A 55,724-nucleotide genomic window follows, 5' to 3' on the forward strand; every position below is an offset into this window, starting at 1 on the left:
AGCGCATGGACGAGGTTTCGTCTTGCTGGACCATGACCGGCGAACATGATTTTCTCCTGCACGTCATGGTGCCCACCGTGGACGATCTCAATGCTTTCGTCATGCACAGGCTGATGCGATTGAAGGGCGTGCGAGATGTGCATACCCAACTGGTGCTGCAGAATATCAAAGGGCCCGGGAAAATCCCGCTTGATCATCTCAAAAAATGATCAGGGAACGAGTAGCGTTCCTGCACCGCGTTCTGTGAAAAGTTCGAGCAGAACCGAATGAGGAGTCTTGCCATTAAGGATGACCACACCCTCGACACCGCGATTGATCGCATCGATACAGGTTTCAACCTTCGGGATCATCCCACCGGATATCGTGCCATCCTTGATCAGAGAGCGTGCCTGCGCGACGGAAAGTTCCTTGATAAGTTGCTTGTCCTTGTCGAGAACACCTGGTACGTCCGTAAGAAATAAAAGGCGAGAGGCGGCAAGCGCGCCGGCGATCGCGCCAGCGAACGTATCTGCATTGATATTGTACGTGTGGCCATCACGCCCGGGCGCAACAGGCGCAATGACGGGTATCATCTCGGAACGAGCGAGAAGATCGAGCAGAGTGCGGTCGACTTCTACCGGCTCGCCGACAAATCCGAGGTCGACGATCTTCTCGATGTTGGAATCGGGATCGATGATGGTCTTCTTCGCCTTTTCGGCAAAGACCATATTGCCATCCTTCCCGCACAGGCCGATTGCCCATTCGCCCTCGGCATTGATCAAAGCGACGATTTCCTTGTTGATCGAGCCTGCGAGCACCATCTCGACAATTTCGAGCGTCTTCGCGTCGGTTACGCGCAGTCCGCCTTCAAACTTGGACTCGATGCCCATGCGTGCCAGCATGGACGCGATCTGCGGTCCGCCGCCGTGGACAACGATGGGATTTATGCCGGACTGCTTGAGCAGCGCTATATCGCGAGCGAATGCCTTACCGAGAGCCGCGTCACCCATGGCATGGCCACCATATTTTACGACGACAGTCTTGTTTTCATACCGCTGCATATAGGGCAGAGCAGCAGAAAGCAGACTTGCCTGAATTTCAGCAGTGTGGTCGGCGTCGGATGTGGAGGACATGCGCAAGCTCCAGCTTGGGAAGGACGGGGGTTCTTAACGCTAAAGACGGTTTCGGGCAAACATGATTTAGGCTATTGGCAGACGTTTTTTTCATCTGCCATTGACAGCGCAACCCCTCGGCAGATTTAAATTGAGCGATAAGAGTTGGAAACGCCATTTGTATGACGCCTGAAGGCATATCGGAGCTGATCTCGCGAGTTTCGCTACGGGACCGCGCGGCTTTTGATGTGCTGTATGCCGCCACAAGCGCGAAACTTTTTGGTGTATGCCTGCGTGTCTTGGGTAATCGAACGGAAGCAGAAGACGCGCTACAGGACATCTACGTCAAGATTTGGAACAAAGCGGGGCGATTCGCGGTCGCTGACACGAGTCCTATTTCATGGCTGGTGGCGATCGCCCGCAATCACTCCATTGACGTATTACGGTCCCGCAAGCCTGCAGCAGTCGAATTGGATCAGGCTGCAGACGTTTTTGAGTCGTCACCCAATCCCGAACAGGCCGCTGTCGCCAGTGGGGAAGCGCAACGGATCTATGATTGCCTCGGCCAGCTGGAGGCAGACAGAGCAGCGGCCGTCCGTGGCGCCTACCTGAATGGCGACAGTTACGAGGTACTGGCCAGCCGCTATAATGTGCCGTTGAATACAATGAGAACCTGGCTGCGCCGCAGCCTGATAAAACTGAAGGAATGCCTGGAGGGATGAGCCCGACTGAACCCGATGACAAGATGATACCGGAGGGCGATGATTTCATCGCCGCCGAATATGTGTTGGGTGTGCTCCCCGAGCAGGAACGTCGGGAAGTTGCGCGGCGTATCGAAACGGACAAGCCGTTTGCGGAACTGGTTGCACGCTGGCAAAAGCAATTAGATCCTCTCAACGATGAGTATGACGCGGCGCAAGCTCCGCAACAGCTGAAGAGTCGGATCGACCAACGCTTGTTCGCAATCGAAGTGGCCGCTAGTTCGTCATTCTGGAACAATATTGCCTTTTGGCGCGGACTGGCCTTCGCCGCACTTGCTTTTGCTGTCATCGGGATTGGTCGTGATTTGATCGAGCGACCTGCCCGGACAAGCGAGCAACTGGTCGCATCGATGGAAACACAAGGCAGCCCCGTCCACACGCTGGCGGTTTTCGACGACCGGACCAAGAAACTGAAAGTAACTGTCGTCAGCGGCGACATGCCAAAAGACCGCTCGCTTGAACTTTGGCTGATTGCCGGCAATGAAGCGCCGGTATCGCTCGGCCTGATGGTTTCGCCGCAAGTGACAGAGTTCAACCTGCCGTCGTCATTACTCGCCAAATTGCGCGACGGCACGACACTGGCGCTGACTGTAGAGCCCGTTGGAGGTGCACCAGGCGGCGCGCCTACCGGCCCCATTGTCGCTGCGGGCATCGTGCGGAAAATCTAGAACGTTAAATTTTGACGACGCCTGAAACTTAAGCCTCCAACGTCCCGTATCTCCATCTGTCCTCACCCGAGGGGAACCAAACAATGGAGATCAAGTATGTTGAAGAAATCACTGGGCCTGATCGCACTCTCGACCATGCTGGTTGCCGGAATTGCCTACGCCAAGAACCCGACAGTCGGCGGTGCGGCCATGTACGAGAACAAGAACATCATTGAAAATGCCGTGAACTCCAAGGATCACACGACGCTCGTGGCTGCAGTCAAAGCGGCCGGCCTTGTCGAAACGCTTCAGGGTAAGGGGCCTTTTACGGTATTCGCCCCTACAAATGAGGCATTTGCCGCGCTTCCGAAAGGCACTGTCGATACGCTGCTCAAGCCCGAAAACAAGGAAAAGTTGGCGAAGATCCTGACCTGTCACGTCGTTGCTGCCAACGCTTCATCCAAGACCCTCATGAAGATGATCGATGATGACGAAGGCGCTCATCCGGTAAAGACGGTCGGTGGGTGCGTATGGACCGCCAAATACAAGGGCAAGACGCTTACTCTGACCGATGAAAACGGCACGGTGGCTACAGTCACCATCGCCAATGTCAAGCAATCGAACGGCGTCATCCATGTGATTGACAAGGTTCTTCTGCCAAAAATGTAGTCAGAGACCCTGGTTCATTTGCGCAGAGTGCGCCAGGACTTTGCCCCGCTCGATCCGCCGGGTCGCGTGGGGCTTTTTTATTTACGTTGTTCTTCGAGAAGCTGGGCAATTGCCGCCCGGAGTTCATCCAGCCCGGCGCCTTTTTCAGACGATGTCGCCAGGATTTCCGGATAGGCTGCGGCGCGCTTTCTGATAGCCTGCGCTGTCTCTTCGATCAAACGCGGTACTCCGGCGGGTTTGATCTTGTCGATCTTGGTCAAGACGATCTGGTAGGATACAGCAGCCCGATCAAGCAGGTCCAACACCTCGGCGTCATTCTTCTTCACACCGTGGCGGGCATCAATCAGCAGGTAGACACGTTTGAGCGTCGTACGTCCGCGCAAGTAATCGAAGACCAGCCGTGTCCAGGCATCGACTTGTTCTTTGGGCGCTTCAGCGAAGCCATAGCCTGGCATATCGACGACGGCGAGTGGCGGAAGGTCGCCGCCTTCGCCTGAATGGCCATCCGGAACGAAATAGTTGAGTTCCTGCGTCCGTCCAGGCGTATTCGACGTTCGCGCCAAACCCTTCTGGCCGATGATCGCATTGATCAGTGATGATTTGCCGACGTTGGAGCGTCCGGCGAACGCAATTTCGAGCGGGCCCTCCGGCGGCAGAAACTTCATCGCAGGAACACCGCGAATGAAAACCCAGCCCTGTGCAAAGAGCATTCTGCCCTTTTCGGCAAGTCTGTTGATGTTTTGCTGCGTTTCGCTCAATTTCTTCCATCCATTTGCCGCCGGCCATGATTGCAATCAATGTTTATGGGAGGCTTGTCAACCGCGCAAAAGAAAAGCCCCCGATCAAGCCGGGGGCAATCTGCTTAGCTTAGTGATTCACTATTATTCGGCGGGTTTCGGTTTCTTGCGGAAAAGCGCGGTGAGATTGTCCCACAATTCAACCTTGACCCCCTGACGCTTCATTATGATGCCCTGCTGGATAATCGACAGAGTATTGTTCCACGCCCAGTAAATTACCAATCCTGCTGGGAAAGTCGCCAACATGAATGTGAATATGAGCGGCATCCAATTAAAGATCATTTGCTGGGTCGGATCCGGCGGTGTCGGGTTCATGCGCATCTGCAGGAACATGGTGACACCCATGATCAAAGGCCAGACGCCGATCATCAGGAACGCAGGGACCGCCCACGGGATAAGGCCGAAGAGATTGAACAACGATGTCGGGTCGGGAGCAGCCAGATCCTGGATCCAGCCAAAGAACGGCGCGTGGCGCATTTCTATGGTCACGTAGAGGACCTTGTAGAGCGCAAAGAAAACCGGAATCTGAATCAGGACAGGCCAACAGCCGGCAATCGGATTGATCTTCTCCGTTTTGTATAATTCCATCATGGCTTGCTGCTGCTTGACCTTGTCATCCGCATATTTCTCACGGATTTCCGTCATCTTCGGCTGCACCAGCTTCATCCTCGCCATCGAGGCATAAGACTTGTTGGCAAGCGGGAAGAAGAAGGCTTTCAGGATAACAGTCACCGCCAGAATGGCGACGCCGAAGTTTCCGATAGCCTTGTAGAGCCAGTCGATAAGATAGAACATCGGCTCGGTGATGAAATAGAACCAGCCCCAGTCGATCAAGTTCTTGAAGAGCGGAATATGCAGGTCATTCATATAGGCATTGATCCTGCCGACCTCTTTCGCCCCTGCGAAGATGAGGTTGTCGGTCGATGCGGTCTGGCCCGGCTGGACTGTCGCCGGATCAGAGAGATAGTCGCTTTGATAGCGCGGACGTCCGTCATCGAAGTATGAAAAGCGTATCTTGAACGGCGTTGCCTGTGCTGGAACGAGCGCAGCAGCCCAATATTTATCGGTAATTCCAACCCATCCGCCGGTGGTCGACCGGTCTGGCGCAACTTCCCGCTCTTCTTCAATCGCTGCAAACTTGTATTCGATCAGTTTGTCGTTGACCACGGCTATCGGGCCCTCGTGCAGCACGTAGGTGCTTGGATGCAGAGGCTTCGAGAAGCGCGTCACACGTCCGTAAGAGGCCAGCGAAACAGGTGCTGAGGTCGTGTTGGTCACAGCGTCCTTGACTGTGAACATGTAGTTCTCGTCGACACTGATCGTCCGTTTGAAGACCAGACCCTTCTCATTGGTATAGGACAGCGTAACAGGTGTGGACGCCGTCAAATCGTTGTTGCCCTCGCGGGTCCAGACGGTCGTCGGACCGGGCACAGTCCCGGTTAGATCATTTCCCGTGAACCCGACCTCCACAAACTGGCCATCGGCCATCTGCGCAGGGCTTAGCAATTCGATATTTGGCGAATTATCGTCGACGGTCTCATGATAATGCTTCAGCTGCAGATCATCTAGCCTCGCACCGGTCAGACTGATCGAGCCTCCCAGGCTGGGTGTATCGATCCTGATACGCTGTGTCTGACCAAGGGCAGCGGCACGCGTGAGACTACCTGCCTGGGTAGCATCCTGCGACTGGCCTGGAACATTGGCATCAGGAGCAGCTGGGGTCGACGACGGAAGATTGTTTGTTGCATTGCCGTTGGTGGCAGTACCTGCCGGCGTGCTTGCCTGTCCGTCAACACGGGTTTGTCCTTGCCGCGTGGCCTCGATCTGGGCCTGTTCGCGCTGCGCTTCGATCTTGGGGTTCATGTAGAACACCTGCCAAAGCGTCAGGATCACAATGGACAAGGCAATGGTGATGAAGAAATTACGGTTGGTTTCCATTGTCAGTCCTTGGGTCGGGTTCGCCGTATCTGCTAGGCTTTCGTCGAACGCCGGGTCAATATTTTCCTGGAAACCCGTTTGGAGAGTTCCCGCGTCAAGTCAGCGAACGGCGCGTTCAGCGCATCGCGGCGAGCAACGATCACATAGTCGGTTCCAGCTTGCATGTCATCAGCAACATTGACGCGCACCGCCTCTCTGAGGCGCCGCTTGATGCGATTGCGAATAACGGCATTTCCGTTCTTTTTGGTGACCGTAAAACCGACGCGCGGGGGTCCAACCTGGTCCTCTCGCTCTTTGACTTCGACAAGAAAGTAGACGCCGCGGCGCTTTTCTCCGTTCCGGACAGTCAAAAACTCCGCTCTCTTGCGAAGGCGGAGTGGTTTTTGCTCATTCATTCTGTAGTGCCAACTCTGGCCAACCGCACAAGTCTGCGCGGAATGCCTTATGCCGACAACCGCTTGCGACCGCGAGCGCGACGCGCTGCAATAACCTTGCGGCCGCCTGCCGTTGCCATACGGGCACGGAACCCATGACGACGTGCGCGGACAAGCTTGGATGGCTGATAAGTACGCTTCATTTGTTAAATACCGCGGTGTGCGGCCCTTCTTGTGGTCTGTTCTTTGACAGGAGCATATCAGGACCGCCATTTAGCATACGCAAATATGCCGATGATATCCGTCGTGGGGGCGGTCAGCCCAGACGTGCGCGGCTTATAGAGGCAGGATGCCGATAAGTCAATTGATTGACAAGATTCAAAAATAGGCAAATCCACCCAACTGATTTATTGTGCTAGGCAAGCATTTGACCTACATCGAATGCCGATGGAGCGTACATGACGGCAACGCAGCAAAAGCCAGAAAACACGAGTGTGCCTCTGCATGCCGGTCGGCGTTTGCCCGTTCTGAAACGTCTTTCCGGCAAGTTGCTGCGCCTCACCCTTTTGTTCGGCCTTCTCGCGGAAGTGATGATTTTCATCCCCATCATCGCAGATATGCGGGTTCGCTGGCTTTCCGACCGGCTAAACACCGTTGCTGCGGCCAGCGTGGTGCTAGCTGCGAGCGATAGCGAGAATGTACCGCAATCAGTGCAGAATGACGTCCTTCTAGCGACAGGAACGAAGGCGATTGTTCTGCGCGAAAAAGGAGCCTCCAGGCTTCTTGCGGTATCGGAGATGCCCTCCAAAGTGGACAAGCACATCGATATCACTGTCACGGACCCGGTTACAATGATCCGCGATGCATTCGACACGCTCATCAACGGCGGACACCGGATTATCCGCGTCTATGGTCCGGTTGGAGATACCGGCAAGGTTATCGAACTCCTTACCTCCGACGCTCCGTTGCGCAATGCGATGTTGCGCTATGCCAGGAATGTCGCACTGATCTCGTTGTTTATTTCGCTCATTACGGCGGGCCTGGTTTTCCTGACGATCAGCCGCCTGCTCATCCGACCGATCCAGCGCATGAGTGACAACATGCTGGCCTTTGCCCAGGCACCGGACGATCCGCAACGTATTATCAAGCCGGAACCTCGCGAAGACGAACTCGGCATAGCCCAGCGCGAGCTCGCAGATATGCAGCACCAGTTGCAACGGACGTTGTCGGAGCAGAAGCACCTTGCCGATCTGGGCCTTGCGGTTTCCAAGATCAACCATGACATGCGCAATATTCTGGCCTCGGCGCAGCTCATATCCGATCACCTCGCAAACACCAGCGATCCGGCGATCCAGCGTTTCGTGCCTAAATTGGTGCGTACCATTGATCGCGCGATCAATTATTCCCAGACCGTGCTGGCCTATGGCGGCACACAGGAAGCACCGCCGCAAAGACGGCGGGTCAAGCTGCGCACGATCATCAGCGACGTTGAGGAGATGCTAAATCTCGACGCAAAATCGGAGATCGAATTCAAGAACCTGGTGCCGCCCGACTTTGAAATCGATGTCGATCCAGACCAATTCTTCCGCGTCATTTCCAATCTGTGCCGCAACTCGATTCAAGCCATGGCTAGCGACACCCGAAGTGATCCGTCCGTGATCAAGCGATTGACAATCACCGCCGGTCAGATCGGCACAACCTCTATCATCGGCATTGACGATACCGGACCCGGTCTGCCTCCCAAAGCGCGCGAAAATCTGTTTACCGCCTTCAAAGGGTCGGCGCGATCAGGTGGCACCGGTCTTGGTCTTGCTATTGTTCATGAACTGGTACGAGCTCACGGGGGAATGATTGAGTTACGCGGCGGCGATGGGGCGGGAACAAGTTTTGAAATTCGCATTCCGGACCAGCCGGTGTCCTTGGCCGAATGGCGTTCCCGCCGGGACTCAGCGTCCTGACATGAAACGCCGCAATGGCTGATTACCTCTATACCCACCTACCGCATATCTTCTTTGTGCTGTCGATCGTTCTCGGCGTTCCCGCGGCCGTTCACGCGACCATGACCAAGGAGGAGGTTCGCGCCGCTATCGGCTGGGTCGGCGTCATCATCCTTTCTCCGGTCATCGGTGCACTCATCTATGCCGTCGCGGGGATCAATCGCATCCGACGGTCATCCATCTCCTCGCAACGCAAATTCCTGCATGAGATTGGTCAGGACGCTTTCATGCGTTTCGATGCCAAGGACAAACATGTTCTGGCGCATTTCGAAAAGCGTTTTGCCGCAATGAAGACACTTGGAGATCGCGTAAGCCGATGCCGGCTTACGACCGGTAACAACATCGACATATTGCAAGGAGGCGATGAAGCTTATCACGCGATGCTATCCGAGATTAACCAAGCCAAGCGCAGTATTCTGGTTGAGACCTACATCTTCGATCGCGACAAGCTTGGCCTGCACATCGCCGACGCGCTGATCGCAGCTGTCAAGCGTGGGGTCGAAGTGAGAATACTGATCGACGCTGTGGGTGCTCGATATTCCATTCCAAGCATCGTTGGCTATCTCGCCAAACACGGCGTGAAGGTCGACGTCTTCAATGGCAACATCATCATGGGCTTACGCTTGCCCTATGCCAATCTTCGTACCCATCGCAAGATAATGATCATCGACGGGCGTGTAGCATTTACTGGCGGCATGAATATCAGGGCAGGTTTTTCCGCGGAAGTCATGGGCGAAGACAATGCGCGGGACACGCATTTCCGATTAACCGGGCCCATTGTGGCGGATCTGTTTCATATTGCCTCCGAGGACTGGCGATTTGCGACGCATGAGACGCTTACAGGGGAGCCTTGGCATATTGCCACGCCGGAAAAGCAGCCGGGAGACCCCGTATTCATTCGCGCCGTACCGTCGGGGCCGGATCGCAGTGTCGAAGCCAATCACCGGATGCTTATGGGGGCCTTTTCCATCGCGCAGTCACGCGTTCGCATCATGTCGCCTTATTTTCTGCCGGACCGCGAATTGATCAGCGCTCTGGTAACGGCGGCACGCCGCGGGGTCGAGGTCGACATTGTCGTGCCTTCAATCAACAACCTCAAACTGGTAGACCGTGCCATGACGGCACAGTTCGATCAGATACTCAAAGGTCACTGTCGCATCTGGCGTGCGACCGGCAATTTCAACCACTCCAAGTTACTCGTAGTCGATGGACAGTGGTCCTATGTCGGATCGTCAAATCTTGATCCGCGATCGTTACGGCTGAATTTCGAGGTCGATCTGGAGGTGATGGACGCAGCATTTGCGTCCGAAGTGGAAGCGCTTGTCGGCAACGCAATGGCCTCAGCGAAACCGGTTCTGCTTCAAAACCTGCGCGCCAGGTCATTCTGGGTACGCCTGGTTGAGCGAATCATCTGGCTAGGCTCGCCCTATCTTTGATTTCTTCGGTCTCGGCCAACGCCGATTTCAGATCGACATAGGCCTTGATCGGCAGATGATCGGATGCAACACGGGCCAAGGGTGTGTCGTGAACCTCGATCGTTGTAACAAGGCTGTGCGGGTGGCCAAGAACGCGGTCCAGAGCCAAGACCGGAAACCGCGACGGAAAGCTTGGAACCGCATTTTTCGCCGGGTCGAAGACCGGGCGAAGAAAGTGCAACGACGAACCTTTGCCCACGCGCCATTCGTTCAAATCGCCCAATAGCAAAGTCGGACGCGATGGATCCGCCTTCACGGCATTCAAAATTGCTTCCGATTGTTGTTGCCGCGAGTGTCTGAGGAGGCCGAGATGTGCGGCAATGATGCGAAGTGGTCCCGCTTCCAGATCGATATCGACCATCAATGCACCGCGCGGCTCAAGGCCAGGTAGTACAAGTTGCTGAACACGGCGAACGACGCCCTCGCGGAACAACAGCAGATTGCCGTGCCAGCCATGGCCTTTTGGGTAAAGCGAAGTTACCGGCACCGGAACAAGGCTGTTCTCGCGATGGAGACGGGCAAGATCAAGCAAGCCTGTCCTTTCGCCAAAACGCTTGTCTGCCTCCTGGATGGCGATCACGTCCGCTCCAATTTCGCCAATCACGTGGGCAACGCGATCTGGATCGAATTTCTTATCGATCCCGACACATTTGTGGACATTATAGGAAGCGATCAGCAGATCGTTGCGCACGACGCGGGTGATGCCAGCCGGGCGTTTGTTACGGTTCCTGACCGCGGCGAAAATGCTGGCGGAGACGCTGGGTCTGGTATGCCGCATCGGCTTCTTACTGTCCATCACCTAGAGATATGTCGGGATGCCAAGAATGGCAAGCGAATGAGCAGACGGGGTTAACGCCATTACACGGTTCACGCATTAGTCTATTGTCTGGCTGGTGCATGATCCTTGGGAAGCATAATCTATTCGGGACAAGAATGTTTTATTTATGAGCAATACGGCATGAAGATAATACACAACGAGCGCACCAAATTGCTTGCGAACTCAATCGACCGAGCATCAACCTCTTGTGTTACAGTTGGCGTTTTCGCGCCGGGTGCTGCAGCAATCTACGCTGTTTCTGGCACCGTCGTGTCGCCGCTAATCCTCCTTGTTGGAACTGGCGTTTGGCTTTTTGCCGCTGTAGCATTACATCTAGCAGCACGAAGGACCTTGAGAGGATTACGTTGATGAACGGCATTCAGCTTTTTGCCTTTGTTGTTCTGCCACTTGCGCTCGCTGCCGGAGGATGGTTGATCGTGCTGTTGAACGAACGGCACAACCGGCGATAACCATGTTCATTTAAAACCTGTTCCCGACCAGATGCGCCAGTTGCGCACCGACTTCATAATATCCTTCACGAATAGCCCGCAAGCCCTGATCCTTCGGCGGGGTTACCGGTAGTGGCAAGTCAGCCTCGGTGATCTTGCCGACTATGTGGTCAGCAAGAAGACGGCCAAATACTGTGCCCGGCGCGATGCCGCGGCCATTATAACCGCTGAAACTTATGATGTTCGGCGCGAGCGTATGGAAGCGCGGCAGACTGTCACTCGTCATGCCGATCTTGCCATACCAGCCAGCTTCAAATTCCACATCCTTGATCTGCGGAAAAAGCTTGCGGATGGATCTCGCGGCCCATGCCTTGTGCACGGCCATGCCAGTGCCGCGCAACGCACCCACGCTGCCGAAAATCAGTCGCCCTGCCCGGTCCATGCGGAAGGAGCTCAATATTTCTCTCGTATCCCACCCGCCTTGCTTTTCGGGAAGGACTGTCTTCCGCACTTCTTCCGGCAGCGGCGCCGTGGCGAAATTGAAATAGGGGAGATGCAGAAGTTCCGCCCGCAATTCCGGCCAAGGCGATGTCGTGTAGGCGTTAGTCGCGACCACCACCCAATCGGCCGATATCGTGCCCGATGACGTTCGCACTATCCAACGCTTACCGGATTGTTCGGTGGCCACTACCGGCGTCCCGGTATAAACAGCAGCGCCAACGCCGAGAGCCGCCTTGGCAAGCCCGCGAACGTAGCCCAGCGGCTGTATCGTGCCCGCCCGGTTATCCAATAATGAAGCCATGTACGCATCGGAGCCTACCTTGGCGGCAGTTTCCCTCGCATCGAGCAATCGAACCGCTGCACCTCGGGCGAGCCATTGTTCGGCGCGCTGCTCCAGCTGTTTCAGCCCGTCCTGACCAACCGCGCAGTGCAGCGTGCCATTGCGTTCGAGTTCGCAGTCAATCTTGTATTTATCGACGAGATTGAAAACAGACTGCGGCGCGTTTCCGAGCAGTTCCAGGAGGCGCTCGCCATGAACTGCTCCCAATACCCCGGGCAGATCATTTGGCATCACCCACATGCCCGCGTTGACGAGGCCGACATTTCTGCCTGAGCCGCCGAACCCTATCTCGACGGCATCGACGACCGCCACTTTCGTTCCTGCTTCGGCCAGATGCAACGCGGCGGAAAGCCCGGTGAAGCCTGCACCGATCACTGCAACGTCGACGGAGATATCTCCATGCAACCGTTCCGTCTTTGGCGCGGGCGGCGCGGTCTTTTCCCACAGGCCGTGGGAACGCTCATCATTCAGCATGGGATCACCGTCAGGTCGGCCAGAGATAACCGGCGCATTATCATGTCGTTATAGGGTGTGATCTTGCCAACGGAAATGAAATTTCTTGAAGACATGATGCGATTGTCGAATGATTAGGGTCGCGTCGGTCGTTCGGTGACCTGATCGGCTATCCAGGTGAAGAAGCTTTGTGCCAAAACGTTCTCCTTCTTGTGGTCGGGCACCACAAGGTAGTAGCTGTTCTCGGTCTGGAGCGGCTGCTCGAACAGCACGAGCAAACGCCCTGATGCGACCTCTTGCTCAATCAAATAACGGGGCAGCAAAGCGAAGCCCAGACCGGCAAGCGCCGCTTCTATAACCATGGAGAAATATTCAAAACGGTGCCCCTTGTAGGGAGTGGCGATCTCTGCTTGCACTGTTTCGAACCAGGACGCCCACGCCTTGGGTCGTGTCGAGAGATGCAGCAATGGCGCGGAGCCTGCCAGTTCGGTTGGCGTCTTTATGGGATTGGCTGCGCAAAGCTCCGGGCTCCCCACAGGTACGATCAGTTCACTGCAGAGATAGGTGCATGTGGCATGCGCCCAGACTGGCTGTCCATAATGGATCGCCAGGTCGAAAGGCTCCTCCTCGAAATCGAAGGGTTCCGACCGCGACGCGACACTGAGCGCCATTTCGGGATGGCGGCGCAAGAAATCGGGAAGCCTGGGCATCAACCAGCGGCTGCCGAAGGTGGGGAGCGTAGCGATACTCAAGGAGGCAGCCGACTGTGACGCCGCCATGGCACGGAGCATTGTCTCCTCGGTCAGACCCAGCAGGCGCCGTACTTCCGGCAGAAACTTCTGCCCGGCGTCGGAGAGGACGACGCGTTGACGAATGCGCTCGAACAACAGCACACCGATCTGGCCTTCGAGTTCACTCATCTGCCGGCTGACAGCACTCTGCGTAAGATGGAGCTCTCTCGCCGCTTGAGTAAAACTGCCATGCCGCGCCGCACATTCGAATGTCTGCAGAATATCGATGTCCGGGATCAACCTGCGGCTTAGAGCGGAGGACATTTAAATGGAACCAGTTCTGTTTCGCGGATGGCGAGGCAATCCACGCGGAAGGTGGCGAGGTCGATGCCCTTCCATCGTCCGAAGCCGCCTGACAAAGTGGGTGTCCGCCAGCCGGAAACCCGAAGGGCCAGGTGAATTTGGCCCAAATCCTTCGGGTTTCGGCGTCGTCCGATGGGAAGACATCGGCCTCGCCAAACCCCTTGCCCTTGAACCAAACTCCCTCGGGCAGAACGATTCCATTTAGATGTCCTCCGCTCTAACTTCATTCTTATCTCGCATCAACCCAGTTTGAATCATCGCAATCCGCGGGCCATTATCTTATCTATAATCCAGTTTAAGCATGACGGCGATGAAATTTGCTGTCGCACCACTGCAACGGAACCATCATTGTGAAATCAACGACTTTTGTCTCGACGGATGCTATTCGCGCATCTTTCTCTTCAGCCATGTCATCCATGTACCGGACGGAAGTTCCCGCCTATGGAACACTTCTGTCGCTTGTCGCGAAAGTGAACGCACAAACGCTTGGCGCATCGCCGGAACTGAGACATCGCCTGGAAAAAACCGACACGCTTGACCGTATTTCGGAAGAGCGGCACGGCGCCATCCGTGTCGGCACAGCCGCAGAACTCGCCATGCTGCGCCGGGTGTTCGCCATCATGGGCATGTATCCGGTCGGTTATTACGATCTAAGTGAGGCCGGCGTTCCCGTCCATTCCACCGCCTTCCGGCCGTCAAGCGATGCGGCGTTGAAGATCAATCCCTTTCGGGTTTTTACCTCATTGCTGCGGCTCGATCTCGTTGCGGATCCAGAGCTCCGCGATGAAGCCCGGAAGATCCTCGAAGCACGGCAGATTTTCACCGACGAGGCGATTTCTCTCATCGAGAAGGCCGAGGCTGATGGCGGCCTCAACGCGGACGATGCGGCGCTTTTCGTACGGGAAATCCTCGAGACTTTCCGTTGGCACGACCATGCGTGTGTCAGTACTGAGTTTTATGATCGCCTGCACGATGCCCACCGGCTGGTCGCCGATGTCGTGTCTTTCAAAGGGCCGCACATCAATCATCTGACGCCGCGCACACTGGATATCGATGCCGTTCAGGATCTGATGCCGGCGCATGGTATTTCGCCAAAGGCAGTGATCGAAGGCCCTCCTACCCGGGCCTGCCCGATTCTCCTGCGCCAGACGTCTTTCAAGGCGCTTGAGGAAAATGTGTCGTTCCGCAACGCTCTAGGCGAATGGGAGGCGGGCTCGCATACGGCCCGCTTCGGCGAAATCGAGCAGCGCGGCATTGCGCTGACACCTAAAGGACGTGCGCTCTACGACCAACATCTGGCCAGATCGCGTGAAGTGGTTCGCCCTGCCGCGGATGGCTCGAACGCCGAGGCCTACGTTGCTGCGTTGGCTGATGCGTTCAATGCCTTCCCGGATGATTGGAATGATATCCGCGTCGATGGGCTCGGTTATTTCCGTTATTCTGTCGTCGAGTGCTTTCCGCTGAACACGCTGTCGCCTCGCGAAGCCGCCAATATCGAAACCCTCGTCGCGATGGGCGCCGTCCAGTTCGACCCGATCGTCTATGAGGATTTTCTGCCGGTGAGCGCCGCCGGAATTTTCCAATCCAATCTCGGCGACGACGCAAGCGAGAAATTCGCAGCGAGTCCCAGCCAGCGGGAATTCGAGGACCAACTTGGCGTACCGGTTCTCGATGAATTCGCGCATTATGAAAGTCTTGAAAAAGCATCCATCGATGCATGCCTGAGACACTTCAAACCGATTGCGCTCGCGAGCTGAGCAGCGGCTGTATCATAAAATTAGAACCGCCTGATAAAAGCTGCCCCAAATCGGCAGGCAAACAGACAAAGGAAAAGCAAGATGACCATTGCTCAAGAAGTGAAAACACTCCTTTCCAAGCTCGGCGCAGCTGAATCCGCCTATACCGGAGGCAATATGCCTTCTTTTAGTCCCGTAAGCGGAGAGAAAATCGCCGATATCGTGATTCATTCGGCGGACGATACGGCAAGGACGATCGAACAGGCTGATGCAGCGTTCCGCGAATGGCGTCTTGTTCCTGCCCCAAGGCGCGGCGAGCTTGTGCGTCTGTTCGGTGAAGAGTTGCGCGCGCTGAAGAGTGAGCTCGGCCGCCTCGTTTCGATCGAAGCTGGCAAGATCCCGTCAGAGGGCCTCGGCGAAGTCCAGGAAATGATCGACATTTGCGATTTTGCTGTCGGTTTGTCGCGCCAGCTCTACGGCCTGACCATCGCAACCGAACGTCCCGGACATCGCATGATGGAAACCTGGCACCCGCTTGGCGTCGTTGGTGTTATTTCCGCTTTCAATTTCCCGGTTGCCGTCTGGTCGTGGAACACGGCGCTCGCACTCGTCTGCGGTAATGCCGTTGTCTGGAAACCATCGGAAAAAACACCTCTAACCGCGCTTGCATGCCAGGCGATCTTTGAGCGCGCCGCCAAGCGTTTTGGTGATGTTCCCGCCGGTCTTAGCCAGGTACTGATGGGCGATCGCACTGTTGGCGAGGCACTCGTCGATCATCCGAAGGTAGCGCTTGTATCGGCAACAGGATCGACCCGCATGGGCCGTGAGGTCGGGCCGCGTCTCGCCAAGCGTTTCGCCCGCTCGATCCTCGAGCTTGGCGGCAACAATGCCGGTATCGTCTGCCCCTCGGCCGATCTCGACATGGCGCTGCGTGCTATTGCCTTCGGCGCAATGGGAACCGCCGGTCAGCGTTGCACGAGCCTTCGCCGTCTATTCGTGCATGAAAGCGTCTATGAAACGCTCGTGCCCCGCCTGAAAAAAGCCTATGAGAGCGTTTCTGTCGGCAGTCCGCTCGATACATCGGCGTTGGTCGGCCCACTTATCGACAAGGCAGCCTATGACAATATGCAGAAGGCGCTGAGGCAAGCAATCGATCATGGTGGTAAGGTAACGGGCGGCGCGCGCATCGATACCGAATACGACAATGCCTATTATGTCCGTCCGGCTCTTGTCGAAATGCCGCAGCAGGATGGACCGGTAACCGACGAGACCTTCGCTCCTATCCTCTACGTCATGAAATACAGCGATTTCGATAAAGCGATTGCCGATCACAACGCAGTCGGAGCAGGGCTTTCGTCTTCGATCTTCACGCTCAATCTGCAGGAAGCTGAACGTTTCCTCAGCGCTGACGGGTCAGACTGCGGTATCGCCAACGTCAATATCGGCACGTCCGGCGCTGAAATCGGCGGAGCCTTTGGCGGCGAGAAGGAAACCGGTGGCGGGCGCGAGTCCGGATCGGACGCATGGAAGGCCTATATGCGCCGTGCCACGAATACGGTGAACTATTCGTCAGCCCTTCCCTTGGCACAGGGCGTATCCTTCGACATCGACTAATCAGATTTCAAGCGCTGTTCCCCGGAAACGGGGGACGGCGCTTTGCGCAGACTATCATGCCTGAAATTGTTCGCCGACAAATTCCCAGTTAACAAGCTTGCCGAGAACTGCCGCAACGTGTTCCGGGCGGCGGTTCTCGTAGTCGAGATAATATGCATGCTCCCAGACATCGATGCCAAGCAACGCTTTCTTGCCCTCTGCGAGCGGGTCGCCGGCGTCCTGCATCCCGACGATTGACAGCTTCTCGCCATCCTTCGTGAGCCATACCCATCCCGTCCCGAACACATTGTCGCCCTCGGCGGTCATCTTCTTCTTCAGGTCGTCAAACCCGCCAAAACTGCTCTCGATGGCTTTGAGAAATTCACCTTTTGGTGCCGTATATCCGCCCTTGAACTGTTGCCAATAGAGATTGTGATTCCACGCCTGTGCGGCGTTGTTGAAGATCGCGGTATCTCCACCCTTTTTGGCACGCACGACTACCTCTTCAAGCGGGAGATCCGCATAGGGCGTCTTTTCAACCAAGGTATTGAGCTTCTTGAAGTAACCGGCGTGGTGTTTTCCATAGTGGAGGCCAACCGTTCTCGCTGAAATCGCAGGCGCAAGCGCCTCTTCCGCGTAAGGCAGTTCGGGCTGTTTGAAAGGTGCCGCCGCGCTAGCCCGGATGGCTGGTGCGAAAAGCGTCGTCGCGGCTGCGGCTCCGGAAAGCGCCAACACATGGCGTCGGTTCATCTGCATGTCGATCTCCTTGGCTAGTCTACGGTGCAGTGCCATCAGATATCTCACAAATGGCGTCTGGAACCCTTAAAAATATTCGTGATGGCGCAGCGTTAAACGACTTGGCCAGTGCATGGTTCCTTGGCAAAGCCGACATTCGTTCTCAATCGATGAATTGCTGGATTGTTACTCCGCACAAATATCCCGCACGACCCCACGCAGCCAAGATGCGCTGGGTCGGCGTGTTAGCGGGCAATCTTCCTCGTCAATGTGCCGCCGGGGATTCTGGCTTTTCTTCTCGCCTATCGCTGTTGGACGCCATGCTCACGCAAGACGCGTTTCCTGGAGACGTGTCATGATGCATTCGCACCGCAAAGCCTCGCATGAGAAATCCACTACTTCACGAAGGCTTTCGTCAGGCCCATTGTCCGGTCCACGATCATGACCACTGCCAGTGTCATCAGAATCAGAAGAACCGAAACGCTTGCAACCAACGGGTCAGCCTGGCTCTCGACATGATGGAATAGCTCGACCGGCAATGTCGTCATCCTCGGGCCAGTCAGGAACAGCGTGATGACCACTTCGTCAAATGAAACGAGGAAACAGAGCGCGGTCGCGGCGACTATGCCCGGCGCCATCATGGGCAGGGTGACCTTCGCGAACACGGCCAGCGGCTTGGCTCCAAGCGACGAAGCCGCCTCTTCGCAGGCAAGGTTGAGATTACCGAGCGACACGGAGAGCACTCGCAACGCATAGGGAAGCGTGATCACCAGGTGGCCGATCACGAGGCCTGTAAATGTTGCCAGGAGACCCATCGACGCAAAAATGATCAGGATGGCCAGCCCCAGAACGATTGTCGGCAACAGCAACGGGGCGGTGAAAAGATTGAACAGAAATTCCGACCCGGTGACCTTCAACCGGACGATCGCATAGGACGCGGGAATTGCGATAATCAACGACAGGACAGTAACAACGCTTGCAAGCCCGAGACTTGTCAGAAACGCCGACATCATGACGTTGTTTCCGAGCAGGGCCTCATACCACCGCAGCGACCACGAGCTCGGCGGAAAGGCGAGGACCTGATCGCCACTGAAGGAGATCGGAAACACGAGCAGGACCGGTGCCAGAAGAAACAGGAACAGGATGGTTACGGTAATCCGCATAAACCAGGAGGTGGGATTATCTTCCATTGCCGTTGGTTACCCTTCAATCATACGCAGCACGCGCGAATAAACAGCCAATGCAGCTCCGAAAATGATGAGCACCAGCATCGACAGTGTCGCGGCCAGCGGCCAGTTCAATGTCACGATTGCCTGATCGTAGATTTCCGTAGCCAGCAAGAACACCCGTCCGCCGCCCATCAGCTTCGGCGTAATGAAGGAGGAGATGGCCAGGACAAAGCAGAGAAGGCAGCCAAGGGCGATACCCGGCAACGTAAGAGGCAGGATCACACGCCAGAATGTCCTGAAAGGTGTCGCGCCGAGCGTTCGGGCCGCCTCCTCTACCTTGGGATCGAGCCGGCCGAATCCGGCCATCAACGACAGGATCATATAAGGCATCAAGATCTCGGTCAGTCCAATGACGACGCCGGTGGTGTTGAACATCATCCGCGGCGGGTGAAACCCCATCGACGCAATCACATTGGCCACCGGCCCCTGTTCGGCAAGGAGGGCGATCCAGCCATAGGTTCGCACCACCGCTGAGGTCAGGAGCGGTGAAATGACGAGCACCGTCAAGAACGTCCTCCACGCACCCGACGCGCGATGAAGATAAAGCGCGATGGGATAGCTTACCAACAGGGTTGCGAGTGTGATTCCGAAGCTGACCAGGACCGAGTTCGTGATCAGTTCGATATAAAAACTATCCTGAAGCAGCCCGGTCCAGTTGGCGGCCGTGAACGCCTCTGCAATACCGCCGCCAGGCAGGGCTTCGTTAAAGGACATTCGTGCCAGATTGAATACCGGAAGGATAAATCCGATTGCGTTGACCAGGGCGATTGGCAACAGCAGGGCAACAGCCATACCGGTAGCGCTGGACGATCTCTGTGCGCTGACAGGCATATCGAAGGTTGCAGTCGTCATAGATCTGCTCCAAAGACGAGCGTGTCCCCGACGCTCCAGGAGAGGACGGCTCTGTCGCCCTGTTGATGGCTGGTTTGAGATTTTTTGGTCGACTCTTCAACGATGAATTCGGAACCGTCGACATCAAAATGATACTGGATGACGTCGCCGACAAAGGTAATACGCGAAAGTACAGCGGCCATTCGGTTCGCCGTTTCACCTTGTTGTTCCGTTGACGCGGCATTCCAATCGATATGAACGCGATGCGGGCGCACCATCACCATGACGTCCTCCTGCACTGGCGGTTTGGTCGACCGAATGACCGATGAACCAACCCGTATAGATCCGTCCGCCGTGCGCTTGCCTTTGACGCGATTAGTTCGACCTACAAATGAAGCTACGAACGGTGTCGCCGGCTGCTCATAGATATCATGCGGCGTGCCGACCTGTTCAATCAGTCCGCCTTTCATGACCACGATGCGATCACACATACTCAAGGCTTCTACCTGATCATGCGTCACAAAAACTGTCGTAATGCCCAGCTGCTGCTGTATGTCCCGTATTTGCGTCCGCATTTCATCGCGCAGCTTTGCGTCGAGATTCGAGAGCGGTTCATCGAGCAGAAGTATCGACGGTTCAATGACCAGCGCACGAGCCAATGCAACACGTTGTTGCTGGCCACCGGACAGCTCCCGTGGCTTTCGCTGGGCAAGATGGCCGAGCTGAACCATGGCAAGCGCCTTGGCCACCTTGCTGGCAATATCGGCACGCGACAGGCCGCGCATTTCGAGACCAAATGCGACATTCTTCGCCACGGTCATATGCGGAAACAGGGCATAGCTTTGAAAGACCAGCCCCATATCCCTGCCATGAGGTGCAATTTGCGTAACGTCGCGCCCCTCGACAGTGATCTTTCCGGCAGACGGGGAAATCAATCCCGCAATCATACGCAGAGTCGTGGTTTTGCCGCATCCAGAAGGGCCAAGCAGAGCGATCAACTCGCCCTTGCGGACCTCGAGATTGAGATTTGAGATAACTTCGACAAGACCATATTTCTTGTTGATACCTTCCAGGCTGAGATACGGATCGCCAATCGTTTCAACGCCATCTCGTTTGATGGTCTGATGCATCATGGTAGCCTCCAAATTTTCACGGCTTGAACTTTAGCGGCTGAGCGGAATGATGCGACGCCGCCATTGCTCGGTGATGCCATCACGAACCTTGGCCACTGCCAGCCAATCGATATCGATCATCTTGTCCATATCGTCCGCGGCCGTACGCTTCAAAGCATCGGGTGCGATGACAGTCTTGGAATTTGTAGGAGCGTAGAACATTTCGCTCGTGAAAGCTGCCTGCGCTTCAGGGCTGAGCGCGTAATCAATGAACTTCTTCGCCGCATCGCCTGCGGGAGCGTTCTTCACGAGATTGATCGTATTGATCTGGAAGCCGCTCCCCTCTTCCGGCAAGGCTACGCCCAGTTTTCCACCGGAGGTTCCGGAATAGATCTGAGCACGCGCATTCCAGCCGATGCCCAAAGCGGCCTGTCCGTTGGCAATTGGAGCGTAAACGTCCGGCTTCGGATCCCAGGTCTGCACGCCCGGCGCAAGTTCGCCAATCTTGGCGATGCCTGCCGAAACGTCGGTTTTGTAGTCTCCGCCGCCGGCAAGCTTGTTCGAAATGATCGTAAATGTTGTTCCTTGAATATCGGGGGCAGCCTGTATGATCACCTTTCCTTCATACTGCTTGTCCCAAAGGGCGTTCCAGGACGTCGGCGCGGCCTTCACCTGGTCAGTGTTATAGATGATCACCAGATTGTCGAAGGTAACACCGACGCCTGCAACACCTTCGGCGTGGGCATTAGGGTAAAGATCCTTGACGTTTGCAGAAACACTTTCATCTACCTTGTCGAACAGGCCCTCGTCCGTGCCCGCCTTCGCTACACTCACATCAAGGATCGCCACATCTATTTGCGGGCTGCTCTTCTGCGCACGGAGGGTCCCAAGCATCTGCGCCGAGTTCGGCATGCCATAGAACTGCACAGTGATATCGGGATATTTTTTCATGAACGGCTCGATGACGGCCTTCGTGTAGTGTTCTTGAAAGATACCGCTATAGGCCGTCAGCGTTACAGTCTCGGCCGAAGCGCTGCTGACAGCGGCGATTGTGAGCGCTGAAACAGCAATTGAAAGTCTTGCAAACATCATCTCGTTCCCTGTTTTTATGAGTTGACGGTTATCGATCAGGCGACTTGGCGCTTCTGGCCCTCCACGATTTTCGTAGCTCCCGAAATGTCGGGAAGAAATTCGCCTCTACGCAAGCGTTCGAGCAAAAGGATTTCGTTTTCCTGCATGCCGAGCGCTTTTTCAGCGGCAGCCCGTGCCTGGGATGGTGCCAGGACCACGACACCACTTTCATCGGCGATGATTGCATCGCCTGGCGTGATAACTTGACCACCGACCGTAACCGGGACGTTAATCGCCCCTTCCAGGCCCAGAATTTTGGTCGTTATCGGCGACGGTCCACGACACCACATGGGCATTTCCACTTTGCGTATCTCGGAAAAATCCGTGGCCGGACCATCGATTACCGCACCGACAGCGCCGGCGAGCTTCATCGCATGTGTCACGACCCCGCCCCAGCAGGCATGGCGATTATCACCACACCGTTCGATTGCGACGAAATCGCCAGGACGGACTATTTTGGTCAGGTAATGCAGGATAGTCGAATCCGCATGCGGTATCCGGATGGTGACAGCCGTTCCGGCTACACGTTTTTCCGGCAAAACGGCGCGAATCTCCCGATCGACGAATCCCGAATGCAGGAAGTGTCCAATCGTGGCTGTCTCGACCTGTTCCATGAGGTTGATCAAATCAGCATCGATCTGACGTGGCATTTCATTGACTTCAAACATGGTCTGACCTCTCAAAGCACGTGGTGGCGGGCAACGGGAACATCGCCGCGCACTTTTGTGACGTAGCCAAGGTCCAGTTTGGAGCTGGTGGTTCCGACACCGTCTGAGCATTGCGCCACGATATGGCCCCATGGGTCGATGACCATGGAATGACCCCAACACCATTTGCGCCCCTCGGCATGGGAGAGCGCCTGCCCAACTGCAAGGAAATAGGTCTGCGTTTCGATCGCGCGGGCACGGGCAAGCACTTCCCAATGATCCTTGCCGGTCATCAGCGTGAAGGCAGCGGGAAGAACGATGACTTCGGCACCCTCATCGCGCAATTTGCGGAACAATTCGGGAAAGCGAACGTCATAGCAGATGGCGCAACCGACTTTCGTATCGCCGACTTGGTAGGTCACAATGTCCTCGCCGCGGCTGATCGTATCTGACTCGCGGTAGACCGTGCCGCCTGGCGTATCCACATCGAACAGATGAATCTTGCGGTATTTCGCCAGTTCCTTACCGTCAGGGCCAAAGACGATCGTCGTGTTGTAATATTTGTTGCCATCCTGTTCGACAACGCTGCCAGCATGAATTGTTACGCTGTGTTTTGCCGCCAGTCCCGACATCAGCCGGTAGCCATCGCCATCCGGAAATGTCTCGCCATTGGCGTAGATATTGTCCCGGCCCTCGCCCAGGAAGGCATAGTATTCGGGCAACACAATGAGATCAGGGGCATCATTCTCAACGGCTTCGTTGATCAAACGTGCCGCCGTGTCCAGATTTGCGGCCTTGCTGTCCTGCGAGTTCATTTGCACCAGACTGACTTTCACGCTCATACCTCCATTTTCGATGAAGGGATCGTGCGCAAAATATCATGGTGAGACAAACTCGAAATAATTGAGCAATCCTATAGAATTTTCTTATGCATTCGTGGTGGGCTGTTTGTGTCCCGCCAGCATGCGCTCAGGCGTCCGCCATACAGAGCGATACTTCAGCCGCCATCTGGGCAATGATCGACGGTAGAAGACTGTCCGGGTGATCGGCATAGACCGCATGGAATGTGAGCGGATGAAATGCTGGTGTAACGTCAAGAATCTCCAGTGCACCTGCATCGACATATTCGCCAAGAATGACGCGCGGCAGAGGCGCAACGCCAAGGCCATCTTTGGCAAGGCGCATAATGGTGGCAAGCGAGTTGGAGTTCGAGATCGCGGGTGGCTCAAGCCCGGCTTCACGAAACTGCTGTAACAGCCCGTGATGAGGAACGCTTCCCTTTGAAAAGGCCAGCAACGGGTAGCTCGCAAGGTCCGCAAGTGTCAGTTTTTTGCCTGCCAAGCCGTATTTTGGACTCGCCACCCAGACGCAACCATAGGTTCCAAGATCGATATTGACCAATCCATGATCAAGCGCCGGTCCCATGATCAACGCCAGATCGATTTTCCGTTCGATGATTTCGCGTGCCATATTGAGGCTGGTGTCGACATTGAGATCAATAGCGATCCCCGGATAGCGCTCTTGGACACGCTCTACGAGGCGTGGTAGAAACGAGTGGACGATGGAGTCGATCGTGCCGATGCTGACTGAACCTTTCAGACTGGTCGGATCGGCAATCGCCTCGCGAAATTCTCCAACGGCCTTCACGATCTCTTCTGCTTTGGACACCGCCTGCTGGCCAACAGGTGTCAGTTTTACAGTGCGCATGTCGCGATCAAACAGCTGAACGCCAAGTTCGCGTTCGAGTGTGGCAATGCGGTTGGAGATCGAAGCCTGAGTTGTATTCAGTTTCTCCGCGGCGGCACTAAAACTGCCGAGGCGGACGATCCAGAGGAATGTTTCGACAAAACGCAGGTTCATGGTGTTCGACTCTTTCTGCGGCATCTTCACGCAAACGAAGCGTGATGCCAATGGCCGAACTATGTCGAACTGGCACGGATGCGGAGAGCGAGCGCCGTTCCTGGTAGATTATGTGCAGCCCGCTGTAAGACGTAGCTCCAAAACAGGGCGTATCAGCCACGACCCAGAGTTTGTTCGACCTGCGCTTTCAGCCCCGGATCGATCTTAAGAGCACGCGCGAGCCCGTCGAGATAATTTTTCTCCGCGGGTGTATCGACCGCTATCGCCATCACTGAAGCCATGTATATCTGTAGCGCCACCTCCGGCGAAGTTGCGGCGTTCAGTATCTCTCGAAGATCCACAGGCGTCGTCAGCTGTTCGGCCAAGCCGCCGCGATCAGCGGAACTGATACCAAGCTGATCAAGGCGCCCGGCCAACTTACGCTGTTCATCTTCGTCGATGACGCCGTCGGCCTGTGTCGCGGCCACCATTGCCTTGACGAACACACCTGAGAGGGCATCGGCACCACCGGGCGCTTGCGCGGGATGAAAACCGTTGTCGGCAGGCGGCACGACTGCAGCCGTATCTATTCCGGGCGACTTCGCTCCCGATTGTCCAGCTTGCTGATATCGCTTGAACACCTGGTAGGCGAGTACGCCGATCACCGCCATGCCGCCATAGCGGGCGAGATCGTTCGTTCCTGCTTTTTGTGGCATTTGGGCCTGCGGCTGGGGCGATCTCGTTGGAACGCTGCCACCGCTCGCGCCGTTGCCGGCCGCTGCGCCCCCCAGGAGACTGCCCAGAATATCGCCCAGCCCACCGTTGCCGGCAGGAACCGATCGACCCACGGTTGCTCCGCCCCCACCCGCTGCTGGGCTCCCGCCCAACAGGCTTCCTAAAATATCGCTGAGATTGCCCGACCCGCTCGGCGCCGGCTGGTTAGGCGCATTCGTTCCTTGGCCCGCGCGGAGTCCACCTCCCTGCAGGGCAGCTTGAAGCATCTGCTCTAACACTGACTGGTTGCTGGCCACTGAACCGTTCCTCCCGTTTATGTTGATCTCGCCGTTCAAGCGGTGAGCTTAAGCGCCTTCGAAATCTCGTCCAGAGTGGCTTTTTCCGCGTCGCTCACCCGAACGCCGCCAAAACCCATGAAACCACCTTCGCTGGCCGCATTCGCCACGCGTTCACTGATGCCATAAAGCCAAGCCTTGAATCCGGCAACGTCATCGGGAGCTTTCGCGCCAACGAGTGCAACGGCTTGGCTGAGCGTTTGCAGGATAGCGCCCTTCATCTCGGCCGGCTGCTTGCCCGCAAGTTTGCTTTTGATCAGGCCGCGCGCCGCTGTGCGTCCCTCGGAAGTCTCGAAGTCGGATACCACCGACTTGATCAAGTCATTCGAATTCGGATCGGTCTTTGCCGCGACGAGTGCGCTGCCACTGGCCAGCCCTTCTTGGGTCATGCCGATGAGGCCGCTTGGATCGGCCAGCGTAACAGCCATCCCTGCCATCATCACGCTGCCAAGCACTTCAGTCCATTCCTCTGCAGTGAAATCTGTCTTGGTCGCCATGAGGGGTCTCCATTTTCTCTCAACAAAGCTAAATCTGCGCAAACCAGTCTAGCACCCGCCAGACATGATCGCGCCATGCAACGTGGGAAATCAACGCAAAATTCGGCGTTGAAGCCAAAGGCTGTATCGGTTCGAGACATTATACTTATCACACATCAGGCGCATGACAGGATTGGAAGCTGTGACCTGCGCCCTTCGGAAACCGCACAGTTTCCTTTCATACAACCGAAATTCGCCATTGAAGCTGCGGGCCGCATCGGTTAGAAACGCTTCGCGCATGTAAGGCCACGCCTTGTATCAGCACCCGTAGCTCAGCTGGATAGAGTGCTGCCCTCCGAAGGCAGAGGTCACAGGTTCGAATCCTGTCGGGTGCGCCAAAATACCCATCAATTCAGCCGTATATACTGATTTCCAATCGAGAAGGCGTGCCGCTTCCAGGTAAGCATGGTGTGGAAATCGGGCCGATTTGGTCCGCTTCATAAATTGCGCATAATCCTGCCGCGCGGCCACCGACCTAGAGCAAAATACGTTTCATGGATGGCTGGTTTTAAATATGCTTCTGACGAAGAATACCGTTCGGTCCCTCAAGAAAGTAGCGTGCCCATGTCCCGGCTAAAACTTTTACAGGTCGCTTTGATTGCCTTCGGTGTTGCATTCTGTCTGGTCTATCCGCTCGCGATTATCTGGCCATCGGGTTGGGCTTGGCATGACGGCCCGCCCACCGCTTCGCACTATTTCATGATGATCGTGGGCATATACGCAACGCTTGGAATATTTCTGATCCGTGCATCGCGCGATCCCTTAGCACATCGGTCGCTAATAGAGTTCACGATTTGGTCGAGTGTCGTGCACGCGCTGATCATGGCGGTCCAGTCCTTCAGACCCGATACGCATCTGGGTCATATGCTGGGCGATGTGCCGGCCTTGCTGTTCGTAGCGGTGGTGCTTGGCTGGTTGACCTATTCTTCCAGCGCAACGAAGGACGGCTAGGGCCTCCGCCGACTCCCTTCAAATACGAGATCAAAATACGAGATCAGGGCGGGCCTTACCCCCAACCTCTCTAACCAATAAGGATGAAGGGACACTTGTCTCTATCGCATGTACTATCTTCGGCTTCTGATGGGGGATCCGATGCCGTACTCGCGTGCTGCCGCCGTAGCGGCGCTTGGTATGACACTTTTAAGCCCGCTGCCGACGATGGCTGCGGAGCCTGTTGGCGAGGCCGTCCTCATCAAAACGGAAGTAACTGGCGGAGGTGGTCCCATAGCGGTGGATACGCCGGTCCATCGGGACGAAAGGATCAAGACCTCTCGGTCGGGCCTTGGTCAATTCCTGTTCCGCGATGGTACCAAGCTGGCGGTGGGCTGGGGTTCGTCTGTGACGATCGACAAGTTCGTCTATGATGACGCGGACTCCGTCAAGAAATTGACGATCAAAGCTGCCAAGGGCACGTTTCGCTGGGTCAGCGGAAATTCAAAATCGTCGGCCTATAATATCTTGACCCCGGCTGGGACGATCGGCGTGCGTGGAACCGCATTCGACTTCTATGTGGGCCCGGACGGAACGACAGCGGTCGTCCTCTTGAACGGTTCGGCGCGATTTTGCGGTGCGGGCGGCTGTAAGGAACTGAAGCGCCGCTGCGATTGCGTCGTTGCCAAGCCCAATGGCCAAATTACCGATACCCGCCGCGTCGATCGGAACATCTTCAAGACGTTGGGCAGTACGAAGGCACTCCCGTTCCTGTCGGGCAATCAAAAGCTCTCAGGAGGATTGGGAATAACTGGCACAGGGTGCGGTCTTTCGATGGCAGCAGCGGAGCCCGCGGATAACGGCTCGCTTCCAGCCAGGGCTCCCAGCCCTGCCCCGCAAAGTCCGCGAGCTCCTGATCCGCCTGCTCCTCAGAGTCCTCGGGCCTCTGATCCGCCTGCCGCAGCACCCTCCGATGCGCCCGATCCGCCCGCGCCGCCGGCCACGCCAAGGACGCCTGATGCGCCATCCAAGCCGGACAAGCCGGACAAGCCGGATCGGCCGCACAAGCATGACAAGCACCATCATCACGACAGGCACCATGATAAAGACCGTCATCATCACGACAGGCATGATGATGATCGGCGCGGTAAAGATCGTCACGATCACGATGGAGGCCGCAATAACCGGGATGGTAATGGACCAAGGCACAACAGATAACCGGATCCGATCAAATGCCGGGGGACCGGTCCTTCGCTGCCGGCTGATCAACGAAGTGATCGGCTCGCCGCGATATCCGGCGATAGAATTCCGGCAGACCATTTGTGATTTCCACCGCCTGCAATTTTGCGATCCGCAAGAACCTGCGACTGCTTGAAGACCGCAAACGCAAGGCTTCGATGAGTTGGGCGTGGATAGCCTGCAGTTGCACAAATTCGGCAGACCCACCGAGCTTTTCATCACCGACCACCGCGAAAAGCCTGGTCCGCATACTTTTACCCTTCAACGCAAGTGCGCCTGCCTCGAGCAAAGCATAGCCCGGCAGCATTTCGGCGGTGCTGTCTGAAACAAGAATGTCGAAGCTGACCTCCTTGCAGGAGGATTCGATGCGCGCGGCAATGTTGACCGCATCACCAATGGCGGAATAATTGAAGCGTGTCTCCGCACCCATGTTTCCGACGCATGCAAGACCCGTATGGATACCAATACCTATTCCGACTTTCTGTTCGTCGCCAAAGCCAAACGCATTAGTCTGATTGAGGCGCGCGAGTGTCTCACGCATGGCCAAGGCGGCATGGACCGCCTTGTTGGCATGGTTGGCTACGTCTACAGGAGCGTTCCAGAAGGCCATTATGGAGTCGCCGATAAACTTGTCGAGAGTCCCCTCGTTGGCAATGACGTGACGGCTAAGCGCATCAAGAAGCGTATTAAGGAACAACACGACTTCTGCCGGGGTCAGGCGTTCGCTGATTTCGGTGAAATTGCGAACGTCGACAAACATAACCGTGAGTTCCCGGTCGTCTCCCCCAAGGCGCAATGCATTGCGCGTATGCTCGATGCGATACAGCAGCGAAGGTGAAAGATAGTGGCCAAATGCGCGTCTGACCTCCCGGCGTTCGCGGTCGATCACCAGAAAGCGAAATGAAGTCGCTGCAAAATGGGTTATCGACCCGCTGACAATTGGCGCCAAGGGATCAAACAAGAGGCCCGCGTAGAAAAAGGCAAGCCACGACGCGACAAGCGCCATGACCGTGATCAGCAGCCCGCAAACCAGGGCGACAGCCGGACTAACGAACGTGGTCAATATCACCAGCAGACTTCCCATCGCTGCGATCGACAGGATTTCGAGCCCATTTGCCCAATCCGGGCGCGAGAGAAAGCGTCCCGACAATATTTGCTCGACAGTCTGCGCGTGCAGCGACACGCCAGGCACGTTCTGTCCAAGGGCAGTGGTACGGATATCCTGAAGCCCTGCTGCGGATGTCCCGATAAACACGATACTGCCGTCGATAGCATTCTTTATCTCGGGAGTGGCGCCTCCCTGCGCCAGTACATCCTTGGCTGAAATATATCTCTCGGCGGTATCGGGGGTGATATAGAGCCATAGTTCACCTTCGGCAGTCACCGGAACTTCGAATTCGCCGATTTTGACCATGGTTATGGTGTTGGGCACATTTGTTGCGCCTGCCAGTACATAGGTGGAAGCGCCTTGGGCTACGCGCAGTGCTTCAAGTGCAAGGTTAGGGTAAAGTTGCTCGCCATCGCTCAGGAAAAGCGGAACCGCGCGAACAACCGCCGATGGGTCACCGGGATTGAGGCTGATGTGCCCGATGCCGGCGGCGTTCGCTTCAAATTCCGGCCGCAGCGGTGTCGCGGCCTTGATGCGTGGAGGCGCGCCAGCAGGATTTTCACCTGTAAAGGCAAAGCCGGCCTTCACCTGTGGGCGATAATTGCCTTCATTGGACAAGCCAAAGCCCAGGATGACAGGTTTCCCGGTAATCGCTTGAGCAAAAATCTCATCATTGTCAGGCAGTTGACCAAGCAGCGAGGGATCAATTCCGGCAACGTCTCGTACGACTGTACGTGGCGATAGACGGTCCGGCTCGGCGAAGAGAACATCAAACGCGATCGCCGATGCCCCCATTTCACTGAGCCTGTCGACCAGGGTGGCGAGCCGGTCTCGCGGCCATGGCCACTGACCGAACTCCCGCAGCGAGGCTTCATCTATATCGACAACCTTGACGGGCAGGCTTTCGAAGGTCCGTGGCGCGATGCGCTGATATTCGTCAAATGTGAGATCGCGGGCCTGCTTCAGCAGCGGCGGGTCACTTGCCCGCAGGATCGTGAGCGCCGCTACGATCGCCAGGCCGATAAGTACGCCAACTTGCTGCGCGCGCGTCATGGATGCCGTATCAGACCCCTTCTACCGAAAGCCTGACGGCAAGAAGTTCTCACCCGGAGAAGTAAACCCGGTCTGATGGCCTGCCGCCGCGCCAAGAAATGGCATGCTGCATTTTTCTTTGCTTCTATGCAATCAGGACATCATTTGCCGTCAAATTGCAGAAATTGCACCGGCCGCCGCGAGCGCAAGGACGACCGTCCACGCGGGTGCCTTCCAAACCGTTAGCAGAAGGAATCCGGCAAGTACGAGGAAAAAATCCAGCGGCACGAGAACGGCGCTGGTCCATACCGGATTGTAGAATGCCGCGCCCAAGATACCGACAACCGACGCGTTCGCGCCCGCCATCGCGGCTTGTGCTGTGGGACGGCGGCGAAGCCCATCCCAGAACGGCAATGTGCCATAAACCAGAAGCAATCCCGGTAGAAATAGCGCTATCAAAGCAATCACTGCGCCGGTAACGCCACTCGGCGCCGGGACCATCACCGCACCAAGATAGGCGGCAAACGTGAAAAGCGGACCCGGCACTGCCTGCGTCGCACCGTAGCCCGTGAGAAAGGCTTCGCGGCTTACCCAACCGGGACTGACAACAGCCGTTTCCAGAAGCGGCAGAACTACGTGACCACCACCGAAAACCAACGAACCGGAACGGTAGAAGGCTTCGAACAGACGCATGGCCTGGTTCCCCGTGCCATACAGGAGCGGAGGGACCAGAAAGAGAATTGCAAACAAGGCAAGAGCGGCAAGCGCACCGCGGTGACCCACCTGAAAGTCGAGGTGATGGCCAGTTGGTGCGTTCGTGTCCCTGCAAAGCAGGATCCCCAGAACTGCGCCGCCAGCGATGGCGCCTATTTGACCGATTGCAGTATCAAGGACCACTACCCCTCCAACCGCCGCCAAGGCGATGCCGATCCGTGTCCGGTCTGGCGTCAGTGTGCGGGCCATTCCCCACAATGCCTGCGCCACGACCGCGACCGCGACGAGTTTAAGTCCATGAATGATACCTTGGCCCACCGGGCCCGAAAAATTTGCGGCTCCCAATGCGAATGCCAGAAGCAAGATCGCGGACGGAAGTGTGAACGCGGTCCAGGCAGCGATTCCGCCGAGCAAACCACGACCGCGGGAGATACCGAGGGCAAAACCCACCTGGCTAGATGCCGGTCCGGGCAAAAATTGGCATAGGGCCACGATGTCGGCAAAAGCTTCATCGTTCACCCACTTGCGCCGGACGACGAATTCCTCGCGGAAGTATCCAAGATGCGCGATAGGACCGCCAAACGACGTGAGACCTAGTTTCAGGAATGCCGCGAAGACCTCAATAATTCGGGTTGGAGCGGTTCATCGCCGTATCAATATTTTCCAACTGAGGTCCTCCGGGGTGCTGTCCGTGCGGCCACCACGACTACCATGACTTCGGTGCTATCTTCATCCTGTTCCTGCAACCGTGCGGATCTGTCTCAACGGCGCACCCGAATGTGATTTGACGAAGAGGTTGCCGAGAGTCACGCTGTATCCCGCCCTCCCCTGGGTACAGAGGTTCGGCGCTTGACCCCAGTCAGAAAGGTCTTTCGTCGGGCCTCGCCACTAGCCAGCCACGGACCCGAAACCGACGTCGCACGGTTGGTGTCGCGCATGCAACCAAATAAAAATCACAGGCTGTGAACTCACCAAATGTTTCTTCCCGAAACATCTTGCGCGCGCTGGCACGCCGAGGGTATGATAGCCAATGAAAACCACTTCCGTTAAAACTTTACCTGCAATTGGCTCGGGGGAACGTCCTTGGCTCAAGATTCTCTCCAGCTACCGTAAACCACACAGAGGACGCAGCGCCTTCGAACTCGCGGTTACCGTCATTCCGTTCGCTTTTTTCTGGGCATTGACCTGGGCGGCCGTGCACTACGGATATTGGTGGGGTCTGGTATTGATTATACCCGCAGCTGGCTTCCTGCTTCGGCTATTCATGATCCAGCACGATTGCGGCCATGGCTCTTTTTTTGCGCATCGTCATACGGATGACTGGACCGGCCGAGTGATCGGCGTGTTGACGCTGACCCCTTATGACTACTGGCGTCGTACCCATGCTTTGCATCACGCTTCGGCTGGCAATCTCGACGAACGCGGCGACGGTGACATTACTACGCTTACCGTTGCCGAATATCGCGCCCTGTCGCGTTGGGGCCGGCTTGGCTATAGGTTGTATCGGCATCCAGCCGTAATGTTCGGTATCGGACCCATCTGGCTCTTCATCTTCAAACAGCGACTACCTTTCGGCATGATGCGTTCCGGCATGGAGCCATGGGTTTCGACGATGGCGACCAATCTCGGAATAGCGGTTCTGGCGATATTTCTTATGTGGCTGGTTGGCGTCGGCCCGTTTCTCCTGATCCATCTGCCGATCGTCACTCTGGCCGGCGCTGCCGGTATCTGGCTGTTCTACGTGCAACACCAGTTCGAAGAAACCCACTGGTCATCCGGTCCGGAATGGCAATTTGCGGAGGCTGCACTTCATGGTTCGTCGCATTACGTGATGCCAGGCGTGCTGCGCTGGATGACAGGCAATATCGGCATTCATCACGTGCACCATTTGTCCTCAAGGGTTCCCTGTTACCGGCTCCCGGAAGTGCTGAAAGATTATCCGGAGCTCGGCGATGTAGGGCGCATCACCATCATGGAAAGTCTTCGCTGCGTTGACCTCGTCCTTTGGGATGAAAATCGCCGCAAGCTTATCTCGTTTCGAGAGGCCAAAAAGCTGGTTTGACGCGAGGGAAAAGCGGGGAACCATATTCCGGCCGTGCCGTTGACATCATGGAAAGTGTGATGGCCGTGTCAACCGGACGCGATGGCAAGGCGAACAGGAACGTTTTTCCGGTTTCCAATCCTGGCCAACGAAACGGCAGACGAGCGCCTGTCCCATCCGGTCCACGCTTTCCTTCCAAGGGTTGGAGCTACTAACGAAAGTCCGTTGCGGTTAGAACGTACATGGTTTTGCGTCCGTGGGAATAGGCCTTTATTGCGGCGCCCTGGATCGATACACGCGCCGCGTCGAATGCCGCGAGATAATCGTCTTCGGCTGATCCCGGCGTCGGTGATACTCTGGCAAAAACGTCAATATCAACAAAGAACGGTACCTGGAAAAGTCCGTCGTAGCCGATGAAACGCACGCGCTGGCCCGCCGCATCGTAACTGCGACTGCGATTAGGAAAACTTAATGCCGTCATCGATACCGATCACTACTATTTCTAATATTATTCTGAATAGTCGCCCGCTTATATTGCGATTAAATTTGACTTATGGGGCCTTTTTCGAGAATATTATTCTACCATAAATACTGATTGAGCGGTCATTTATTTAAAACATTTAATTATTTATTTGACGCTCATGACAACACAATTAACGCCCAAACTGTAATACTCGGTCCGAATCGAATTTGACAAGTAGGCTCCTTGAGAAGGTCGAATAGTTCGACCCTTCACGGACGCAGAGTTTTAGTGCGACAGAATGAATATCTATCCACCCTCTCCCGCCGGAGACTGCGTGACCAAAGCAAATCATTTACCAGGAGAATTTTCGATGAACATGCATCGACGCTACAAGGCGCCCGATATACCAAGCCACCGCTTTGCGGTCGGCCAGAAAGTCCGCATGAAGGGCTGGGGCGGCAACAAGGTGAAATCGACGGCTACGTTCGAGATTATGGCAACCTTACCCGCGGCGGGTGGTTCCTTGCAATACCGCGTCCGCGATAATGATGAGAAACACGAACGAATTGCGACCGAAGATAATCTCGAGGCTGCTGACATGTGGAGTACCAAGGAGCGCAGCAGTTTCGATCGGAAAGAAGAATGTTGACGGCTGGTCAGGATGCTGAAATTCTTGCTCTGGAAAGCGGTGCACCAATGATTATCAAAGAGATGACACAGCAGGAAATTCGGGCGTTGCTCGAAAGAGCGGCGATCGGCAGGTTGGCGTGTGCAAAGGACGATCGACCTTACATCGTGCCGCTGACTTTCGCATACCATGCCGTGTTTCTCTATTCATTCACGACCGCCGGGCAGAAAGTCGACTTCATGCGGGCAAATCCGCGTGTCTGCGTTGAATTCGATGAGATATCCGCGACGAACAATTGGCAAAGTGTCATCGTGACGGGCAAGTTCGAGGAGCTGACAAAGGAGCCCGATCATATCGACGGCAGAAACACGGCCCATGCGCTTTTGAACAAGAGCGCCGAATGGTGGCAGCCTGCTTATGTGAAGACCGTCATTCGAGACCATGAACGGGCCCTGGAGCCGGTCTATTTCCGTATTGCGATATTGGAAACCACCGGGCACAAGGCTGTCAAAAGCGCATAGATCGTTTACCGTGTCATTCAATCAGGCGATGGACAGCTGCTGCTTGTCTGGCGACCCTGCAAGCCGCATGACCACAAGGCCTATGAGCGGGAATATACCGCCGATCCAGCCGAGATATTCGAGGCCGACATTGGCAATGACCAGCCCGCCGATCATCGATCCGAGTGCGACGCCGAGATAAAGTGCCGAGTAGTTGAGCGACAAAGCCAATGGCGCGCTTTCCGGTGCAATGGCCAGAACCCGGCTCGCCTGCGCCGGCGGGAACATCCAGGCGATGACGCCCCAAATCACCATGAGTGCGATGAGAGCCGGACCGGCAATATTGTCAGGCAGCTGCGTGATCCAGCTTACGGCCATCAACACGATGGCGTTGAGTATCGATGCTGCGATGACCGTTTTCGTCGCTCCGAGACGATCCGAAAGCTGTCCTCCCAGGACATTTCCAAGAGCAGCGCCAATCCCGAAGGTTAGCAAAACCACGGGCATCATTGAGTGGCTTAGTCCGGCGCCTTCGACGGCGATAGCCGCTACATACGTATAAACCGCGAATGCACCGGTCATGTAAAGCAGCATCGTTACGAGCGCCGGCGCTAACCCGGGATGACGAATGACGCCAAGACGTTGCGCCAGGCTCAATCGATCTGCATAGAGCCCGCGCGGCACCAGGAACCAGACGATCAGGGTAGCCAACGCTCCTATCGAAGCGATGAAGAAATAGGTGCCGCGCCACCCCGCCAAGTCGCTGATGAACGCGCCAAGCGGTGCGCCAAAGGCAACTGCCAGAGTCGTGCCACCGACAATTGCGGCGATGGCACGCGCACGGTGATGTGGTTCAGAAATGGCGACTGCCGTCGCCTGAGCCGTGGCTGCATAAAGCCCCGCCATTACAGCGATCAACACACGTGCGGCCATAAGGAGGAGATATGTCGGCGAAACGGCCGCAAGAATTGCGCCTGCCACAAATATGAGAGCGCTGCCTGTCAGGACGTTACGCCTCTCGAATGCACCTGTGAGTGCAGCAGCGATAGGGGCGCCGATTGCATAAGCCAAGGCATAGGTCACGACGAGATAGCCGGCCTGCACCAAGGTAACACCTGTGTCCCCGGCGATCTGCGGCAGGAGGCTTGCGACAACGAAACCCTCGATGCCGATTGCAAATGTGCCGAGCGCCAATCCGACGAGACGAATATCCATGGGATTACCTTAATGTTCAATGATCGTTGAACTAATGAACCCACTCTCTCCGGGTGTCAAGAATAAAGTTCAACAAATATTGAACATTGAAATCTCTCCTGCCAATTGCTATTACAAATCCATGACAGATTATCTCCCGCATCCGCCCGTTGAGGACATCGCGCTTCCTGCTGTCTTGACCGCGCTCGGCGATGAAACGCGCCTTGCGATCATTGCCATTCTCGCCCGCAACGGCGAGCAGGCAATGACTTGCGGCCAGTTTCTGCAGTTCGGCTCGAAGACCGCCATCAGCTATCACGTGGCAAAGTTGCGTGAGGCCGGTATCATCCATGTTTGCCCCGAAGGTACCAGACGGCTACTGACACTTCGGCGCTCCGATCTGGAAAGCCGGTTTCCTGGGTTCCTCGATACGGTGATCGCGTCCACTGCAGCGAAACTGCAGTCAGATGCGTATAGCCCTGGCATGCTGGAAGCGGCTCAATTCGCAGGAGAATAGAAATGGACATCAAACCATCCGGATCGGTCCCGTCGCGTCGCGCGTCATCCGACTGGTTCTCCGGCACCGTCTGGATAGACCCGATTATCGATGCAGGTGCACCAGCACGACTGCAAGCAGCTATCGTACGCTTTGAGCCTGGAGCCAGGACCGCGTGGCATACACATCCTCTCGGCCAGACACTGCACGTAACATCCGGATCGGGTTTAGCGCAGGTCTGGGGCGGGCCGATACAAACGATCAAGGTCGGCGATACGGTTTGGATTCCGCCTGGCGAAAAACACTGGCACGGGGCTGGTCCAGAAAATTTCATGGTGCATATCGCGATGCAGGAAGCCTTGGACGGTAAAACTGTCGAATGGCTGGAAAAGGTTTCCGATACACAATATTCCGGCCACGATTAATCTGCTAACATAGGATATGCAGTGCATGTGAAAGGAACCCACCATGGCGTTCGAAGAAATCAAGGCCCGGATCGCGCTTCTGGTCGAAGAAATGGTGAGACGACCGACGGACGCACATGAGATTCACGAGACACTGCGCGAGCACCTCAACGAGCTGAAGGCCATGGGCATGCCGCTGCCCGATGACCTTGTTGCGCTCGAAAAACGCCTGGAAACCGACTTCGACTCTTGAACATCGCACTATAGAAAGCGCTTGGGATGGTCTCTGAGCAGATCGCTCAGATCGTCGCGGTCTGTCCGTTGGCCTCTTGTGGTCCGGCCATCGTGTAAGCCGATGTCCCTGAGCATATGATCGGAAAAATCCTCGGTATCGATGCGAACAAGTTCGCTCTCATCCTTTTCCTGCTTCCATGGACTCGCGATCCGGCTCCACCACGAAGCGTGGCTTGATACGTGCGATAGAGATGCTGATACAGGGCTCATAGCCTCAACTCCAAGGTGTTGGCAGCAATTTCTGCCTTGATAGGTTGACCTGAAGATGCGCTCTTCCCCGCTTGTTTTCCAACAAAACGCCGAGTAGCATGCATAAGGACAGCTTATGCGAGATCGTTGATGAATCTGCCTCCTCTAGCCGCCATTCGCGTCTTTGAAGCTGCCGCGCGTCACGGCAGTTTTACCAATGCCGCAGAAGAACTCGGAATGACGCAGGCAGCAGTGAGCTACCAGATCAAGCTTCTGGAAGAGCGTATAGGCGCGTCACTTTTCCTGCGCCGGCCACGCCAGGTGATCCTGACGGAAGTCGGAGCGCGGCTTTCACCGGCAATCAGCGAGGCTTTTGACATGATGCGAGCGGCCATTGCCGCGACTCGGGAAAACGCCGACGGCATCCTTACGATCACGACCATTCCGACGTTTGCAGCAAACTGGCTTGTCCCCCGGCTCGGTTCGTTCCAGTTGGCGCACCCATCTCTTGCAGTTCGTCTGCAGGCAACGCGCGAGGTGATCGACTTCGCCCGCCAAGACGCCGACATCGGCATACGCTCTGGCGGGGGGCATTGGCCTGGCATGGTCGCTCATAAGATTTTTGGAGCTGATTTCACACCCATGCTCAGCCCCGTGCTAGCTGCAACGATTGGCGGGGTAAAAACCCCGATGGACTTTCTCAAGTTGCCAATCGTCGATCCAAGCGATCCATGGTGGAAAATATGGTTTGCTGCGGTCGGAGTGACAGACCCTGAACTGCGCGGCAATCCACGCGGCCGCTTTGGCGATCAGCATCTTGAAGGAAAGGCAGTCATAGCAGGCCAAGGGGTCGGCATTCTCACTCCGGCCTTTTTCGAAACGGAACTTAAATCAGGCCTGCTGATTCAGCCATTCGATATTGTCGGCAACGACGATCACTTTTATTGGCTGGTCTATCCGGAAGCGCGGCGCAATGTGCCGAAGGTCCGGGCTTTTCGCGATTGGTTGCTGGAACAACTAGCCGGGGCATAGAAAGCCGGGCGGAACAAAATATCCCGCCCGCAGAAATGCTTAAAAAACGGCGAGATAGCGCAACAATGAAATAATGCCGATCACCACGACGATGACCTGGGCGATCTGTTTTGCACGGGCGTCGAGAGGGAGCATCTGGACAAGGTAAAGAACAAGAAAGATCACCAGCACGGTGATCAAAAGGCTGATCAATATGGACATTTCAAACTTCCTGGTTTCGGGATCAAGGCGAGAGTAGCTCAATACAACTCACGGTTGGGTGATTTGGTTCCCCAGAACAGAAGTTGAAAGCTTGCATTTCCTGCAACCTTTCATTGTCTGCCTGGATATCTGCTGGTAGGCTCCAGCGTACTCCCGCCTCACCAGGATTTCTCCAATGCGCTCCTTGTTTCACCTTGCCTATCATGTCACTGATCTCGACGATGCGAGGCAATTTTACGGTGGAGTTCTCGGATGCGAAGAGGGCCGCAGCACCGAAACCTGGGTGGATTTTGACTTCTTCGGTCATCAGATTTCACTGCATCTCGGCAAACCTTTCGAAACAACAAATACCGGCAAGGTCGGTGATCACATGGTGCCAATGCCGCATCTCGGGGTTGTCCTACCGCTGGATGACTGGAATGCGCTGGCCGACAGGCTGAAACAGGCGGACGTCGATTTCGTCATGCCGCCTGTCGTGCGATTCAAGGGTGAGCCCGGCGAGCAGTGGACAATGTTCTTCCGCGACCCCTCCGGCAATCCGATCGAGGTCAAGGGATTTGCCGATTTCGCCAGCGTCTATGCGAAATAGCGCCGAGCAATCGTGGAAGTACAGCAGTCCAACCTGAAAGCAGCGTTCTGGATGACCGGTTCGCTGACCGCCATCTTGCTCATGGCCATCTCCGGCCGCGAAGCCTCGAGAGAGCTTGACGTTTTCCAGATCATGGAAATGCGCTCGGCCATCGGACTTGCCATGCTCTATCCCTTGATACGCTCATCGGGTGGTTTCAGGGCTATGAAAACAGCGCGTATCTGGCAGCACCTTGGACGAAATACTGCGCACTACGCCGGGCAGTTTGCCTGGTTGCAGGCTCTGTCGATGATTCCGCTCGCACAGGTCATCGCCATCGAATTCACGACTCCGGCATTTACAGCGGTAATGGCTGTGGCCTTTCTCGGCGAGCGGTTGAACATCTGGCGGATATTGACGATTGCCCTTGGTATCATTGGCGTCGTCATCATCGTCCGGCCCGGCATTGGCACGGTGGAGGTGGGTCAGCTCATCGTACTCGGTGCCGCCCTCACCTTTGGCATATCGTTCACGATGGTCAAATCTTTGACCCGAACGGACAGCGTTGTGAAGATCATTTTCTGGATGCTGATCATCCAGTCGGCGATAGGCCTGCTGCCCGCCGTCTACGTCTGGCACTGGCCTTCACTTCATATCATGCCTTGGGTGGTGATCATTGCTTTCACCGGCACGTTTTCGCATTTTTGCATGGCGAAGGCCTTGCAGTACGCCGATGCGACCGTAGTCATTCCCATGGACTTCCTGCGCGTGCCGCTGACGGCTGTGCTTGGCTGGCTGATCTATTCCGAGCGGATCGATGTTTTCACCGCTCTTGGCGCAGCGCTTATCCTTTCGGGCAATCTCCTTAACCTCAAAAATCGCGCCCCTGCGCCAATAGGGGCGTAATTTCCGGTAAATTCTTTTGTCTTACCCGTTACTATAGGCAATCGGACTTCCTACATAGCCATAGGAAGGACATAAATATGCGGGATGATACTCGTTCGACGGCGGACACATCTCAATATCTTGATTGATATATACAATATTATAGCAATCAGTGTCTTGCGCAGTGCAGCGACTCATCCGACACTGTGTCCATTCGGCATGCAATCCTCTGAGCGAGGGGCGGCCCCTTCAGCTCAGAGTCCACTGAATTTGCACGTGGCTGGAGGTAAACATGACTACGCAAGCGTCTGACGTATTTAGCCTCTTCTCTGAGATCTACAGCAGCGAGAAGCAGGAAGAGATGAGCCTGCAGGAATATCTCCTCGCTTGCCGCAATGATCCAAAGATGTTTGCCACCGCTTCCGAACGAATGGTTGACGCTATTGGCGAGCCGACCTTGGTCGATACCAGCGATGACGAACGCCTCGGGCGGATCTTTCTCAACCGCACCATCAAGATCTACCCCGCCTTTGCTGACTTCTACGGTATGGAAGACACGATCGAACGGATCGTCGGTTATTTCCGTTATGCCGCCCAAGGTCTCGAGGAACGTAAGCAGATACTTTATCTGCTGGGACCCGTTGGTGGTGGCAAGTCTTCGTTGGCCGAGCGGCTGAAGCAACTCATGGAGCACCGGCCCATCTACACGCTGAAGGCCGGGAGCCAGATCAGCCCGATTTTCGAATCTCCGCTGGGCCTTTTCCACCCGGAGCGAATGTCCGGGTTGCTCGAGGATAAGTATGGAATTGCCCGTCGACGCCTCAACGGTCTGATCTCGCCGTGGGCCACAAAGCGGCTTGACGAGTTTGCCGGCGATATCTCTAAATTCAGCGTCGTCAAGATTATGCCATCGCGATTGCGCCAGATCGGCATTGCCAAGACGGAACCCGGCGACGACAACAACCAGGATGTCTCGTCACTGGTCGGCAAGGTCGATATTCGCCAGCTCGAGAATTTCAGCCAGGCCGATCCTGACGCCTATTCCTTTAGTGGCGGCTTGAACCGGACGACGCAGGGCATGCTTGAATTCGTCGAAATGTTCAAAGCGCCGATCAAGGTCCTGCATCCTTTGCTGACGGCGACGCAGGAGGGTAACTACAACGGGACCGAGAATTTTGGTGCTTTCCCGTTCCAGGGTATCATTCTTGCACACTCGAACGAATCTGAATGGCTGCAGTTCAAGAACAACAAGAACAACGAAGCGTTCCTCGATCGCATGTCGGTGGTCAAAGTTCCCTATTGCCTGCGGGTCACCGAGGAAAAGCAGATCTACGAAAAGCTGCTGCGTGAGAGCGAGCTCTTGAATAACCCATGTGCACCGGAAGTGCTGGAGATACTTAGTCGGTTTACGGTCTCCACCCGCATGGCGGAGCATGAAAACTCGCCGCTCTATACCAAGATGCGCGTCTATGACGGCGAAAATCTGAGAGAGTCCGATCCCAAAGCCAAATCCGTGCAGGAATATCGCGATGCGGCCGGTGTCGATGAAGGCATGAACGGCATCAGCACGCGATTTGCCTTCAAAGTACTTTCGGAAACCTTCAATTACGACACCAAGCAGGTGGCGGCCGATCCCGTGCATCTCATGTATGTGCTGGAACAGGCAATCAAACGTGAGCAGTTCCCCCAGGAGATCGAAGCTAACTATCTCGATTTCATAAAGACTGAACTCGCCTCGCGCTATGCCGAATTCATCGGCCACGAAATCCAGAAAGCCTATCTGGAATCTTATAGTGAATACGGCCAAAACCTGTTTGACCGCTACATCGCCTACGCAGACGCGTGGATCGAAGACCAGGACTACAAGGATCCAGACACGGGGCAGATACTCAACCGGGGCATTCTCGACAGCGAATTATCTCAGATCGAAAAGCCTGCGGGCATCGCCAATCCGAAGGACTTCCGCAACGAGGTGGTAAAGTTCACCCTGCGTGCCAAGGCCAAGAACAATGGCCGCAATCCATCATGGACGAGCTACGAAAAGTTGCGCGAAGTCATCGAGAAGCGCATGTTCGGTCAGGTCGAGGATTTGCTACCGGTTATCAGTTTCGGCTCGAAGAAGGATGGCGCAACCGAGAAGCAGCACACGGAATTCGTCCAGCGCATGGTCGAACGCGGTTATACAGAGCGGCAGGTTCGCCGTCTGGTCGATTGGTACATGCGGGTGAACAAGGCCGGCTGACGACCCGCCGAAGAGAGGTGCGTGAATGCCGAACTTCATTGATCGCCGCCTGAACCCGAAAGACAAAAGCCTGAGCAATCGCCAGCGCTTTTTAAGGCGCGCGCGCGTGGAGTTGAAGCGGGTCATCAATGAGAAGATATCGACTGAAAAGATAACGGACGTCGATGCCGGGCACGCTATTTCTCTGCCGGTGAGCGGCACCAGCGAACCCAGTTTCGCGCCGGACCGCGCTACGGGCCGCCGCGAATATGTCTTGCCGGGCAATCGGGAATTCGTTCTGGGCGATCGCTTGCCAAAGCCAGGTGCCGGCGGCGGCGCGGGTGCCGGCAAAGGCGGCGCGGCCGATCTCGAACTCGAAGACGATTTCCGTTTTGTGCTGTCACGTGAGGAGGTCCTCGACCTGTTTTTCGAGGATCTGGAACTCCCGGACATGGTCAAGTCGAGCCTGAAGGAAGCCATTGCTTTCAAGCCTCGTCGCGCTGGCTTTACGACTGCCGGAGCCCCGACCAATATCAATGTCGGGCGATCCATGCGCAACAGTTTCGGTCGGCGTATTGCCTTGCGGAGACCGAAGCAAGCCGATCTGGATGCTATCGCCGATGAGATCACTTTACTGGAGGCCGAGGCAAAACCAAGTCCGGCATCGCTCGAGCGCCTTGCCGAATTGCGCCGGGAACTTGAGGTCTTGCAACGGCGGCGCAAATTGGTGGCCTATATCGACCCCGTCGATATTCGCTTCAACCGCTTCGAGCCCATGCCCGTGCCGAACGCCAATGCGGTCATGTTCTGCCTGATGGATGTTTCCGGTTCCATGGGCGAGCGCGAAAAGGATCTCGCCAAGCGATTCTTCGTCCTGCTGCACCTGTTTCTCAAGCGCCGGTATGAGCGCATTGATATCGTCTTCATCCGCCATACCCACCAGGCTCACGAAGTCGATGAGGAGACATTCTTCCACAGCACACAAAGCGGCGGAACGGTCGTATCCACAGCGTTGGAGGAAATGCGGCGTATCATCGAAGACCGTTATCCCAGCAGGGACTGGAACATTTACGCGGCCCAGGCATCAGATGGAGACAATCTGACGGGCGATTCCGAAAATTGCGTCAATCTTCTGAACAACGAACTGATGAAGCTTTGCCAATATTATGCCTATGTCGAGATTCTGGATGAACGGGAAAGCGCGATTTTCAGATCGACGGACAATGGTACCTCACTTTGGCGCTCCTATCGCCTTGTCGGAACGAACTGGCGCAATTTCCAGATGACGCGAATAGCCAAGCCCGGCGACATATATCCGGTGTTCCATCAGCTTTTTGCCAAGCAACCAAAAACAGCGAAAAGTGGTTGAAAGGGCAACGGCGAATGAACAAGCGCGCAGACACCTCGAATCTTCTGTTTCAGAGTTCCGAATGGAATTTCAACACGCTGTACCGCACTTATGACGCGATCAAGGAGATCGCGCTCGACGAACTCGGTCTTGATGTCTATCCCAACCAGCTGGAAATCATTTCCTCCGAGCAGATGCTTGATGCCTATTCCTCCAATGGCATGCCGCTGATCTACCGGCACTGGTCATTCGGCAAGCATTTCGTTTATGAAGAGCACCATTATCGCAAGGGGCATCGTGGTCTTGCTTATGAATTGGTCATCAATTCCAATCCCTGCATCACCTATCTGATGGAAGAAAACACCATGTCGATGCAGACATTGGTGACTGCACACGCCGCCTTCGGCCACAACCATTTTTTCAAGAACAACTATCTGTTCAAACAGTGGACGGATGCCGATGCCATTCTGAATTATATGGAGTTCGCCAAAGGCTATATCGCACGCTGCGAGGAAAAGTATGGCCTCGCTGCAGTGGAGCCCATTATCGATGCCGCCCATGCACTAATGGAACAGGCGGTGTTCCGTTATAACCGGCCTCCGCGTAATTCGCCCATGAAAGAGCGTGCGCGAGTCCGCGATCGGCTGGAATACGAAGAGCGCGCCTTCAGTGACCTATGGCGCACCCTGCCGCAGCGCAAGGCCGACGAGGATCCCAGCGAAACAGAGCGGGATTTGTCCGAGCGCAAGAAGACACTCAACCTTCCGGAAGAAAACCTTCTCTATTTCATCGAGAAGAACAGCATCATCCTCGAACCATGGCAGCGGGAAATCCTGCGCATTGTTCGTGTCGTCGCGCAATATTTTTATCCGCAGCGCCAGACCAAGGTGATGAACGAGGGCTGCGCCACCTTCGTCCACTACACGATCATGAATATGATGTTCGACAAAGGGCAGCTCAGCGAAGGCAATCTCCTGGAGATGCTGCACAGCCATTCCAACGTCGTGTTTCAGCCAGGGTTCGATGACCCGCGTTTTTCCGGCCTCAACCCTTATGCGCTCGGTTTTGCCATGATGCAGGATATCGAGCGAATCTGCACCGAGCCCACTGCTGAGGATCGCGACTGGTTTCCGGAGTTTGCCGGCAATGGCGATTGGCGTGGGACCTTGCTCGACGCCTGGGCCAATCACCGCGACGAATCGTTTATCCTGCAATATTTGAGCCCGGCGCTCATTCGCAAGTTTCGACTGTTTGCGCTTGAGGACGAGACCAAGGAAAATCACTACAGGGTTGCGTCCATCCACAATGAGCGCGGTTACGAGAGTATTCGCAGCACATTGGCGCGGAGCTATGACATTGGCGTGAACCAGCCCAACATCCAGGTCGTCGATGTGGATTTTCGCGGCAACCGGCATCTCCACCTGCAACACACGGTGCGGGACGGTATCGTTCTCGACGAGCACGCCCGCAGCGCCACTTTGCGGCACGTCCGCCGGCTTTGGGGTTATGACGTCAGCCTTGTCGGTGTCGAAGCAGGCTCGGAAAAAATCCTTTACGAAACCTCCTCTAATAAGCTCGCAGAATAGGTCTTTATCCTGGACTGCAACCCGTGGACACGGCGATGCATCCGGCGTATCTTCGCCGAGGATTTGACGAGAGCGCAGATGCTCTCCTCCGACTCTTCAGCTCGTGTCAACTCCACTTTTCCCCCTGCCCCAGCCACCCTCGAGGAAGCCATGGCCCATAGTCTTAAGATTAACGGAACCGCTCACAGCGTGGACGTCGATGACGACACACCACTGCTTTGGGTAATACGCGACGTGCTCGGCATGACCGGCACAAAGTTCGGCTGCGGCGCTGCCCTTTGTGGGGCGTGCACTGTCCACATCGACGGCGTCGCAACACGCTCCTGCATTACGACCGTCGACAGCATCGGCGATAGTGCCATCACCACCATCGAAGCGATCGGAGAGACGCCGCAAGGAGCGGCGTTGCAAAAAGCCTGGTTAGATCTCGAAGTCATTCAGTGCGGCTACTGTCAATCCGGCCAGCTCATGTCGGCTGCCGCTCTTTTGACGGAAACACCAAAGCCCACGGACGAAGACATCAACAGCGCCATGTCCGGTAATGTCTGCCGCTGTGGCACCTATCAGCGCATTCGCGCCGCAATCAAGCAAGCAGCGGAGGCCTGAGTCATGGACGCGCTTAACCTCAACGAACCAACCTCCGGACCCGGCACCTCGCGCCGCACCTTCCTGAAAGGCGGCGGACTGCTTCTCGGCTTCGCCCTGCTCGGTGGTACGACGACATCGGTCTTTGCAGCCAACGCAGCGCAGGTGCCCGAGGATGAAGTAAAGGCACCCTTCGCGCCGAATGGCTTCATTCGCATAGACCCCAAGGGCACGGTCACGCTGGTCATGCCAATGGTTGAAATGGGCCAAGGTACATATACCTCGCTTGCCATGTTGTTGGCCGAGGAACTGGAAGTTGATCTCGATCAAGTCCAGGTGCAGCATGCACCGCCCAACGACGCGCTCTATGCAAATTCGATCTTGCATATTCAATCAACCGGCCTTTCATCATCGGTACGAGCGTTCTGGACGCCATTGCGGCAGGCTGGCGCTGTCGGCCGCACGCTTTTGATCGCGGCTGCGGCCAAAGAATGGGGCGTCGAACCTGCGACCTGCAAAGCCGCACATGGCGTGGTCACCGACGTCTCCGGCACAAAACATCTGAGCTACGGCGAACTGGCGGAGGCTGCATCAAAGCTGCCCGTACCGGCGGCGGACAGCGTCAAACTGAAGAATCCCAAGGATTTCACCCTGATCGGCACACCTGCCAAGCGAGTCGACACGCCGATGAAGGTCGACGGCCGCGCCATCTATGGCATCGATACCAAATTGCCGGGAATGAAAGTTGCAGCGATTGCGATTTCGCCGGTGTTTGGCGGCAAGGTGAAGACGGTCGATGAAAAGGCAGCCCTCGCCGTGAAGGGGGTGCATCAGGTCGTCAAGATCGATGAGGCCGTAGCGGTGGTCGCAGACCATCTGGGTGCGGCCAAGAAAGGGCTGGAAGCCGCTGCCATCGAATGGGATGACGGCCCGCATGCCACGGTAAACAGTGCGGACATTATCAAGGAGCTCGAAGAAAAGTCGAAGCAGCCCGGCGCGGTCGCACGCAATGAAGGCGATGCGGAAAAGGCACTTGGATCGGCGGCACAGCGCATCGATGCGATTTATCAGGTGCCGTTCCTTGCCCACGCGACCATGGAGCCGATGAACTGTACGGTCCATATGCAAAAGGACAGCTGCGATATCTGGGTTGGCACGCAGGTGCCGACATTGACCCAGATGGTGCTTGCCGGCGTTACCGGTTTCCCAAAGGAAGCGATCCGGATTCACAACCACCTCCTGGGTGGAGGTTTCGGCCGCCGTCTCGAGCCCGACGGTACAGTCTTGGCCGTCAAGATAGCAAAACAAGTCGATGGCCCCGTCAAGGTCGTCTGGAGCCGCGAGGAAGATATCCAGCACGACATGTACCGGCCCTACTATTATGATCGGATGTCCGCCGGACTGGACGCCGATGGCAAGCCGGTCGCATGGACCCATCGTATCGCCGGTTCGTCCATTTTTGCGCGTTACATACCGCAGGCTTTCGTTAACGGCCTCGATCCTGACGCTGTGGAGGGGGCAGCCGAACCGCCCTATGCCTTGCCGAATATCCATGTGGATTATGTACAGGTTGAGCCGCCTGGTGTTCCAACCGCTTTCTGGCGCGGTGTTGGTCCAACTCATAATATCTTTGTGGTCGAAAGCTTCATGGATGAGCTCGCCCATGCCGCAAAGCAGGATCCGGTTGCCTACCGCAAGGCGCTGCTCGCAAACAACCCGCGTGCGCTCGGCGTATTGACCTTGGCTGCGGAGAAAGCCGGGTGGGGCACGCCCTTGCCCGATGGTCAGGGTCGCGGCGTCTCGGTGGCATTCGTGTTTGGCTCCTACGTCGCTCAGGTGGCCGAGGTGGAGGTTGGTCCTGACGGGGCCGTCAAGGTCAATCGCATTGTCTGCGGACTTGATTGCGGTATGTCGGTCAATCCCGATACGATCGAAGCACAGATCGAAGGCGGCTCTATCTTCGGCCTCACCGCCGCCTTGCACGGTGCGATTACAATAAAGGACGGCCGCGTGGAGCAGAGTAATTTCGACAATTACCTTCCCATGCGGATCGATGAAGTGCCGGTTATCGAGACGCATCTCATCAAAAGCGTAGAGGCGCCTGGCGGTATTGGTGAAGTGCCGACCGCCATTGTCAGCGCGGCCGTGACCAACGCAATATTTGCCGCCACCGGCAAGCGCGTCCGCACACTGCCTGTCGACCCGGAAATGCTGAAATCATCCAGCTAAAAAGACTGCGCAAATGCATCGGGGGAAATCCTCCCGATGCATTGACCAAGATGGTTCTCAGTCATAGGCCAGTGCCCAGCCGGCGCCTTTGAGCCAGCAGCGATCATCCGCGATGTCGTCGCTGCGGTACAGGCGCGTAACGCGATCCCAGCCGCCATTCGCAAAGGCCTTTGCGAGTGCATCCTCCGACTTTTCGTCCCGCAGGCCGGCACACGGATAGATGGCTACACCTGACACCCAGCGCGCCGCAAAGTCTTGTCCTTCACGCGTGATAACGAACACGGCACCGCGGGGCCTGCTGCGCCGGCTCCGGCTGGAATATCCATCATCGGTCGTCATAGGCAAAACCAGCCGCCCGCCGTCTTTGAGCCGGTCCAGCCAAGTATCGGAAGGGCGCGTCGCACCCGCATTGACGTAAATTATGTCCGCCGGTTCGAACTCGACTTTCGTGCCGTCACCTTCAATCACTTCAACGTTCGGAAAAGCCGAAAGATTGGACTTGGCGCGTGCCGCAAGGTCAGTCTCCAACTCAATTCCCGTAACGTGCCCGGACGGTCCCGCCAGATGTGCCATGATCGCCGTGTAATAGCCGACCCCCGCGCCGACATGCACAATATGTTCGCCTGCAACTGGATGGGCGCACCATAACAGGTGCGCGTGCAATGACGGTTCCCCGTTGTTGATGTGCCGCTCGGGCGATATCCCGACCAGATCGTCCGTGTAGAGGTAAACTGGATCGGCGTTTGGCGTATCGACATAGCCAATGCCGAAACGGCGCATCGGCCACGGTCCGGGTCCGAGAAAATCCTCGCGCGGAACGTCCGCAAAGGCATTTTCGATACGGTGATCCTCAACGCCAACGCTCGCCAATATCTGCTTGGCGAATGAGCGGCGAACAATCTTCAGTTCGTCAGGATCGGTCATCCATTGCATTCCGGTTAGACCACGCCATGCCGCTATTGTTGTCATGTCGTTGCGGAAGGTTCAACTTCAATCGTTGTGTGGCAGCTCACCGTGCGTGCTTGTCGAGCCCGCCGTGTCCGTCCCCAAATTCTCGGCTAAAAAATCAACGAAGCTCCGCACGCGCGCCGCAAGGTATTCATGCCCGACAAATACCGCATGGACGAGTTCAATGTCACCCGGGTTGTAGTCCTCGAGCAACGCGACCAGCCGTCCAGCTTCGATGTCAGCCCTGACATGGAAGAGGCCCAGTCGGGCGATGCCAAGCCCGGCCACGCACATCTGCTGCGCTGTCGATCCATTGTTCGACAGGAAGTTTCCAGCGACCGCGATCGAATCGACCTCCCCGGTTTTGGGATCGCGAAACGGCCACTCATTCAGTATCCGCCGAAAATTGAAGTTGAGGCAGTTGTGACGCTCAAGGTCACGTGGATGCATCGGGGTGCCGTGCTCGGCCAGATAGGCTGGTGAAGCGATGACCACCACCCGGCTCTCGAAGAGCTTGCGCGCCTTCAGGCTCGAACTGCGCATGGGTCCAACGCGGATGGCGACGTCGGCACGCTCCTCGATCAGATCAACCACGCCGTCGCTCAGGGAAACATCGAGTTCTACCTCCGGGTAACACCGCAAGAATTTGGGAACGAGCGGTAAAATGCACATCATCCCGACTGGCACAGAAGAATTCACCCGCAACAGTCCACGCGGCGCTGCCGAGGCACCTGAGGCGACGGCCCGTTCCGCCTCGTCAATCTCCGCCACGATGCGCAGCGCCCGCTGATGATAGATTTCACCCTCCGGCGTCAATCTCAGCGTACGCGTCGAGCGCACGAGCAGACGGGTCCCCAGCCTCTCTTCGATACGGGTGATGATTTTACTGACGGCGGACGGCGTAAGGCCGAGGCGCCGCCCCGCAGCAGAGAAGCTGTTGAGGTCAACCGCCTGAACGAAAACTTCCATCTCTCCAGCTCGATTGTCCATGTGCAGTACCTATGAATTGGTTTCACAAGTATTGAGCATTATGGGGTGATTATCAAGATAATGACGATGCGCCATATTCCCCCCAACTTTCATCAATTCTCCGGCTGACTCCCAAGCAGCCGCCATTCAAAGGACAAGACAATGCCTCTCGCTCTTCTGGCGTTGACAATCAGCGCCTATGCCATCGGAACGACGGAATTCGTCATCGTTGGCCTTCTGCCCACAGTCGCCTCCGATCTCAATATTACGCTGCCGTTAGCCGGTCTTATCGTCAGTGTTTATGCACTCGGCGTAACCTTCGGCGCGCCGATTCTCACCGCTCTGACCGGCCGTATCGAGCGCAAGCCTCTGCTGCTCGGTCTGATGGCGCTTTTCATCGTCGGCAATACCGCCGCCGCGCTCTCGCCGACCTATGAACTACTGCTCGTCGCCCGCGTGCTCAGTGCTTTTGCCCACGGCGTATTCTTCTCGGTCGGCGCCACCATCGCTGCCGATCTGGTGGCTCCAAACCGCCGCGCGTCCGCCATCGCCATGATGTTCCTGGGCCTGACCGTCGCGATCGTTACGGGTGTGCCGCTTGGCACCTTCATAGGACAGCAGCTCGGCTGGCGTGCAACATTCTGGGCCGTATCCGGACTTGGCGTCGTTGCCTTGGTCGCCATCGCAATCCTTCTACCTTCAAAGATTGCCAAGGCAGAACCGGCGCGGCTCATTGATCAGGTTCGAGTGCTCGCCAGTGGCCGTCTGCTTCTCGCCTTTGCCATGACGGCGCTAGGTTATGGCGGCACCTTCGTCATGTTCACATTCCTTGCGCCCGTCCTTCAGGAAATCACAGGCTACGCCGGTTCGACCGTCAGCCTGATACTCGTCCTCTACGGTCTTTCCATTGCGATGGGCAACATGGTTGGCGGACGCGTCGCCGATGGTAATCCGGTCGGCGCCCTCGCGGTCATGTTCACGCTGCAAGCTGCAGTGCTGGCGATTTTCACCTTCACGGCGGTTTCACCCATATGGTCTTTGGTGACGCTCGCCGCTCTCGGGGCACTCTCCTTCTCCAATGTTCCCGGCCTTCAGCTCTACGTCGTGCAACTTGCCAAGATTCACACACCTGAAACGGTCGACGTCGCTTCGGCACTGAACATCGCCGCCTTCAATCTCGGCATTGCCGGCGGCGCATTCCTCGGCGGCCTCATCGTCGCCTCGCCGCTCGGGCTCGGCGCAACACCCTGGGTCGGTTCGCTTCTGGTGGTCGGCGCGCTCGGTCTGACCCTCTGGAGCCAGATGCTCGACCGCCGTGCAACGACCGAAGCTCTCGCCACCTGCTAAAGCGAAGAGGATGTCCGAAGGGGTGACAGCACAAGATAATTTGCTAAGGTCGGCATGAGATTCGCGAAAGGTTTTCCATGCTGGCCGAAGTGGCGTTGCCCATCAAGCTGACATTCAGGCTCTGGTTGCGCTTCTGGCCACAGCTCATTGCTGTCGTCCTGCTCGGGCTCACCGTTTCGGATTTGTTGATGTGGGTGGCGGTCAAGGCCGCCTATATCAACCACTATGCCGGTCTTGGCCTTTTGACTCTCGTTGCGCTTACCCAACTTGTGACGACGGTTTCAATGATCCAGATCGTGCGGCCGGGATTGCCCTCCGTCAACGCCGCACAAACCCAGGCGGATGAACACGCGGACAGACGCGAATTCGGCCTGTCCGGTCTCACCACGATTATTGCCGTCGCACTGCTTCCGTTCTTCGCCTACTACGCAGCCTGGGGATTTCTGGGCGATACGGTGCGCCAATATTCGCGCCTCGCACTTGAGTTGCGGCCGTTCGAAGGTGGTGGCGGCAGCGTGCTCGACGTCCTCGATTCGAAATGGATCCTTCTGTCGGTCGCCATTTCATGGATCGTGCGCAGTTTCGCAAAGGCCATGAAGGAACGCACCAAGCGCGCGGTCTGGGATATCATCATGGTCGTTTGCGAGACCAACTGGATATTCATCGGTCTCTACATCATCAGCCGCTGGAAGGATGACTGGTTGCAGGCACTCGTCGAAGGGCGGCTGTGGTCGTGGTTCGAACAAATCTTCGCGGCACTCGCCTTGCCGGTTTCATCGGCCTTTGCCGCTGCTTTGGTCCCGGTCGAACAGGTTCCGGAGAACTTCAGCACAGTAGCCGTCAATCTGTTCTTCCACGCCCTCCTGCCGGTGATCTGGCTGGTCATGGTGGCGCTTGTCTACGGCTATGACGTCCGCGACCAGAAAGAACTCATGCGCATCCATCATCGCGTCGAACGCTTTGGCGAGCGATATCAGGCGATCCCGAAATTCTTGCGCGACTTCATCGAGCATTTCATCAGCGGCTATCGCTCAAGATATTTGCCCATCGCGAATGGAGTGAGGCTCACGCTGAATTCTGGGCTGCTACTGATCATCACATTGATCCTCGGCTATCGCTTTATCGAATGGGCCGCGGCTTGGCTGTGGCTTGGTACGGCACACCTGATAGGCCCGCATTCGATCGCCGTGTGGGAAGTGCTTGCGAATGGAGTAACCTTTCTGTTTGGCAGTCCGCTCCAGGATTCATCGACCGGAATTCTCGTAGAACCCTTGCGCATCTGCTTCCTTGCCGCCGTCCTGGAAACTGCGTTTTCGATGACCCGAAAAACTACGGCTTAGCAAATCTGAGATAGAACGGCCGCTCGCTGTGCATCCCTAAAGTCGGGACAAGTTCGTCTGCGACATCCACCGGAACGAGATAGTTCTCCTCGATCACTCTCCGCTCTCCCTTTTGCGCTCCGGAAAATGCGGTGGAACTGCACGTTTCGATGCCCGGTTGCGGCGAGGGCATTCCGGGAATGCTCGACGGATACCAGGTACGTCCCGTGCGATCGGTCAGCTTGATCGCACACATGAGCCAGAGATTTTGAAGGTCGGGATCGCCGATCTCAACCACAAAGCGCGCGATGATTGGCACTGAACCCGCGGGAAGCCGGCCGGGTCTTATGCCTTCCACCTTGCGCAATCCCTGAAACTGCCAGTTGCTGCCGCCATAGTGTTTTGTCTCTCCTGCAGCGACGTCGACCGGCAGCATATCGCGATACCGGATGAGTTCATTGATGTCTCTGTACGAGATCGATAGCAGTGAAATCGGAACCAGGAACAGCAGGGCCCACAGGCTGCGCTTGCGCCATCGCCGCTCCAAAGCGTCCTGTGTGTCCTCAATCGCGATCGCCATTTTAGGTTCCTGTCAGGGACCGCAGCGGGTCGTAGCTGTCGACGACCAGAGGCTGCCCGTCATTGAACGTCTTGAGATCATCGATCGAAATGCGCGCTTCGGAATCCAATGCCGGCTCTACCTTGCCCGAAAGAACCAGCGTTGCCCCGTTCACCTGGTCGGGCATTGTCTCGAAGATGAACCGAACCTTCTTGGGCAATCCCGGAGCAAGCAGGTGCGGCGGCATGCCAGGAGCCCCTCCGATCCTGTTGGACACTGCAAATTTCAAACCTGTCGGCCCGAGCCAAGTCGCCGCTGCAATGCTCGTGCTGCTCGTCGTGGCCGCAAGCTGTGCGGTGACAATCACCCAAAGGCCGGAAGTCGTCAGGGTTTTCTTCTGGCCATACTGGGTAAAGTCCAGCTGGCGCGCGAAAACAACCTGATCCAGCGTCACGTCGAATTCGCGGGTATGAAGCTTGTCGTGCATCTTGCCATAGACGGGAATTGGCGCTGTCAGCTCACCGAAGCGCGGCTTGGTCTGTTGCATGCCGTAAAGCACACCGACGGCAACGATCAAGACGAGAATATTGGCGAGCCGGCGCATCAGCTTTCACCTTGGGAAAGTGGCAGGCTTACGGTGCCTGCCGGGGCCTTGCTCCACCAACCCGGCGTGCCAGTCAGATTGTTGCGCAACTTGAACTTCCATGCCTCGATGCCAAGTTCAATCGTGCCGGTCGGGACAGCATCCGACGGCACCACCCAGACGTAAGTAATCTTTTCCGGCATCCCGGGTTGCAGATCGGGCAACGACGACCCATCCCTGTCGAGATAAGCGAGAGGCTGCTCGGTGACTCCCTGCAATTTCCCAAGCGGATGAAAAGTATTGGCATAGCCGCTGTCGGACTGGATCGTGCGGTTCATCAATTCGACCGCGAAAACGACAGCCTTCTGCCCTTCCTTCGGCGTCGTACTGAAGATTTTCTGGTCGGTCACCCATGCTTTCAAGGGTTTGATCAGCCATTTGCCCGCATCGAGCGACTGGCCGGCGGTGATTTGCGGCAGCTCTTGCTTGTCCGCTGCCTCGAATGCCCCAAGGGCAAATGCAGTGGCCAGTGCTGCAAATGAGCCGACGCCCGCCGTCAACCAGGCGATTGCTTTGCTGCGCAGGTTCAGGAAACGGGATCGCATCGGCCCGATCGTTCTCCTCGAGAGCAATAATGAGTCGCTGTCGTCACGCACCATGCAATGTTTGCAGAGCAAATTTCAAGTCTTGGATTTTAACGCGCGATAACTTGTGGAAATAACTGCAAATCCGTCAGCCTAGGCGACCTCGAAAAATCGTATCATGTCAGAAACGCGAGGCGACTTGCGGCAGATAGGCGTTGACCAGACTTACAACCTGCGCGTCGCGGCTTCTTGCCGTCTCGCCGCCCATAACGACTGCCACGAGCTGCCGGCCATTGTCGCTGATCGACGTGACGATGTTGAAGCCGGAAGCGCGCACATAACCTGTCTTGATGCCATCCGCCCCGTTCAACTGTGCCAGAACCCGGTTATGCCCGCGGATGAGTTTTCCGTTGTAGACGAAATCCTGGGCGACGAAATAATAGTATTGCCCGGGGTAATGCTTGCGCAGCGACATACCAAGCAGTGCCATGTCACGCGCCGTCGTGATCTGCTGCGGATCGGGCAAACCGGAAGCGTTGTGGAAGTTCGTGCCTCGCATGCCGAGTTGACGCGCCTTCGCCGTCATCTGCGCTGCGAACTGATCCTCCGTGCCGCCAAGATATTCGGCTAGAACCACGGCGACATCATTGGCGGATTTGACAACGATCGCCCTGATCGCGGTATCGACGTCGATCGTCTGGCCCGGCTTCAAACCGAGCTTGCTTGGCGCCTGCGATGCAGCGTGAGCGGAGACTGGCAGGAGAGTCGTCTTGGTGATCCGGCCGGATTTCAGTGCCTCGAAAGTGAGGTAGAGCGTCATCATCTTGGTCAGGGAAGCTGGTACCCGCGGTAGATCAGCGCTCGCCTGATAGAGAACAGCGCCCGTACTGCCGTCGACCACGATCGAAGCGGATTTTTCCGAAACCGGGGCAACCGTCGGAGTGACGGTACTCAGCGTTGCAGCGGTGGTACAGCCGCTGGCCGTGCCAAGAATCACCCCTATCAACGCCACGACTTTCGAAAATGAATAGAACGACATAAGAACTCGCGGCACGTTTAAATTCCGGACATAATGCTTATGCGAAAGAGCAGATGTCTAGCGCAGGAGAGGTTAATAATTCAGCTTAGCCCGCGCTTGTTAGCCGATTTGACTGCGCGCGCCAAGCGAAAGAGGCCAAAGCAAATTGTCGCGCACTTATGCCGTCAACACCACCTTGACGCTGCGCGAGCGGTCCAGAGCCACACGAAACGCTTCAGGCGCGTCGGCGAGTTTGAACTCGCTGGTTACCAGCCGCAACACATCGATCTTGCCCTCGACGATCAACTCGACCGCTTCGAAAAACTCCTCGCCAAAGCGGAATGTCCCGATCAGATCGAGCTCCTTCGACATCACCGCATTTGCAGGAACGGGGATCGATCCGCCAGCGAGGTTACCGACCTGAACCACCGTTCCGCCGCGCCTGACCGTGCGAATGGCCGAAGCCAGTCCCGCCGCCGTTCCGGAAATTTCGAAGGCGATATCGTATGGCGTAGCAGCGGCGAACGCCGCCAGTTGTTCCTCGCCTTGCGACAGGTCTATCGTCTGGTCAGCGCCGAGCTCTGCTGCGAATTTCAACGGCGCGGCGGCAACGTCGACCATGGCCACAGATCCTGCACCCGCATGTTT

General features: G+C 56.3%; 57 protein-coding genes and 1 tRNA gene (2 of these 58 cut by a window edge). 27 read left to right on the forward strand and 31 right to left on the reverse strand.

All coding sequences use genetic code 11. From position 1 onward, the window contains the following. Window positions 1-209, forward strand: the final stretch of a protein-coding gene (locus N8E88_RS15175) for an Lrp/AsnC family transcriptional regulator (RefSeq protein WP_262295488.1). 238 nt of this gene lie to the left of the window's left edge; 209 of the gene's 447 nt are visible here — the last part of the coding sequence; its start codon lies off the left edge, out of view; it ends in the stop codon at window positions 207-209. On the opposite strand, the gene argB is transcribed toward N8E88_RS15175, so the two are convergent. Beyond that, window positions 210-1,112, reverse strand: coding sequence for an acetylglutamate kinase (gene argB, locus N8E88_RS15180; protein ID WP_262294389.1), 903 nt, complete (start codon window positions 1,110-1,112; stop codon window positions 210-212). Between the two features lie 161 nt (window positions 1,113-1,273). On the opposite strand from argB, the gene N8E88_RS15185 reads away from it, so the two are divergent. The 3 genes from N8E88_RS15185 (at window position 1,274) to N8E88_RS15195 (ending at window position 3,168) form a co-directional block, all read left to right on the forward strand. Beyond that, window positions 1,274-1,813, forward strand: coding sequence for a sigma-70 family RNA polymerase sigma factor (locus N8E88_RS15185; protein WP_262294390.1), 540 nt, complete (start codon window positions 1,274-1,276; stop codon window positions 1,811-1,813). Then, the gene (locus N8E88_RS15190) at window positions 1,810-2,520 is read left to right on the forward strand and encodes an anti-sigma factor (protein WP_262294391.1); all 711 of its coding nucleotides are present in this window, start codon (window positions 1,810-1,812) and stop codon (window positions 2,518-2,520) included. Before N8E88_RS15185 ends, N8E88_RS15190 begins: the two co-directional genes overlap by 4 nt. 96 nt (window positions 2,521-2,616) lie before the next feature. Next, on the forward strand, window positions 2,617-3,168 hold the full coding sequence (locus N8E88_RS15195) for a fasciclin domain-containing protein (protein WP_262294392.1): 552 nt from the start codon (window positions 2,617-2,619) through the stop codon (window positions 3,166-3,168). 77 nt (window positions 3,169-3,245) lie between these two features. Here the strand turns inward: N8E88_RS15195 and yihA are convergent, their stop codons facing one another. The 4 genes from yihA to rpmH all read right to left on the reverse strand — a co-directional run bounded on the left by yihA (window position 3,246) and on the right by rpmH (window position 6,480). Continuing rightward, entirely contained in the window at window positions 3,246-3,878 is a 633-nt protein-coding gene (gene yihA / locus N8E88_RS15200) for a ribosome biogenesis GTP-binding protein YihA/YsxC (protein ID WP_262295489.1), read from the reverse strand. Window positions 3,879-4,049: 171 nt separating this feature from the next. Then, on the reverse strand, window positions 4,050-5,903 hold the full coding sequence (yidC, locus tag N8E88_RS15205; RefSeq protein ID WP_262294393.1) for a membrane protein insertase YidC: 1,854 nt from the start codon (window positions 5,901-5,903) through the stop codon (window positions 4,050-4,052). A 32-nt stretch (window positions 5,904-5,935) separates the two neighbouring features. Beyond that, window positions 5,936-6,298 (reverse strand): ribonuclease P protein component, encoded by a 363-nt coding sequence (rnpA, locus tag N8E88_RS15210; protein WP_262294394.1) that lies wholly within the window; start codon window positions 6,296-6,298, stop codon window positions 5,936-5,938. Between the two features lie 47 nt (window positions 6,299-6,345). Next, window positions 6,346-6,480: a 50S ribosomal protein L34 gene (rpmH, locus tag N8E88_RS15215; protein WP_040853797.1), complete on the reverse strand. Its 135-nt coding sequence runs from the start codon at window positions 6,478-6,480 to the stop codon at window positions 6,346-6,348. A gap of 255 nt (window positions 6,481-6,735) precedes the next feature. Here rpmH and N8E88_RS15220 point away from each other — a divergent pair, with 255 nt between their 5' ends. Then, window positions 6,736-8,235 carry a sensor histidine kinase gene (locus tag N8E88_RS15220; protein ID WP_262294395.1) on the forward strand — a complete coding sequence of 500 codons (1,500 nt, stop codon included), beginning with the start codon at window positions 6,736-6,738 and terminating at the stop codon, window positions 8,233-8,235. Window positions 8,236-8,249: 14 nt separating this feature from the next. After that, window positions 8,250-9,710, forward strand: a complete 1,461-nt coding sequence (cls, locus tag N8E88_RS15225; RefSeq protein ID WP_262294396.1) for a cardiolipin synthase — start codon at window positions 8,250-8,252, stop codon at window positions 9,708-9,710. On the opposite strand, the gene N8E88_RS15230 is transcribed toward cls, so the two are convergent. From N8E88_RS15230 to N8E88_RS15240, 3 genes are all read right to left on the reverse strand, one after another. After that, window positions 9,682-10,548 (reverse strand): endonuclease/exonuclease/phosphatase family protein, encoded by an 867-nt coding sequence (locus N8E88_RS15230; protein ID WP_410010650.1) that lies wholly within the window; start codon window positions 10,546-10,548, stop codon window positions 9,682-9,684. The genes cls and N8E88_RS15230 overlap by 29 nt on opposite strands. 498 nt (window positions 10,549-11,046) lie before the next feature. Beyond that, window positions 11,047-12,330 (reverse strand): NAD(P)/FAD-dependent oxidoreductase, encoded by a 1,284-nt coding sequence (locus N8E88_RS15235; protein ID WP_262294398.1) that lies wholly within the window; start codon window positions 12,328-12,330, stop codon window positions 11,047-11,049. Window positions 12,331-12,443: 113 nt separating this feature from the next. Beyond that, entirely contained in the window at window positions 12,444-13,364 is a 921-nt protein-coding gene (locus N8E88_RS15240; protein WP_262294399.1) for a LysR family transcriptional regulator, read from the reverse strand. A gap of 389 nt (window positions 13,365-13,753) precedes the next feature. On the opposite strand from N8E88_RS15240, the gene N8E88_RS15245 reads away from it, so the two are divergent. Continuing rightward, a complete protein-coding gene (locus N8E88_RS15245; RefSeq protein ID WP_262294400.1) occupies window positions 13,754-15,160 on the forward strand; it encodes a 2-oxoadipate dioxygenase/decarboxylase HglS in 1,407 nt (468 codons plus the stop codon). A gap of 81 nt (window positions 15,161-15,241) precedes the next feature. Further along, the gene (locus N8E88_RS15250; protein WP_262294401.1) at window positions 15,242-16,753 is read left to right on the forward strand and encodes an L-piperidine-6-carboxylate dehydrogenase; all 1,512 of its coding nucleotides are present in this window, start codon (window positions 15,242-15,244) and stop codon (window positions 16,751-16,753) included. Window positions 16,754-16,807: 54 nt separating this feature from the next. Here the strand turns inward: N8E88_RS15250 and N8E88_RS15255 are convergent, their stop codons facing one another. From N8E88_RS15255 to N8E88_RS15300, 10 genes are all read right to left on the reverse strand, one after another. After that, window positions 16,808-17,488, reverse strand: a complete 681-nt coding sequence (locus N8E88_RS15255) for a superoxide dismutase (protein WP_410010677.1) — start codon at window positions 17,486-17,488, stop codon at window positions 16,808-16,810. A gap of 374 nt (window positions 17,489-17,862) precedes the next feature. Beyond that, window positions 17,863-18,657: an ABC transporter permease gene (locus N8E88_RS15260; protein ID WP_262294403.1), complete on the reverse strand. Its 795-nt coding sequence runs from the start codon at window positions 18,655-18,657 to the stop codon at window positions 17,863-17,865. 9 nt (window positions 18,658-18,666) lie between these two features. Then, window positions 18,667-19,548: an ABC transporter permease gene (locus N8E88_RS15265; RefSeq protein WP_262294404.1), complete on the reverse strand. Its 882-nt coding sequence runs from the start codon at window positions 19,546-19,548 to the stop codon at window positions 18,667-18,669. Continuing rightward, window positions 19,545-20,660: an ABC transporter ATP-binding protein gene (locus N8E88_RS15270; RefSeq protein ID WP_262294405.1), complete on the reverse strand. Its 1,116-nt coding sequence runs from the start codon at window positions 20,658-20,660 to the stop codon at window positions 19,545-19,547. The genes N8E88_RS15265 and N8E88_RS15270 overlap by 4 nt, the downstream gene beginning before the upstream one ends. A 30-nt stretch (window positions 20,661-20,690) precedes the next feature. Next, on the reverse strand, window positions 20,691-21,731 hold the full coding sequence (locus N8E88_RS15275) for an ABC transporter substrate-binding protein (protein ID WP_262294406.1): 1,041 nt from the start codon (window positions 21,729-21,731) through the stop codon (window positions 20,691-20,693). Between the two features lie 35 nt (window positions 21,732-21,766). Beyond that, window positions 21,767-22,438 (reverse strand): RraA family protein, encoded by a 672-nt coding sequence (locus tag N8E88_RS15280; RefSeq protein WP_262294407.1) that lies wholly within the window; start codon window positions 22,436-22,438, stop codon window positions 21,767-21,769. An 11-nt stretch (window positions 22,439-22,449) separates the two neighbouring features. Beyond that, window positions 22,450-23,253 (reverse strand): carbon-nitrogen hydrolase family protein, encoded by an 804-nt coding sequence (locus tag N8E88_RS15285; RefSeq protein WP_262294408.1) that lies wholly within the window; start codon window positions 23,251-23,253, stop codon window positions 22,450-22,452. Window positions 23,254-23,386: 133 nt separating this feature from the next. Further along, window positions 23,387-24,277: a LysR family transcriptional regulator gene (locus N8E88_RS15290; protein ID WP_262294409.1), complete on the reverse strand. Its 891-nt coding sequence runs from the start codon at window positions 24,275-24,277 to the stop codon at window positions 23,387-23,389. 152 nt (window positions 24,278-24,429) lie between these two features. Next, the gene (locus N8E88_RS15295; RefSeq protein ID WP_262294410.1) at window positions 24,430-25,104 is read right to left on the reverse strand and encodes a tellurite resistance TerB family protein; all 675 of its coding nucleotides are present in this window, start codon (window positions 25,102-25,104) and stop codon (window positions 24,430-24,432) included. A 218-nt stretch (window positions 25,105-25,322) separates the two neighbouring features. Continuing rightward, complete coding sequence (locus tag N8E88_RS15300; protein ID WP_262294411.1) at window positions 25,323-25,823, reverse strand: hypothetical protein; 501 nt, start codon at window positions 25,821-25,823, stop codon at window positions 25,323-25,325. Between the two features lie 300 nt (window positions 25,824-26,123). Between N8E88_RS15300 and N8E88_RS15305 the strand changes: the two genes are divergently transcribed. The 3 genes from N8E88_RS15305 (at window position 26,124) to N8E88_RS15315 (ending at window position 28,010) form a co-directional block, all read left to right on the forward strand. Beyond that, a tRNA-Arg gene (locus N8E88_RS15305) sits at window positions 26,124-26,200 on the forward strand. Between the two features lie 226 nt (window positions 26,201-26,426). Beyond that, window positions 26,427-26,813: a DUF6632 domain-containing protein gene (locus N8E88_RS15310; RefSeq protein ID WP_262294412.1), complete on the forward strand. Its 387-nt coding sequence runs from the start codon at window positions 26,427-26,429 to the stop codon at window positions 26,811-26,813. Window positions 26,814-26,954: 141 nt separating this feature from the next. Continuing rightward, window positions 26,955-28,010: a FecR family protein gene (locus tag N8E88_RS15315; protein ID WP_262294413.1), complete on the forward strand. Its 1,056-nt coding sequence runs from the start codon at window positions 26,955-26,957 to the stop codon at window positions 28,008-28,010. A gap of 10 nt (window positions 28,011-28,020) precedes the next feature. Here N8E88_RS15315 and N8E88_RS15320 read toward each other — a convergent pair whose 3' ends face one another. Together N8E88_RS15320 and chrA are read right to left on the reverse strand one after the other, a co-directional pair. Beyond that, the gene (locus N8E88_RS15320; RefSeq protein ID WP_262294414.1) at window positions 28,021-30,192 is read right to left on the reverse strand and encodes a CHASE2 domain-containing protein; all 2,172 of its coding nucleotides are present in this window, start codon (window positions 30,190-30,192) and stop codon (window positions 28,021-28,023) included. A gap of 150 nt (window positions 30,193-30,342) precedes the next feature. Continuing rightward, window positions 30,343-31,512 carry a chromate efflux transporter gene (gene chrA, locus N8E88_RS15325; protein WP_262295490.1) on the reverse strand — a complete coding sequence of 390 codons (1,170 nt, stop codon included), beginning with the start codon at window positions 31,510-31,512 and terminating at the stop codon, window positions 30,343-30,345. Window positions 31,513-31,915: 403 nt separating this feature from the next. Here chrA and N8E88_RS15330 point away from each other — a divergent pair, with 403 nt between their 5' ends. Beyond that, window positions 31,916-32,947: a fatty acid desaturase gene (locus N8E88_RS15330; protein ID WP_262294415.1), complete on the forward strand. Its 1,032-nt coding sequence runs from the start codon at window positions 31,916-31,918 to the stop codon at window positions 32,945-32,947. 190 nt (window positions 32,948-33,137) lie between these two features. On the opposite strand, the gene N8E88_RS15335 is transcribed toward N8E88_RS15330, so the two are convergent. Further along, a complete protein-coding gene (locus tag N8E88_RS15335; RefSeq protein WP_262294416.1) occupies window positions 33,138-33,407 on the reverse strand; it encodes a DUF1488 family protein in 270 nt (89 codons plus the stop codon). Window positions 33,408-33,759: 352 nt separating this feature from the next. On the opposite strand from N8E88_RS15335, the gene N8E88_RS15340 reads away from it, so the two are divergent. Together N8E88_RS15340 and N8E88_RS15345 are read left to right on the forward strand one after the other, a co-directional pair. Beyond that, window positions 33,760-34,038: a hypothetical protein gene (locus tag N8E88_RS15340; RefSeq protein ID WP_262294417.1), complete on the forward strand. Its 279-nt coding sequence runs from the start codon at window positions 33,760-33,762 to the stop codon at window positions 34,036-34,038. Further along, a complete protein-coding gene (locus N8E88_RS15345) occupies window positions 34,032-34,538 on the forward strand; it encodes a pyridoxamine 5'-phosphate oxidase family protein (protein WP_262294418.1) in 507 nt (168 codons plus the stop codon). Before N8E88_RS15340 ends, N8E88_RS15345 begins: the two co-directional genes overlap by 7 nt. Before the next feature lie 21 nt (window positions 34,539-34,559). On the opposite strand, the gene N8E88_RS15350 is transcribed toward N8E88_RS15345, so the two are convergent. After that, the gene (locus N8E88_RS15350) at window positions 34,560-35,732 is read right to left on the reverse strand and encodes an MFS transporter (protein ID WP_262294419.1); all 1,173 of its coding nucleotides are present in this window, start codon (window positions 35,730-35,732) and stop codon (window positions 34,560-34,562) included. 121 nt (window positions 35,733-35,853) lie between these two features. Between N8E88_RS15350 and N8E88_RS15355 the strand changes: the two genes are divergently transcribed. Genes N8E88_RS15355 through N8E88_RS15365 form a run of 3 tightly spaced genes read left to right on the forward strand, consistent with a single transcriptional unit; the run spans window position 35,854 to window position 36,864 of the window. Continuing rightward, window positions 35,854-36,228, forward strand: coding sequence for an ArsR/SmtB family transcription factor (locus N8E88_RS15355; RefSeq protein WP_262294420.1), 375 nt, complete (start codon window positions 35,854-35,856; stop codon window positions 36,226-36,228). A gap of 2 nt (window positions 36,229-36,230) precedes the next feature. Then, the gene (locus N8E88_RS15360) at window positions 36,231-36,632 is read left to right on the forward strand and encodes a (R)-mandelonitrile lyase (RefSeq protein WP_262294421.1); all 402 of its coding nucleotides are present in this window, start codon (window positions 36,231-36,233) and stop codon (window positions 36,630-36,632) included. A 43-nt stretch (window positions 36,633-36,675) separates the two neighbouring features. Further along, a complete protein-coding gene (locus N8E88_RS15365) occupies window positions 36,676-36,864 on the forward strand; it encodes a hypothetical protein (RefSeq protein ID WP_262294422.1) in 189 nt (62 codons plus the stop codon). A gap of 8 nt (window positions 36,865-36,872) precedes the next feature. Here the strand turns inward: N8E88_RS15365 and N8E88_RS15370 are convergent, their stop codons facing one another. Then, window positions 36,873-37,115, reverse strand: coding sequence for a hypothetical protein (locus tag N8E88_RS15370; RefSeq protein ID WP_262294423.1), 243 nt, complete (start codon window positions 37,113-37,115; stop codon window positions 36,873-36,875). 129 nt (window positions 37,116-37,244) lie between these two features. Here N8E88_RS15370 and N8E88_RS15375 point away from each other — a divergent pair, with 129 nt between their 5' ends. Continuing rightward, entirely contained in the window at window positions 37,245-38,126 is an 882-nt protein-coding gene (locus tag N8E88_RS15375; RefSeq protein WP_262294424.1) for a LysR substrate-binding domain-containing protein, read from the forward strand. Window positions 38,127-38,165: 39 nt separating this feature from the next. On the opposite strand, the gene N8E88_RS15380 is transcribed toward N8E88_RS15375, so the two are convergent. Beyond that, entirely contained in the window at window positions 38,166-38,327 is a 162-nt protein-coding gene (locus N8E88_RS15380; RefSeq protein ID WP_209998290.1) for a Thivi_2564 family membrane protein, read from the reverse strand. A gap of 175 nt (window positions 38,328-38,502) precedes the next feature. On the opposite strand from N8E88_RS15380, the gene N8E88_RS15385 reads away from it, so the two are divergent. The 7 genes from N8E88_RS15385 to N8E88_RS15415 all read left to right on the forward strand — a co-directional run bounded on the left by N8E88_RS15385 (window position 38,503) and on the right by N8E88_RS15415 (window position 47,749). After that, window positions 38,503-38,916, forward strand: a complete 414-nt coding sequence (locus N8E88_RS15385; RefSeq protein ID WP_262294425.1) for a VOC family protein — start codon at window positions 38,503-38,505, stop codon at window positions 38,914-38,916. Window positions 38,917-38,928: 12 nt separating this feature from the next. Further along, window positions 38,929-39,801, forward strand: coding sequence for a DMT family transporter (locus N8E88_RS15390; RefSeq protein ID WP_262294426.1), 873 nt, complete (start codon window positions 38,929-38,931; stop codon window positions 39,799-39,801). Between the two features lie 271 nt (window positions 39,802-40,072). Further along, window positions 40,073-42,022, forward strand: coding sequence for a PrkA family serine protein kinase (locus N8E88_RS15395; RefSeq protein WP_262294427.1), 1,950 nt, complete (start codon window positions 40,073-40,075; stop codon window positions 42,020-42,022). Between the two features lie 25 nt (window positions 42,023-42,047). Continuing rightward, the gene (locus N8E88_RS15400) at window positions 42,048-43,370 is read left to right on the forward strand and encodes a YeaH/YhbH family protein (RefSeq protein WP_262294428.1); all 1,323 of its coding nucleotides are present in this window, start codon (window positions 42,048-42,050) and stop codon (window positions 43,368-43,370) included. Window positions 43,371-43,384: 14 nt separating this feature from the next. Beyond that, entirely contained in the window at window positions 43,385-44,935 is a 1,551-nt protein-coding gene (locus N8E88_RS15405; protein ID WP_262294429.1) for a SpoVR family protein, read from the forward strand. A gap of 150 nt (window positions 44,936-45,085) precedes the next feature. Beyond that, window positions 45,086-45,541: a (2Fe-2S)-binding protein gene (locus N8E88_RS15410; protein WP_262294430.1), complete on the forward strand. Its 456-nt coding sequence runs from the start codon at window positions 45,086-45,088 to the stop codon at window positions 45,539-45,541. A gap of 3 nt (window positions 45,542-45,544) precedes the next feature. Then, window positions 45,545-47,749, forward strand: a complete 2,205-nt coding sequence (locus N8E88_RS15415; protein ID WP_262294431.1) for a xanthine dehydrogenase family protein molybdopterin-binding subunit — start codon at window positions 45,545-45,547, stop codon at window positions 47,747-47,749. Between the two features lie 57 nt (window positions 47,750-47,806). Here N8E88_RS15415 and N8E88_RS15420 read toward each other — a convergent pair whose 3' ends face one another. Continuing rightward, on the reverse strand, window positions 47,807-48,673 hold the full coding sequence (locus N8E88_RS15420; protein WP_262294432.1) for a protein-L-isoaspartate O-methyltransferase family protein: 867 nt from the start codon (window positions 48,671-48,673) through the stop codon (window positions 47,807-47,809). A gap of 66 nt (window positions 48,674-48,739) precedes the next feature. Next, a complete protein-coding gene (locus N8E88_RS15425) occupies window positions 48,740-49,687 on the reverse strand; it encodes a LysR substrate-binding domain-containing protein (protein ID WP_262294433.1) in 948 nt (315 codons plus the stop codon). A 141-nt stretch (window positions 49,688-49,828) separates the two neighbouring features. Here N8E88_RS15425 and N8E88_RS15430 point away from each other — a divergent pair, with 141 nt between their 5' ends. Together N8E88_RS15430 and N8E88_RS15435 are read left to right on the forward strand one after the other, a co-directional pair. Next, a complete protein-coding gene (locus N8E88_RS15430; RefSeq protein WP_262294434.1) occupies window positions 49,829-51,013 on the forward strand; it encodes an MFS transporter in 1,185 nt (394 codons plus the stop codon). 77 nt (window positions 51,014-51,090) lie between these two features. Next, window positions 51,091-52,353, forward strand: a complete 1,263-nt coding sequence (locus N8E88_RS15435) for a hypothetical protein (RefSeq protein WP_262294435.1) — start codon at window positions 51,091-51,093, stop codon at window positions 52,351-52,353. Here the strand turns inward: N8E88_RS15435 and N8E88_RS15440 are convergent. From N8E88_RS15440 to N8E88_RS15460, 5 genes are all read right to left on the reverse strand, one after another. Continuing rightward, window positions 52,343-52,912 carry a hypothetical protein gene (locus N8E88_RS15440; RefSeq protein ID WP_262294436.1) on the reverse strand — a complete coding sequence of 190 codons (570 nt, stop codon included), beginning with the start codon at window positions 52,910-52,912 and terminating at the stop codon, window positions 52,343-52,345. The genes N8E88_RS15435 and N8E88_RS15440 overlap by 11 nt on opposite strands. Window position 52,913: 1 nt before the next feature. Beyond that, window positions 52,914-53,495, reverse strand: a complete 582-nt coding sequence (locus N8E88_RS15445; protein ID WP_262294437.1) for a hypothetical protein — start codon at window positions 53,493-53,495, stop codon at window positions 52,914-52,916. After that, a complete protein-coding gene (locus tag N8E88_RS15450; RefSeq protein WP_262294438.1) occupies window positions 53,495-54,079 on the reverse strand; it encodes a hypothetical protein in 585 nt (194 codons plus the stop codon). The genes N8E88_RS15445 and N8E88_RS15450 overlap by 1 nt, the downstream gene beginning before the upstream one ends. Before the next feature lie 160 nt (window positions 54,080-54,239). Further along, on the reverse strand, window positions 54,240-55,097 hold the full coding sequence (locus N8E88_RS15455) for a D-alanyl-D-alanine carboxypeptidase family protein (protein WP_262294439.1): 858 nt from the start codon (window positions 55,095-55,097) through the stop codon (window positions 54,240-54,242). A gap of 156 nt (window positions 55,098-55,253) precedes the next feature. After that, window positions 55,254-55,724: the end of an L-idonate 5-dehydrogenase gene (locus N8E88_RS15460; RefSeq protein WP_262294440.1), read on the reverse strand. The gene runs 576 nt beyond the window's last position; the window shows 471 of its 1,047 coding nt (coding positions 577-1,047); its start codon lies beyond the right edge, outside the window; the stop codon is at window positions 55,254-55,256.

It is taken from the genome of Phyllobacterium zundukense (assembly GCF_025452195.1).
GTDB lineage: Bacteria > Pseudomonadota > Alphaproteobacteria > Rhizobiales > Rhizobiaceae > Phyllobacterium > Phyllobacterium zundukense_A.

What these genes read in the sequence shown, in the direction of transcription:
- N8E88_RS15320 (WP_262294414.1), bottom strand. Translation starts at nt 30,192, where the DNA reads ATGACGCGCGCGCAGCAAGTTGGCGTACTTATCGGCCTGGCGATCGTA.
- N8E88_RS15310 (WP_262294412.1), top strand. Translation starts at nt 26,427, where the DNA reads ATGTCCCGGCTAAAACTTTTACAGGTCGCTTTGATTGCCTTCGGTGTT.
- N8E88_RS15350 (WP_262294419.1), bottom strand. Translation starts at nt 35,732, where the DNA reads ATGGATATTCGTCTCGTCGGATTGGCGCTCGGCACATTTGCAATCGGC.
- N8E88_RS15370 (WP_262294423.1), bottom strand. Translation starts at nt 37,115, where the DNA reads ATGAGCCCTGTATCAGCATCTCTATCGCACGTATCAAGCCACGCTTCG.
- N8E88_RS15375 (WP_262294424.1), top strand. Translation starts at nt 37,245, where the DNA reads ATGAATCTGCCTCCTCTAGCCGCCATTCGCGTCTTTGAAGCTGCCGCG.
- N8E88_RS15415 (WP_262294431.1), top strand. Translation starts at nt 45,545, where the DNA reads ATGGACGCGCTTAACCTCAACGAACCAACCTCCGGACCCGGCACCTCG.
- N8E88_RS15345 (WP_262294418.1), top strand. Translation starts at nt 34,032, where the DNA reads ATGTTGACGGCTGGTCAGGATGCTGAAATTCTTGCTCTGGAAAGCGGT.
- N8E88_RS15270 (WP_262294405.1), bottom strand. Translation starts at nt 20,660, where the DNA reads ATGATGCATCAGACCATCAAACGAGATGGCGTTGAAACGATTGGCGAT.
- N8E88_RS15220 (WP_262294395.1), top strand. Translation starts at nt 6,736, where the DNA reads ATGACGGCAACGCAGCAAAAGCCAGAAAACACGAGTGTGCCTCTGCAT.
- N8E88_RS15365 (WP_262294422.1), top strand. Translation starts at nt 36,676, where the DNA reads ATGGCGTTCGAAGAAATCAAGGCCCGGATCGCGCTTCTGGTCGAAGAA.
- N8E88_RS15360 (WP_262294421.1), top strand. Translation starts at nt 36,231, where the DNA reads ATGGACATCAAACCATCCGGATCGGTCCCGTCGCGTCGCGCGTCATCC.
- N8E88_RS15425 (WP_262294433.1), bottom strand. Translation starts at nt 49,687, where the DNA reads ATGGACAATCGAGCTGGAGAGATGGAAGTTTTCGTTCAGGCGGTTGAC.
- N8E88_RS15440 (WP_262294436.1), bottom strand. Translation starts at nt 52,912, where the DNA reads ATGGCGATCGCGATTGAGGACACACAGGACGCTTTGGAGCGGCGATGG.
- N8E88_RS15195 (WP_262294392.1), top strand. Translation starts at nt 2,617, where the DNA reads ATGTTGAAGAAATCACTGGGCCTGATCGCACTCTCGACCATGCTGGTT.
- N8E88_RS15450 (WP_262294438.1), bottom strand. Translation starts at nt 54,079, where the DNA reads ATGCGATCCCGTTTCCTGAACCTGCGCAGCAAAGCAATCGCCTGGTTG.
- N8E88_RS15455 (WP_262294439.1), bottom strand. Translation starts at nt 55,097, where the DNA reads ATGTCGTTCTATTCATTTTCGAAAGTCGTGGCGTTGATAGGGGTGATT.
- N8E88_RS15255 (WP_410010677.1), bottom strand. Translation starts at nt 17,488, where the DNA reads ATGCAGATGAACCGACGCCATGTGTTGGCGCTTTCCGGAGCCGCAGCC.
- yidC (WP_262294393.1), bottom strand. Translation starts at nt 5,903, where the DNA reads ATGGAAACCAACCGTAATTTCTTCATCACCATTGCCTTGTCCATTGTG.
- N8E88_RS15380 (WP_209998290.1), bottom strand. Translation starts at nt 38,327, where the DNA reads ATGTCCATATTGATCAGCCTTTTGATCACCGTGCTGGTGATCTTTCTT.
- N8E88_RS15330 (WP_262294415.1), top strand. Translation starts at nt 31,916, where the DNA reads ATGAAAACCACTTCCGTTAAAACTTTACCTGCAATTGGCTCGGGGGAA.
- N8E88_RS15275 (WP_262294406.1), bottom strand. Translation starts at nt 21,731, where the DNA reads ATGATGTTTGCAAGACTTTCAATTGCTGTTTCAGCGCTCACAATCGCC.
- cls (WP_262294396.1), top strand. Translation starts at nt 8,250, where the DNA reads ATGGCTGATTACCTCTATACCCACCTACCGCATATCTTCTTTGTGCTG.
- N8E88_RS15420 (WP_262294432.1), bottom strand. Translation starts at nt 48,673, where the DNA reads ATGACCGATCCTGACGAACTGAAGATTGTTCGCCGCTCATTCGCCAAG.
- yihA (WP_262295489.1), bottom strand. Translation starts at nt 3,878, where the DNA reads ATGCTCTTTGCACAGGGCTGGGTTTTCATTCGCGGTGTTCCTGCGATG.
- rpmH (WP_040853797.1), bottom strand. Translation starts at nt 6,480, where the DNA reads ATGAAGCGTACTTATCAGCCATCCAAGCTTGTCCGCGCACGTCGTCAT.
- N8E88_RS15445 (WP_262294437.1), bottom strand. Translation starts at nt 53,495, where the DNA reads ATGCGCCGGCTCGCCAATATTCTCGTCTTGATCGTTGCCGTCGGTGTG.
- N8E88_RS15300 (WP_262294411.1), bottom strand. Translation starts at nt 25,823, where the DNA reads ATGGCGACCAAGACAGATTTCACTGCAGAGGAATGGACTGAAGTGCTT.
- N8E88_RS15235 (WP_262294398.1), bottom strand. Translation starts at nt 12,330, where the DNA reads ATGCTGAATGATGAGCGTTCCCACGGCCTGTGGGAAAAGACCGCGCCG.
- N8E88_RS15435 (WP_262294435.1), top strand. Translation starts at nt 51,091, where the DNA reads ATGCTGGCCGAAGTGGCGTTGCCCATCAAGCTGACATTCAGGCTCTGG.
- rnpA (WP_262294394.1), bottom strand. Translation starts at nt 6,298, where the DNA reads ATGAATGAGCAAAAACCACTCCGCCTTCGCAAGAGAGCGGAGTTTTTG.
- N8E88_RS15340 (WP_262294417.1), top strand. Translation starts at nt 33,760, where the DNA reads ATGAACATGCATCGACGCTACAAGGCGCCCGATATACCAAGCCACCGC.
- N8E88_RS15290 (WP_262294409.1), bottom strand. Translation starts at nt 24,277, where the DNA reads ATGAACCTGCGTTTTGTCGAAACATTCCTCTGGATCGTCCGCCTCGGC.
- N8E88_RS15240 (WP_262294399.1), bottom strand. Translation starts at nt 13,364, where the DNA reads ATGTCCTCCGCTCTAAGCCGCAGGTTGATCCCGGACATCGATATTCTG.
- N8E88_RS15395 (WP_262294427.1), top strand. Translation starts at nt 40,073, where the DNA reads ATGACTACGCAAGCGTCTGACGTATTTAGCCTCTTCTCTGAGATCTAC.
- N8E88_RS15185 (WP_262294390.1), top strand. Translation starts at nt 1,274, where the DNA reads ATGACGCCTGAAGGCATATCGGAGCTGATCTCGCGAGTTTCGCTACGG.
- N8E88_RS15265 (WP_262294404.1), bottom strand. Translation starts at nt 19,548, where the DNA reads ATGACGACTGCAACCTTCGATATGCCTGTCAGCGCACAGAGATCGTCC.
- N8E88_RS15430 (WP_262294434.1), top strand. Translation starts at nt 49,829, where the DNA reads ATGCCTCTCGCTCTTCTGGCGTTGACAATCAGCGCCTATGCCATCGGA.
- N8E88_RS15315 (WP_262294413.1), top strand. Translation starts at nt 26,955, where the DNA reads ATGCCGTACTCGCGTGCTGCCGCCGTAGCGGCGCTTGGTATGACACTT.
- N8E88_RS15405 (WP_262294429.1), top strand. Translation starts at nt 43,385, where the DNA reads ATGAACAAGCGCGCAGACACCTCGAATCTTCTGTTTCAGAGTTCCGAA.
- N8E88_RS15385 (WP_262294425.1), top strand. Translation starts at nt 38,503, where the DNA reads ATGCGCTCCTTGTTTCACCTTGCCTATCATGTCACTGATCTCGACGAT.
- N8E88_RS15260 (WP_262294403.1), bottom strand. Translation starts at nt 18,657, where the DNA reads ATGGAAGATAATCCCACCTCCTGGTTTATGCGGATTACCGTAACCATC.
- N8E88_RS15280 (WP_262294407.1), bottom strand. Translation starts at nt 22,438, where the DNA reads ATGTTTGAAGTCAATGAAATGCCACGTCAGATCGATGCTGATTTGATC.
- N8E88_RS15190 (WP_262294391.1), top strand. Translation starts at nt 1,810, where the DNA reads ATGAGCCCGACTGAACCCGATGACAAGATGATACCGGAGGGCGATGAT.
- N8E88_RS15400 (WP_262294428.1), top strand. Translation starts at nt 42,048, where the DNA reads ATGCCGAACTTCATTGATCGCCGCCTGAACCCGAAAGACAAAAGCCTG.
- N8E88_RS15355 (WP_262294420.1), top strand. Translation starts at nt 35,854, where the DNA reads ATGACAGATTATCTCCCGCATCCGCCCGTTGAGGACATCGCGCTTCCT.
- N8E88_RS15335 (WP_262294416.1), bottom strand. Translation starts at nt 33,407, where the DNA reads ATGACGGCATTAAGTTTTCCTAATCGCAGTCGCAGTTACGATGCGGCG.
- N8E88_RS15250 (WP_262294401.1), top strand. Translation starts at nt 15,242, where the DNA reads ATGACCATTGCTCAAGAAGTGAAAACACTCCTTTCCAAGCTCGGCGCA.
- N8E88_RS15410 (WP_262294430.1), top strand. Translation starts at nt 45,086, where the DNA reads ATGGCCCATAGTCTTAAGATTAACGGAACCGCTCACAGCGTGGACGTC.
- argB (WP_262294389.1), bottom strand. Translation starts at nt 1,112, where the DNA reads ATGTCCTCCACATCCGACGCCGACCACACTGCTGAAATTCAGGCAAGT.